Annotated in this window: 61 protein-coding genes (2 of these 61 only partly in view); 32 read left to right on the top strand and 29 right to left on the bottom strand. The window is 51.9% G+C overall.

Annotated elements, in window-relative coordinates; all coding sequences use genetic code 11:
* The 3 genes from cgtA to rplU form a co-directional block, all read right to left on the bottom strand.
* A protein-coding gene (gene cgtA / locus RNAN_RS08940) for an Obg family GTPase CgtA (protein WP_008220952.1) crosses the window boundary here: on the bottom strand, window positions 1–891 show its 5' portion. 264 nt of this gene lie to the left of the window's left edge; 891 of the gene's 1,155 nt are visible here — the first part of the coding sequence; its start codon is at window positions 889–891; the stop codon falls past the left edge of the window.
* A gap of 163 nt (window positions 892–1,054) precedes the next feature.
* Entirely contained in the window at window positions 1,055–1,312 is a 258-nt protein-coding gene (gene rpmA / locus RNAN_RS08935; RefSeq protein WP_008220951.1) for a 50S ribosomal protein L27, read from the bottom strand.
* Window positions 1,313–1,327: 15 nt separating this feature from the next.
* Entirely contained in the window at window positions 1,328–1,636 is a 309-nt protein-coding gene (gene rplU, locus RNAN_RS08930; protein ID WP_040551912.1) for a 50S ribosomal protein L21, read from the bottom strand.
* A 209-nt stretch (window positions 1,637–1,845) separates the two neighbouring features.
* Here rplU and ispB point away from each other — a divergent pair, with 209 nt between their 5' ends.
* The gene (gene ispB / locus RNAN_RS08925; protein WP_008220946.1) at window positions 1,846–2,817 is read left to right on the top strand and encodes an octaprenyl diphosphate synthase; all 972 of its coding nucleotides are present in this window, start codon (window positions 1,846–1,848) and stop codon (window positions 2,815–2,817) included.
* A 68-nt stretch (window positions 2,818–2,885) separates the two neighbouring features.
* On the opposite strand, the gene mdh is transcribed toward ispB, so the two are convergent.
* Window positions 2,886–3,824 carry a malate dehydrogenase gene (gene mdh, locus RNAN_RS08920; RefSeq protein WP_008220944.1) on the bottom strand — a complete coding sequence of 313 codons (939 nt, stop codon included), beginning with the start codon at window positions 3,822–3,824 and terminating at the stop codon, window positions 2,886–2,888.
* Window positions 3,825–4,035: 211 nt separating this feature from the next.
* On the opposite strand from mdh, the gene argR reads away from it, so the two are divergent.
* Window positions 4,036–4,503 (top strand): transcriptional regulator ArgR, encoded by a 468-nt coding sequence (gene argR / locus RNAN_RS08915; RefSeq protein WP_008220942.1) that lies wholly within the window; start codon window positions 4,036–4,038, stop codon window positions 4,501–4,503.
* Between the two features lie 4 nt (window positions 4,504–4,507).
* Here argR and RNAN_RS08910 read toward each other — a convergent pair whose 3' ends face one another.
* From RNAN_RS08910 to ilvC, 3 genes are all read right to left on the bottom strand, one after another.
* A complete protein-coding gene (locus RNAN_RS08910) occupies window positions 4,508–5,434 on the bottom strand; it encodes a Dyp-type peroxidase (RefSeq protein ID WP_008220938.1) in 927 nt (308 codons plus the stop codon).
* Between the two features lie 664 nt (window positions 5,435–6,098).
* The gene (locus RNAN_RS08905) at window positions 6,099–6,545 is read right to left on the bottom strand and encodes a methylglyoxal synthase (RefSeq protein ID WP_008220935.1); all 447 of its coding nucleotides are present in this window, start codon (window positions 6,543–6,545) and stop codon (window positions 6,099–6,101) included.
* A 155-nt stretch (window positions 6,546–6,700) separates the two neighbouring features.
* Complete coding sequence (gene ilvC / locus RNAN_RS08900; RefSeq protein WP_008220934.1) at window positions 6,701–8,179, bottom strand: ketol-acid reductoisomerase; 1,479 nt, start codon at window positions 8,177–8,179, stop codon at window positions 6,701–6,703.
* 159 nt (window positions 8,180–8,338) lie between these two features.
* Here ilvC and ilvY point away from each other — a divergent pair, with 159 nt between their 5' ends.
* Window positions 8,339–9,235, top strand: a complete 897-nt coding sequence (gene ilvY / locus RNAN_RS08895; protein ID WP_008220931.1) for an HTH-type transcriptional activator IlvY — start codon at window positions 8,339–8,341, stop codon at window positions 9,233–9,235.
* 20 nt (window positions 9,236–9,255) lie between these two features.
* On the opposite strand, the gene RNAN_RS08890 is transcribed toward ilvY, so the two are convergent.
* The 8 genes from RNAN_RS08890 to zapE form a co-directional block, all read right to left on the bottom strand.
* A complete protein-coding gene (locus RNAN_RS08890; protein WP_008220930.1) occupies window positions 9,256–9,669 on the bottom strand; it encodes a ClpXP protease specificity-enhancing factor in 414 nt (137 codons plus the stop codon).
* A gap of 5 nt (window positions 9,670–9,674) precedes the next feature.
* The gene (gene sspA / locus RNAN_RS08885; protein WP_008220928.1) at window positions 9,675–10,313 is read right to left on the bottom strand and encodes a stringent starvation protein SspA; all 639 of its coding nucleotides are present in this window, start codon (window positions 10,311–10,313) and stop codon (window positions 9,675–9,677) included.
* A gap of 75 nt (window positions 10,314–10,388) precedes the next feature.
* Window positions 10,389–11,126, bottom strand: a complete 738-nt coding sequence (locus RNAN_RS08880; protein ID WP_008220926.1) for a cytochrome c1 — start codon at window positions 11,124–11,126, stop codon at window positions 10,389–10,391.
* Entirely contained in the window at window positions 11,126–12,400 is a 1,275-nt protein-coding gene (locus RNAN_RS08875) for a cytochrome b (protein ID WP_008220924.1), read from the bottom strand. Before RNAN_RS08875 ends, RNAN_RS08880 begins: the two co-directional genes overlap by 1 nt.
* Entirely contained in the window at window positions 12,400–12,990 is a 591-nt protein-coding gene (gene petA / locus RNAN_RS08870) for a ubiquinol-cytochrome c reductase iron-sulfur subunit (RefSeq protein ID WP_008220922.1), read from the bottom strand. Before petA ends, RNAN_RS08875 begins: the two co-directional genes overlap by 1 nt.
* A gap of 258 nt (window positions 12,991–13,248) precedes the next feature.
* Window positions 13,249–13,641, bottom strand: coding sequence for a 30S ribosomal protein S9 (gene rpsI, locus RNAN_RS08865; RefSeq protein ID WP_040551910.1), 393 nt, complete (start codon window positions 13,639–13,641; stop codon window positions 13,249–13,251).
* A gap of 12 nt (window positions 13,642–13,653) precedes the next feature.
* A complete protein-coding gene (gene rplM, locus RNAN_RS08860; RefSeq protein WP_008220918.1) occupies window positions 13,654–14,082 on the bottom strand; it encodes a 50S ribosomal protein L13 in 429 nt (142 codons plus the stop codon).
* A 202-nt stretch (window positions 14,083–14,284) separates the two neighbouring features.
* Window positions 14,285–15,376, bottom strand: a complete 1,092-nt coding sequence (zapE, locus tag RNAN_RS08855) for a cell division protein ZapE (protein WP_008220916.1) — start codon at window positions 15,374–15,376, stop codon at window positions 14,285–14,287.
* Window positions 15,377–15,520: 144 nt separating this feature from the next.
* Here zapE and RNAN_RS08850 point away from each other — a divergent pair, with 144 nt between their 5' ends.
* From RNAN_RS08850 to RNAN_RS08840, 3 genes are all read left to right on the top strand, one after another.
* On the top strand, window positions 15,521–15,961 hold the full coding sequence (locus RNAN_RS08850; RefSeq protein ID WP_008220914.1) for a Z-ring associated ZapG family protein: 441 nt from the start codon (window positions 15,521–15,523) through the stop codon (window positions 15,959–15,961).
* Window positions 15,962–16,049: 88 nt separating this feature from the next.
* Window positions 16,050–17,402 carry a DegQ family serine endoprotease gene (locus tag RNAN_RS08845; protein WP_008220912.1) on the top strand — a complete coding sequence of 451 codons (1,353 nt, stop codon included), beginning with the start codon at window positions 16,050–16,052 and terminating at the stop codon, window positions 17,400–17,402.
* A gap of 93 nt (window positions 17,403–17,495) precedes the next feature.
* Window positions 17,496–18,578, top strand: a complete 1,083-nt coding sequence (locus tag RNAN_RS08840; protein ID WP_040551936.1) for a trypsin-like peptidase domain-containing protein — start codon at window positions 17,496–17,498, stop codon at window positions 18,576–18,578.
* 10 nt (window positions 18,579–18,588) lie between these two features.
* On the opposite strand, the gene murA is transcribed toward RNAN_RS08840, so the two are convergent.
* From murA to RNAN_RS08805, 7 genes are read right to left on the bottom strand one after another with little or no spacing between them, the layout of a single operon-like run.
* Window positions 18,589–19,848 carry a UDP-N-acetylglucosamine 1-carboxyvinyltransferase gene (murA, locus tag RNAN_RS08835; RefSeq protein WP_008220908.1) on the bottom strand — a complete coding sequence of 420 codons (1,260 nt, stop codon included), beginning with the start codon at window positions 19,846–19,848 and terminating at the stop codon, window positions 18,589–18,591.
* A gap of 6 nt (window positions 19,849–19,854) precedes the next feature.
* Window positions 19,855–20,112: a BolA family protein gene (locus RNAN_RS08830; RefSeq protein ID WP_008220907.1), complete on the bottom strand. Its 258-nt coding sequence runs from the start codon at window positions 20,110–20,112 to the stop codon at window positions 19,855–19,857.
* Window positions 20,113–20,121: 9 nt separating this feature from the next.
* Window positions 20,122–20,415, bottom strand: coding sequence for an STAS domain-containing protein (locus tag RNAN_RS08825; RefSeq protein WP_008220904.1), 294 nt, complete (start codon window positions 20,413–20,415; stop codon window positions 20,122–20,124).
* Complete coding sequence (locus tag RNAN_RS08820) at window positions 20,412–21,059, bottom strand: MlaC/ttg2D family ABC transporter substrate-binding protein (protein WP_148275690.1); 648 nt, start codon at window positions 21,057–21,059, stop codon at window positions 20,412–20,414. The genes RNAN_RS08825 and RNAN_RS08820 overlap by 4 nt, the downstream gene beginning before the upstream one ends.
* Window positions 21,059–21,523, bottom strand: a complete 465-nt coding sequence (gene mlaD, locus RNAN_RS08815; protein ID WP_008220900.1) for an outer membrane lipid asymmetry maintenance protein MlaD — start codon at window positions 21,521–21,523, stop codon at window positions 21,059–21,061. Before mlaD ends, RNAN_RS08820 begins: the two co-directional genes overlap by 1 nt.
* Before the next feature lie 2 nt (window positions 21,524–21,525).
* Complete coding sequence (gene mlaE, locus RNAN_RS08810; RefSeq protein WP_008220899.1) at window positions 21,526–22,308, bottom strand: lipid asymmetry maintenance ABC transporter permease subunit MlaE; 783 nt, start codon at window positions 22,306–22,308, stop codon at window positions 21,526–21,528.
* Window positions 22,305–23,114 carry an ATP-binding cassette domain-containing protein gene (locus RNAN_RS08805; protein ID WP_008220897.1) on the bottom strand — a complete coding sequence of 270 codons (810 nt, stop codon included), beginning with the start codon at window positions 23,112–23,114 and terminating at the stop codon, window positions 22,305–22,307. The genes mlaE and RNAN_RS08805 overlap by 4 nt, the downstream gene beginning before the upstream one ends.
* A 247-nt stretch (window positions 23,115–23,361) precedes the next feature.
* Here RNAN_RS08805 and RNAN_RS08800 point away from each other — a divergent pair, with 247 nt between their 5' ends.
* The 11 genes from RNAN_RS08800 to RNAN_RS08750 are packed head-to-tail and all read left to right on the top strand — an operon-like array spanning window position 23,362 to window position 31,073.
* A complete protein-coding gene (locus RNAN_RS08800; RefSeq protein ID WP_008220893.1) occupies window positions 23,362–24,339 on the top strand; it encodes a calcium/sodium antiporter in 978 nt (325 codons plus the stop codon).
* 16 nt (window positions 24,340–24,355) lie between these two features.
* A complete protein-coding gene (locus RNAN_RS08795) occupies window positions 24,356–25,324 on the top strand; it encodes a KpsF/GutQ family sugar-phosphate isomerase (RefSeq protein ID WP_008220890.1) in 969 nt (322 codons plus the stop codon).
* Window positions 25,325–25,879 (top strand): 3-deoxy-manno-octulosonate-8-phosphatase KdsC, encoded by a 555-nt coding sequence (gene kdsC / locus RNAN_RS08790; protein WP_008220887.1) that lies wholly within the window; start codon window positions 25,325–25,327, stop codon window positions 25,877–25,879.
* Complete coding sequence (lptC, locus tag RNAN_RS08785; protein ID WP_008220885.1) at window positions 25,876–26,430, top strand: LPS export ABC transporter periplasmic protein LptC; 555 nt, start codon at window positions 25,876–25,878, stop codon at window positions 26,428–26,430. The genes kdsC and lptC overlap by 4 nt, the downstream gene beginning before the upstream one ends.
* On the top strand, window positions 26,420–26,905 hold the full coding sequence (lptA, locus tag RNAN_RS08780; protein ID WP_008220883.1) for a lipopolysaccharide transport periplasmic protein LptA: 486 nt from the start codon (window positions 26,420–26,422) through the stop codon (window positions 26,903–26,905). Before lptC ends, lptA begins: the two co-directional genes overlap by 11 nt.
* A complete protein-coding gene (lptB, locus tag RNAN_RS08775) occupies window positions 26,902–27,624 on the top strand; it encodes an LPS export ABC transporter ATP-binding protein (protein ID WP_008220880.1) in 723 nt (240 codons plus the stop codon). The genes lptA and lptB overlap by 4 nt, the downstream gene beginning before the upstream one ends.
* A 49-nt stretch (window positions 27,625–27,673) precedes the next feature.
* The gene (locus tag RNAN_RS08770; RefSeq protein WP_040551909.1) at window positions 27,674–29,152 is read left to right on the top strand and encodes an RNA polymerase factor sigma-54; all 1,479 of its coding nucleotides are present in this window, start codon (window positions 27,674–27,676) and stop codon (window positions 29,150–29,152) included.
* Window positions 29,153–29,178: 26 nt separating this feature from the next.
* A complete protein-coding gene (gene hpf, locus RNAN_RS08765; RefSeq protein WP_008220877.1) occupies window positions 29,179–29,466 on the top strand; it encodes a ribosome hibernation promoting factor in 288 nt (95 codons plus the stop codon).
* A 6-nt stretch (window positions 29,467–29,472) separates the two neighbouring features.
* Entirely contained in the window at window positions 29,473–29,946 is a 474-nt protein-coding gene (gene ptsN, locus RNAN_RS08760; RefSeq protein ID WP_008220875.1) for a PTS IIA-like nitrogen regulatory protein PtsN, read from the top strand.
* Window positions 29,943–30,800, top strand: coding sequence for an RNase adapter RapZ (rapZ, locus tag RNAN_RS08755; protein ID WP_008220873.1), 858 nt, complete (start codon window positions 29,943–29,945; stop codon window positions 30,798–30,800). The genes ptsN and rapZ overlap by 4 nt, the downstream gene beginning before the upstream one ends.
* Window positions 30,801–30,803: 3 nt before the next feature.
* On the top strand, window positions 30,804–31,073 hold the full coding sequence (locus RNAN_RS08750; protein WP_008220870.1) for an HPr family phosphocarrier protein: 270 nt from the start codon (window positions 30,804–30,806) through the stop codon (window positions 31,071–31,073).
* Between the two features lie 20 nt (window positions 31,074–31,093).
* Here RNAN_RS08750 and RNAN_RS08745 read toward each other — a convergent pair whose 3' ends face one another.
* From RNAN_RS08745 to RNAN_RS08720, 6 genes are read right to left on the bottom strand one after another with little or no spacing between them, the layout of a single operon-like run.
* On the bottom strand, window positions 31,094–31,462 hold the full coding sequence (locus tag RNAN_RS08745) for a Na+/H+ antiporter subunit G (RefSeq protein WP_008220868.1): 369 nt from the start codon (window positions 31,460–31,462) through the stop codon (window positions 31,094–31,096).
* A gap of 8 nt (window positions 31,463–31,470) precedes the next feature.
* Window positions 31,471–31,740: a K+/H+ antiporter subunit F gene (locus tag RNAN_RS08740; RefSeq protein ID WP_008220865.1), complete on the bottom strand. Its 270-nt coding sequence runs from the start codon at window positions 31,738–31,740 to the stop codon at window positions 31,471–31,473.
* Window positions 31,734–32,270, bottom strand: a complete 537-nt coding sequence (locus RNAN_RS08735) for a Na+/H+ antiporter subunit E (protein ID WP_008220864.1) — start codon at window positions 32,268–32,270, stop codon at window positions 31,734–31,736. The genes RNAN_RS08740 and RNAN_RS08735 overlap by 7 nt, the downstream gene beginning before the upstream one ends.
* On the bottom strand, window positions 32,267–33,778 hold the full coding sequence (locus tag RNAN_RS08730) for a monovalent cation/H+ antiporter subunit D (RefSeq protein WP_008220862.1): 1,512 nt from the start codon (window positions 33,776–33,778) through the stop codon (window positions 32,267–32,269). Before RNAN_RS08730 ends, RNAN_RS08735 begins: the two co-directional genes overlap by 4 nt.
* Entirely contained in the window at window positions 33,778–34,131 is a 354-nt protein-coding gene (locus tag RNAN_RS08725; protein ID WP_008220858.1) for a Na+/H+ antiporter subunit C, read from the bottom strand. The genes RNAN_RS08730 and RNAN_RS08725 overlap by 1 nt, the downstream gene beginning before the upstream one ends.
* Window positions 34,131–36,926 (bottom strand): monovalent cation/H+ antiporter subunit A, encoded by a 2,796-nt coding sequence (locus tag RNAN_RS08720; RefSeq protein ID WP_008220856.1) that lies wholly within the window; start codon window positions 36,924–36,926, stop codon window positions 34,131–34,133. The genes RNAN_RS08725 and RNAN_RS08720 overlap by 1 nt, the downstream gene beginning before the upstream one ends.
* Window positions 36,927–37,255: 329 nt before the next feature.
* Between RNAN_RS08720 and RNAN_RS08715 the strand changes: the two genes are divergently transcribed.
* The 14 genes from RNAN_RS08715 (at window position 37,256) to RNAN_RS08650 (ending at window position 53,371) form a co-directional block, all read left to right on the top strand.
* Window positions 37,256–38,635 carry a class II fumarate hydratase gene (locus RNAN_RS08715; RefSeq protein WP_008220851.1) on the top strand — a complete coding sequence of 460 codons (1,380 nt, stop codon included), beginning with the start codon at window positions 37,256–37,258 and terminating at the stop codon, window positions 38,633–38,635.
* A 143-nt stretch (window positions 38,636–38,778) separates the two neighbouring features.
* Window positions 38,779–39,864, top strand: coding sequence for a YjgN family protein (locus tag RNAN_RS08710; RefSeq protein ID WP_008220850.1), 1,086 nt, complete (start codon window positions 38,779–38,781; stop codon window positions 39,862–39,864).
* Window positions 39,864–40,901: a M48 family metallopeptidase gene (locus RNAN_RS08705; protein WP_008220849.1), complete on the top strand. Its 1,038-nt coding sequence runs from the start codon at window positions 39,864–39,866 to the stop codon at window positions 40,899–40,901. The genes RNAN_RS08710 and RNAN_RS08705 overlap by 1 nt, the downstream gene beginning before the upstream one ends.
* 91 nt (window positions 40,902–40,992) lie before the next feature.
* A complete protein-coding gene (locus RNAN_RS08700; protein WP_008220848.1) occupies window positions 40,993–42,642 on the top strand; it encodes an amidohydrolase in 1,650 nt (549 codons plus the stop codon).
* Window positions 42,639–43,391 carry a TrmH family RNA methyltransferase gene (locus RNAN_RS08695; RefSeq protein WP_008220847.1) on the top strand — a complete coding sequence of 251 codons (753 nt, stop codon included), beginning with the start codon at window positions 42,639–42,641 and terminating at the stop codon, window positions 43,389–43,391. The genes RNAN_RS08700 and RNAN_RS08695 overlap by 4 nt, the downstream gene beginning before the upstream one ends.
* Before the next feature lie 111 nt (window positions 43,392–43,502).
* Entirely contained in the window at window positions 43,503–44,309 is an 807-nt protein-coding gene (locus RNAN_RS08690) for a transporter substrate-binding domain-containing protein (RefSeq protein ID WP_008220846.1), read from the top strand.
* 14 nt (window positions 44,310–44,323) lie between these two features.
* Window positions 44,324–45,208: a cysteine synthase CysM gene (gene cysM, locus RNAN_RS08685; RefSeq protein WP_008220845.1), complete on the top strand. Its 885-nt coding sequence runs from the start codon at window positions 44,324–44,326 to the stop codon at window positions 45,206–45,208.
* Between the two features lie 95 nt (window positions 45,209–45,303).
* Window positions 45,304–46,593: a putative porin gene (locus tag RNAN_RS08680; protein ID WP_008220844.1), complete on the top strand. Its 1,290-nt coding sequence runs from the start codon at window positions 45,304–45,306 to the stop codon at window positions 46,591–46,593.
* A gap of 33 nt (window positions 46,594–46,626) precedes the next feature.
* Window positions 46,627–48,258 (top strand): BCCT family transporter, encoded by a 1,632-nt coding sequence (locus RNAN_RS08675; RefSeq protein WP_008220843.1) that lies wholly within the window; start codon window positions 46,627–46,629, stop codon window positions 48,256–48,258.
* A 13-nt stretch (window positions 48,259–48,271) separates the two neighbouring features.
* The gene (locus RNAN_RS08670; RefSeq protein WP_008220840.1) at window positions 48,272–50,131 is read left to right on the top strand and encodes a DUF294 nucleotidyltransferase-like domain-containing protein; all 1,860 of its coding nucleotides are present in this window, start codon (window positions 48,272–48,274) and stop codon (window positions 50,129–50,131) included.
* Between the two features lie 2 nt (window positions 50,132–50,133).
* On the top strand, window positions 50,134–50,880 hold the full coding sequence (locus RNAN_RS08665) for a 3'-5' exonuclease (RefSeq protein WP_008220838.1): 747 nt from the start codon (window positions 50,134–50,136) through the stop codon (window positions 50,878–50,880).
* A gap of 71 nt (window positions 50,881–50,951) precedes the next feature.
* Entirely contained in the window at window positions 50,952–51,449 is a 498-nt protein-coding gene (locus RNAN_RS08660; RefSeq protein ID WP_008220835.1) for a DUF4442 domain-containing protein, read from the top strand.
* A gap of 57 nt (window positions 51,450–51,506) precedes the next feature.
* Window positions 51,507–52,421: a DMT family transporter gene (locus RNAN_RS08655; protein ID WP_008220833.1), complete on the top strand. Its 915-nt coding sequence runs from the start codon at window positions 51,507–51,509 to the stop codon at window positions 52,419–52,421.
* 65 nt (window positions 52,422–52,486) lie between these two features.
* A complete protein-coding gene (locus RNAN_RS08650) occupies window positions 52,487–53,371 on the top strand; it encodes a hypothetical protein (RefSeq protein WP_008220831.1) in 885 nt (294 codons plus the stop codon).
* Here the strand turns inward: RNAN_RS08650 and RNAN_RS08645 are convergent.
* Window positions 53,340–55,019, bottom strand: coding sequence for a methyl-accepting chemotaxis protein (locus tag RNAN_RS08645; RefSeq protein WP_008220829.1), 1,680 nt, complete (start codon window positions 55,017–55,019; stop codon window positions 53,340–53,342). The genes RNAN_RS08650 and RNAN_RS08645 overlap by 32 nt on opposite strands.
* Before the next feature lie 185 nt (window positions 55,020–55,204).
* Here RNAN_RS08645 and RNAN_RS08640 point away from each other — a divergent pair, with 185 nt between their 5' ends.
* Window positions 55,205–55,931, top strand: partial view of an alpha-amylase family protein gene (locus tag RNAN_RS08640; protein WP_008220827.1) — the start only. Its footprint extends 1,187 nt past the window's final position; 727 of the gene's 1,914 nt are visible here — the first part of the coding sequence; it begins with the start codon at window positions 55,205–55,207; the stop codon falls past the right edge of the window.

The following is a 55,931-nucleotide window of genomic DNA, read 5'->3' as shown; positions in this document are numbered from 1 at the left end:
GATGATCTCTTCCAGTTCATCTTCCATCACCAGATCAAGCTTATTAAATACCAGCCAGCGTGGCTTAGCGGCCAGCTTGGCACTGTATTTGGCCAGCTCGTTAACGATGGTAACCGCATTCTCGGCCGGATCTGAACCGTCGGCTGGCAGTACATCAACCACATGCAATAACAGCCGGCAACGCTCTAAATGCTTTAAAAACTGAATACCCAAGCCGGCGCCCTCGGCCGCGCCTTCAATCAAACCCGGAATATCGGCTATCACAAAAGAGCGGTGTGACTGTACCCGCACGACGCCTAAGTTTGGCACCAGAGTGGTAAAAGGATAATCGGCTACCTTAGGTTTAGCAGCAGACACGGCGCGGATCAGCGTTGATTTACCGGCATTAGGCAAGCCTAACAAGCCAACATCGGCTAATAACAACAGCTCTAAACGCAGGTTGCGGATCTCGCCTGGCGTACCATTGGTCTTTTTGCGCGGCGCTCGGTTAGTGCTGCTGGCAAAACGGGCATTGCCCAAGCCATGCCAACCACCTTTCGCAACCCGTAAACGCTGACCGTTGCGGGTTAAATCACCCAGTACTTCGTCGGTATCAACATCTACTGCCCGGGTACCGACCGGCACCCGCAGTTCTAAATCTTTACCACGCTTACCGGTACAGTTAACGCTGCCACCGTTTTCACCCCGTTCAGCACGGTGAAATTTCTCAAACTGATAATCGACCAGGGTGTTCAGGTTTTCATCGGCGACCAGATACACATCTCCGCCATCGCCACCGTCACCACCGTTGGGGCCGCCCTTAGAAATAAACTTTTCACGTAAAAAACTGATAATACCGTTACCGCCGTCACCGGCTTCTACGCGGATTATCGCCTCATCTACAAACTTCATCGGGTGCGTCCTGATTAATCAGATTTGAACCAGCTTTTATTAACTGGCGCTAAGTATAACGTAGCTTACTAAGCCTTGTCGAAAAACGCCTTCTCGGCGCGCTGATAGCAGCTCAGCAATAAAAAACCCCGCACCAGGCGGGGTTTAGTTGAATGTGTACAGCTTATTCGCTGACGATGCTCACAAACTTACGGTTGTGCTCACCTTTCACTTCAAACTTCACTTTACCTTCAGTTAAAGCGAATAAAGTGTGGTCTTTACCGATACCTACGTTAGTACCAGCGTGGAATTTAGTACCACGCTGACGCACGATGATGCTACCAGCTAAAACAGACTCACCACCGAAGCGCTTAACACCTAAGCGTTTAGCTTCTGAATCGCGACCGTTACGGGTGCTACCTACACCTTTCTTACTTGCCATGTGTCGATACTCCTATTACGCGCTGATGCTGGTAATTTTCACTTCAGTGAACCACTGACGGTGGCCCATCTGCTTGCGTGAATGCTTACGACGACGGAACTTAACGATTTTGATTTTATCGCCACGGCCATGAGTGACCACTTCCGCTACTACTTTACCACCTTCAACTAAAGGTGCACCGATAGAGATGTTTTCGCCGTTAGCGACCATCAACGGTGTAAATTCGATTGTTGCGCCGGTTTCTAAGTCTAGTTTTTCTAGACGAAGAGTTTGACCTTCCGTCACACGGTGCTGTTTACCACCACTTTGGAAAACCGCGTACATAGTTAACTCCGTACAAAGCACGCCATCGCTTGTTAAGGGGCGTGTTAATTCAATTCACAGGGCGCGAATTGTACGCAATTTCCCCTACCCCCGCAAGTAGAAATAAAAAAAAGATCACCGCCTAAACAAAAGGATCCGGTTTTGCTTTGGGACTTATCGGGCCTTAGTGTAGAATTAGCGCCATTGTTAGGTTTAAGCAGTTGTTTTGCATGACGCTCGAACAGATCCAGCAACTGGCTGCCGCCGATATGGCTGCGGTTAATGCGCAGATATTTTCCCAGCTCAATTCTGATGTGGCTTTAATTAACCAGCTCGGTATTTACATTGTTAATAGCGGCGGTAAACGTTTAAGGCCCTTGCTGGCTGTACTGGCAGCCCGCGCGCTCGGTTATAACGGCAGCGCTCATGTGACGGTGGCGGCCATTATTGAATTTATCCACACCTCTACCTTACTGCATGACGACGTAGTAGATGAGTCGACCCTGCGCCGTGGCAAGCAAACCGCTAACGCCGTGTTTGGCAATCAGGCCAGCGTACTGGTGGGCGACTTCCTGTACAGCCGCTCGTTTCAGATGATGGTGTCATTAAACGAGATGCGCATCATGCAAATTCTGGCCGATGCCACTAACGTCATTGCCGAAGGCGAAGTGCTGCAGCTGATGAACGTGAACGATCCTGACACCACTGAACAAAGCTATATGCAGGTCATTTACTGCAAAACCGCCAAATTGTTTGAAGCCGCCACTCAGCTGGCTGCTATAGTGGCACAGCAACCTGAAGCTGTGGTGAATGGGTTAAAACTGTATGGCATGCATTTGGGTACTGCCTTTCAGTTAATTGATGATGTGCTGGACTATCAGGCGGACGCGACAGAGCTTGGCAAAAATATCGGTGATGATCTGGCCGAAGGTAAACCGACGCTGCCGCTTATTCATGCGCTGAAGCATGGTACCAGTGCGCAGCAGGCGCTGATCCGCGAGGCGATAAGCGAAGGCAATGGCCTGGCGCAGTTAGACGCTATTATGACGGCACTGGAGCAAACCGATGCCTTTGGCTATACCCGCCGCTTGGCCGCGCAGGAAGCCGACAAAGCGCGTGCAGCGCTGGCCGTATTACCTGACTCAGACTACAAACAAGCATTGCTGGCACTGGCTGATATTGCGGTGTCGCGCAGTCATTAAGGGTTTAAGCCGGTACCTGCAAGCAAAAAGAAAAGGCGCCGTAGCGCCTTTTTTTACCGCAGAATAACTTAGTTATTCTTTACAAACTCTTCGCCTAAGGTGATATCGGCTTTTAAGGTGCCTAACATATCAGTCATGGCTTTTTGCTCATAAGCGCTTAAGCTACCAATGGGTAACAGCTTTTCTACGCCATTTTTGCCCAGCAGCATCGGCTGTGCGAAGAAACGGGCGTGCTCGCCGTTACCTTCAACATAAGCGTACTCAGTCACCGCTTCGCCTTGCAGGCCTTTGATCAGTGAAATACAGAAACGGGCCGCTGCCTGGCCCATAGATAAGGTTGCAGATCCGCCACCGGCTTTGGCTTCAACCACTTCAGTGCCGGCGTTTTGAATGCGATGCGTCAGTGAGGCAACTTCCTCATCAGTGAAGCTTACACCTTCAACCTGAGACAGCAGTGGCAGTATAGTGGTACCACTGTGGCCGCCAATCACCGGCACCTTAATAGCAGCAGGGTTTTTGCCTTTTAACTCGGCAACAAAGGTTTCAGCGCGGATCACATCCAGCGTGGTGACGCCGAATAAACGACGCGGGTCGTAGGTGCCGGCTTTTTTGAACACGTCAGCGGCAATGGCAACCGTAGTGTTAACCGGGTTGGTAATAATACCCACCAGCGCTTTTGGACACTGCTGCACTATAGCTTCGGCTAAGGTTTTCACCACACCGGCATTGATATTGAACAAATCTGACCGATCCATACCTGGTTTACGAGGCATACCGGCGGGGATCATCACGATGTCGGCACCGGCCAGCGCCTTGTTCAGATCTTCTTTACCATAGCCTGTTACTTTAACAGCGGTAGGGATATGGCTTAAGTCAACCGCGACACCCGGGGTTACCGGCGCCAGGTCGTATAGCGCTAAGTCGGTACCGGCAGGTAGGTCTAATTTCAGCAATAGTGATAATGCCTGACCAATACCACCGGCGGCACCTAAAACGGCAACTTTCATGATTATCTCCCTTGAGAACGCTTGAATGGAAAAACGCGCCAACAATACTGAAACCGCGGCGAAATTACAAATAGCTTAAGCCTAAAGTCTAAGCATTTTAGTCAATTTTAGTGTACTTTAGCCCAATAGCAGCGCCAGATCCGCCAACAAAGTGTATCGGCTGCTCAACTTTGCTAAGATAACGACACGCATTCAGAGGTAGAAGTGTGATATGACCAAGCAAGCCAAACAGGAAGCGTTAATTCAGGCATTTAAAGCCTTATTGAAAACTGAGAGTTTTGGCTCTCAGGGTGAAATTGTCGATGCGCTGAAAAACGAAGGCTTTGACAATATCAGTCAGTCAAAAGTGTCGCGTATGTTGAGTAAGTATGGTGCCGTGCGCACCCGTAACGCCAAACAGGAGATGGTTTATACTCTGCCACCTGAACTGGGCGTGCCGACCACCAAAAGCCCGCTGCGCCAGTTAGTGCTCGACATCGAGCATAACGATGTGATGATCATTATTCGCACCAGCCCGGGCGCAGCCCAGTTGATTGCCCGCTTGTTAGATTCCGTCGGTAAGGCCGAAGGTGTGCTGGGCACCATTGCCGGCGATGACACTATTTTTATTGCACCGAAAAGTATCCGCCATATCGACGATACCTTACAAAAAGTCACTGAGCTGTTTGAGAAGGTATAAACCGCTACGCAGCACCACTGGCAGCCAGCTCTAAAAAGCTGATCGATGGCGCAAAAAAAACAGCACTGAGTTCAAACCGGTGATAATTAAGCAGTAAATCATGGCCGGCAGCAGGGTTGCCAAGCCCCAGCCGCCGCGACAGTTGCTGCTGTAATGCCTCAGCACTGGCGGCATATTGCAGTTGCAGTAAACCCTGCTGCTTCAGCTGATAAAACGGCATATTCTGGTGCAGCACGGCAGTGTCATTGTCCTGCTGCCACATCAGCGCAGCGTGGCTGTCGGCGGTTAGCCGCCCGTCAGCCAGCAGACGGCCACTGACTTTCTCAAACCCCAGTATGGCTTCCTGCTCTGACTGACTTAACCGCTGCCAGACGGTTGGATTAAAGCCCAGTTGCTGAAAGTATAAATAACTGCCGCCGGCAAACAGCGGTTGTCTGGCCGCATCAACCAGGGCCACCTGCCGCTTTTGCCGCGCTTTGGCATTGTAGGGCGTATCAATAAAGCCGGTCAGCTGACGGCCATCCAGATAACGAAAACCCTGCAGCGCATCGAGCACATCGACATGTCCCTGCAGCAACTGCAATACCTGCTGCGCAACGATAACATTGACATCTAAGCGATCGGAGCGGATCTGCAATAACAAATCCACCGGCACCGCGGCCAGGCCGATATTGTCGTCCTGCGGCGCGGGAAAAGCATGCAATAGCGCCGGGCGCGCATCCGGATACAGCAAATCCCAATAGTTGCTGCCCACCGCCACCACACCGGTTAACAAGGCTTCAGAGAAATGATCGGCCAGCCGGTCGAACAGCTGCGGAATACGCGCCAGTTTATACCGCAGGGCTTTCTCCTGCCCTTCCAGCGCATTGAGCAGTAAATAGCTGCCATGCAAATTGGCTTCTGCACATATTCCCAGTTGTTCTCTGGCCATAGTTATTCCTTTAGACAACGCCTTTCGCCGCTCAGCTGCAGCAATACGCCATTCGTGCCCGGCTTTTTGTGAGAAATATCTCACAAACAAGTGCGTTTAAACGCTATTTACTGCTGCAAACTTTACTGCAAGTTTAATGCAACTGCATGATATATATCAAATTAACCAAAACCATTAACATTTTACAATAATATTACAGCAGGCTTTTTTCTAAAACATCATGCTGCACACCCGCGTTAGAGTGCATAATTAACTCGTCAACGGATAGACCCACTGACAGGAAGACAGCGGGTGACTGCAGGATGCAGTGTCTGGCTAGGATAGCACAAGGACGACCAACAGACATGCTCAGGATGAGCGCGGTTTTCAGAGTCTTCACCAGCGCTGAAAGCTCAGGGATGAAACGGAACACACTCAGGATGAGTGCGCATTACCAGGATGGTAGTGCTTAAGGATGACAGGACAAGGCAAGATGCCTTTAGGAACACTCCGGGATGGAGCCAGGGAAGAAATACTACGGACAGTATCGACAGGACGACGAAACAGGACCTTAGGTGGCCGCGCAGTTTGCGGCCCACCTTCCTGCTCTACCCTCACCAGCACCCCCTAACCGTATATCGCCATACTTGTCACTTGTCACTTGTCACTTGTCACTTGTCACTTGTCACTTGTCACCAGACACCTTACCGTCAAAACGCTGCTTATAAGCGGCAAAATCCGGCACTTCGCGCTGATAGTTTTGCTGATATAAACTCGAGTGAATAATAAAGTCGGCTGTCGCCTGGTTACAGGCTACCGGTACGTTCCACACCACGGCTAACCGTATCAGCGCTTTGACATCCGGGTCGTGCGGCTGCGATGACAGTGGGTCCCAGAAAAACACCAGCCAGTCTATTTTCTGCTCGGCAATCATGGCACCAATTTGCTGGTCGCCGCCCAAAGGGCCACTGGCCAGGCAGGTAACCTCGCGCTTTAAGGCGCTGCTAATCAGTTTGCCGGTAGTACCGGTCGCCACCAGCTGTTTATCAGCAAAAAAAGCCTGGTGCCGGCTCACCCAATCTAATAAGGCGGATTTTTTACCATCGTGTGCAACCAGGGCTATGGTTTTCATTTACAGCGCTCCTTGAAGCAAAAACGCAGCTTAACGTGAAAAAAAAGCCCTGCATAGCAGGGCAAAACAACCAAGGTCCACGTATAACATCGTTATTGGTCAGCAAACACCGCCGCTTCTGGCGTACGGTACTGCTATAACCACATCATTCTTTACTACTGCGCTGAAGCTATCCGCTTCATCGCTGTCATATAACCGCGTAACGTTTTACCGATACGCTCTACCGGGTGCTGACGAATGGCTTCGTTTACCGCGATAAGCTTAAGGTTATCCACACCGGTGTCGCCGCTGATGCCTTTCCCGATAAGCTCACTGCTCAGGCCGTTAACCAGATGTTTTAACAGCGGCACTGCAGCATGGGCAAACAGGTAGTTACCGTATTCGGCAGTATCTGAAATCACCACGTTCATCTCGTACAAACGCTTACGGGCAATGGTATTGGCGATAAGCGGTGTTTCATGCAGTGACTCATAATAAGCAGACTCTGCTACTATGCCGGCATCCACCATGGTCTCAAACGCCAGTTCCACACCGGCTTTTACCATAGCGACCAACAGCAAGCCGCGGTCAAAATACTCCTGTTCGGCAATTTTCTCTGCCGACACCGGCGCCTGCTCAAAGCCACTGTTGCGGGTTTGCTCACGCCAGGTCAGCAGGTTTTTATCATCATTGGCCCAATCGGCCATCATGGTGCGGGAAAACTCGCCACTGATGATGTCGTCCATATGTTTTTCAAATAATGGCCGCAAGATGCTTTTTAGCTGCTCAGCCAACTCGAAGGTTTTGAGCTTGGCCGGGTTACTTAAGCGGTCCATCATGTTGGTGATGCCACCATGTTTCAGCGCTTCGGTAATGGTTTCCCAACCATACTGGATAAGTTTAGCCGCGTAGCCGCGCTCGACACCGTCAGCCACCATCTTGTCAAACGCCAGAATGGCGCCGGTTTGCAGCATACCGCACAGGATAGTTTGCTCACCCATTAAGTCTGATTTCACTTCAGCCACAAAAGACGAGTGCAACACCCCGGCCCGATCACCACCGGTAGCCACCGCATAGGCTTTGGCGATATCCAGGCCACGGCCGTTAGGGTCATTCTCGGGATGCACGGCAATTAATGTCGGCACACCAAAACCACGTTTGTATTCTTCACGCACTTCAGTACCCGGGCATTTAGGGGCAACCATAATGACGGTGATATCAGGGCGGATCTGTTTGCCCTCTTCAACAATATTAAAGCCGTGTGAGTAAGCCAGTGTGGCGCCCTGCTTCATCAGCGGCATTACCGCATCCACCACGCTGCTGTGCTGTTTATCTGGTGTCAGGTTTAATACCAGATCGGCCGTAGGAATCAGTTGCTGATAAGTACCAACGGTAAACCCATTGCTGCTGGCCTTTTGAAAAGACGCGCGCCTCTCGCTTATCGCCTCTGCTCGTAATGCATAACTGATGTTTAACCCCGAGTCGCGCATATTCAGGCCCTGGTTTAACCCCTGCGCCCCACAACCGATAATGACGATATTCCAGCCTTTTAACAGCTCACAGCCGTTGGCAAATTCGCTCTTGTCCATAAAGCGGCACTGGCCTAACTGGCCCAGCTGCTGCCGTAAATTCAATGTATTAAAATAATTTGCCATAATGCTTCTCTAAATGCGTTTTTACCGCTCAGGCCTGATTGCTGAGCATAAGCCGGCTCAATGGCGGGCTTTAATGCGTTAATACTAGCTACTGCATTTAATTGCGTGAAGTGATATATTTTTAAGTCTGTATTTCACTATATGAAACAGGCTATCAGCATGGATATTCGCAGCGCCCAGTTGTTTCAGCATTTGGCAACCAGCCTTAACTTCAGCAAAACCAGCGAGCAGATGTATGTCAGCCCGCCAACCCTGACCAGAGTGATCCAACGGTTGGAGGAAGAACTCGGCGCTGAGCTGTTTTTCCGCGATAAACGCTCAGTACGGCTGACCCCCGCCGGCCAGCGGTTTGGCCGCTTTGTCCGTAGCTGGCTGGATGAATGGCATCAGCTGCAACTGGATTTACAGCTGGCCAGCGCTGAATTGACGGGTGAGATCCGGCTGTTTTGCACGGTAACCGCCAGCTACAGCCATCTGCCGGCCATTTTAGATAAGTTTCGGCTGATGTGCCCGAAAGCCGAAATTAAACTGACCACCGGCGACGCCGCTTCTGCTATTGAGAAAGTGCGGCTGGACGACGCGGACATTGCCCTGGCTGCACGGCCGATGCACCTGCCGGCTAATCTGGCCTTTAAAAGTATCGCCAGTTTACCGGTGATGCTAATTGCACCCACGGTGCCCTGTAAAGTAACCAGCTTGCTGGAGCAACAACCGATACCCTGGAGCCAGGTGCCCCTGATCATGCCCGAGCATGGCCCGGCACGCAGCCGCTTTGACCGCTGGGTGCAGGATAGCGGCATTATCCCGCTGGTAGTAGCAAAGGTAGATGGCCATGAAGCCATGGTGTCGATGGTGGCGCTGGGTACCGGTGTGGCGCTGGTGGCCGATGCTGTGGTCATACACAGCCCGGTGAAAGACCGGGTACGGATGCTACAGCTGGACTATCAGTTTGAAGCCTTTGATTTAGGCGTCTGCATGCTGAATAAACGGCTTAATGAGCCGCTTATTCAGGCATTCTGGCAAGTAGCCACGACAAAAGCAGAACTTAAGCGTTAGCGCCACAGTGAGTAGCAGAGTTACTTAACCACCTTCAGATGAGAGGCTTTTTTCGGCTTGGGCGGCTCGGGATCAGGATTATCATCATCCGGCAGCATATCAATCAGATCGGCATCGTCTTCATCTTCTTCCAGCGTAAAGACGGTACCGGCGCCGTTCTCGCGGGCATAGATGGCCAACACGGCATTAAGTGGAATATACAGCGCAAACGGCTGACCGCCAAAACGGGCACTAAAGGTGACCGCATCATTGCCCAGCTGCAAATTTCCCACCGCCGTAGGGGCGGTGTTTAACACGATTTGGCCGTTTTGGACAAACTGCATTGGCACCTTTACGCCGTGCACAGTCGCATCAACCACCAGGTAAGGCGTGCAGTTGTTGTCGACTATCCAGTCGTAAAACGCCCGTAGTAAATAAGGGCGGTTTGCGGTCATTTTCATTACAGCTTCATTCCGCGGCGAATTTCACGCTCAGCATCGCTTAGCGAAGCCTGGAATGCATCACGTTCAAAAATACGCGTCATATAGTTTTTCAGCTCTTTGCTGCCCGGGCCGGACAACTCGATGCCCAACAGCGGTAAGCGCCACAACAGCGCAGCCATATAACAATCGACCAGACCAAACTCTTCGCTCATAAAAAACGGCGCTTCATTAAACAATGGCGCTATCGACAGCAAGCCTTCTTTTAGCTCCTGCCGGGCGCTAGCCGCGTTGTCATCGCCATTTAAAATAGCCTGCGCCAGACGGTACCAGTCTTTTTCAATGCGGTACATCATTAACCGTGCCTGACCACGTGCCACCGGATACACCGGCATTAATGGCGGGTGCGGGAAACGCTCGTCCAGGTATTCCATGATGATATTGGCCTGATACAACGCCAGTTCACGGTCAAGCAGCGTTGGCAGGCTACCGTACGGGTTAACCTCGTACAGATCTTCCGGCAAATTATCCTGGGTGACCTGAAGAATATCGACAGTTACGCCTTTTTCCGCCAGTACGATGCGAACCTGATGGCTAAACATGTCATCCGCTGCTGAAAACAGTGTCATCACAGGGCGTTTATTGGCAGTGATCGCCATGTATTCCTCCGGTAAAATAAAAAACGGCAAAGGGGCGCTAAGGCCCCTGTAAACATAACTAGTTGAAAAAACTAATTAATGTACATCGCGCCAATATTCTTTCTTCAGTAAATACGCCAGAACAAAGAAGATCAGCAGAAATACCATAACCTTGACACCAAGTTCACGGGATTCCAGTTTGGTTGGCTCGCCAACATATTCCAGGTAGTTTACCAGATCTGCCACCGCACGATCATATTCTTCTGTGCTCAGCTCACCGGTACCATCGGTTTTAATACCGACATACACCTGCTTCGATTCACCGTCTACCAGACGGGTCTCATAGGCTTTGTAAGGTAAGCCCTGCAGCTCCTGCAGCACATGGGGCATACCCACCATTGGGAAGACGTCGTTGTTCACACCAAAGGGGCGTGACGGATCGGCATAAAAACTACGCAGATAGGTGTACAGCCAGTCCGGGCCGCGCACCCGCGCAACGTTAGTTAAATCTGGCGGTGTAGCGCCAAACCATTTTTCGCCATCTTTACCTGACATGTTGTTGGTAATATGGTCACCCACTTTTTCGCCGGTAAACATCAGGTTAGCCATACCGACATCTTCCGGAATGTCTAAATCGCGGAAGGTGCGGGAATAGCGCTGATACTGCATCTGGTGACAGCCCAAGCAATAGTTCTGGAACAGCTTGGCACCATTTTGCAGTGATGCCTTATCGGTCAGATCTATCGGTGCTTTGTCCAACGGTATCGTTGGGCCAGCTGCCATCGCCAGTGACGAGGCTAATAATGCGGCAGCAGACAATAACTTTTTCATCATTAGGTTACCCTCACTGGCAGTGGTTTAGTGGCTTCGTTCTTGCTGTAGAAGAACAGCAGCACAAAGAAACCGAAGTAAGTAAACGAGAACAGCTGCGACAACAGGGTATAAGTCGGTGTTGCCGGCAATACGCCCAGAATACCCAGCGCCACAAAGCTGATACAGAAATTAACCAGATTAACTTTGTGCAGGCCGCTGCGGTAGCGCACTGAGCGCACCTTGCCACGGTCCAGCCACGGCAGCAATGCCAACGCCAGGATAGCGGCAAACATGGCTACAGCGCCCATAAAGGGGTGCGGAATAGCACGTAAAATGGCATAGAACGGCGTGAAGTACCAAACAGGTGCGATATGCTCAGGCGTTTTCAGCGGGTTAGCCGCTTCAAAGTTTGGCGGCTCCAGGAAGAAGCCACCGCCTTCCGGGAAGAAGAAGATTACCCAGGCAAAAACCAGTAAGAAGCCAGCAACGCCCACTAAGTCTTTCACCGTGTAATAAGGGTGGAACGGGATCGCATCAACGATCACTTTCTTACCACCGCGGGTGAAGTACTGATGGAAGGTAAACTTTGTATCGGCGTCGGTTTGCTCAACGCTGCCATCGTTATCGCGTTTAATCTCGATACCGTCAGGGTTGTTTGAGCCTACTTCATGCAGCGCCATAATGTGCAGGAAGACTAAAATAACCAGTACCAACGGCAGCGCAATAACATGCAGTGCAAAGAAGCGGTTTAACGTAGCACCGGAAATAACATAATCACCACGGATCCACAGCGTTAAATCTTCGCCGATAAACGGAATAGTACCAAAGATACCGATAATAACCTGGGCACCCCAGAACGACATCTGGCCCCATGGCAGTAAGTAACCCATAAAGGCTTCAGCCATCAGCACCAGGAAAATCAGCATACCGAAGATCCACAACAGTTCACGTGGTTTCTGGTACGAGCCGTACATCATGCCGCGCAGCATGTGCAGATACACGACAACGAAAAACGCCGACGCGCCGGTAGAGTGCATATACCGCAGCAACCAGCCGTACTCGACGTCACGCATAATGTATTCAATAGACGCAAAAGCACCTTCGGCAGAAGGCACATAGTTCATAGTTAACCAGATACCGGTCAGAATTTGGTTAACCAGTACTAAAATGGCCAGCGAGCCAAAAAAGTACCAGAAGTTAAAGTTCTTTGGTGCCGGATACTGCATGACGTGCAGGTTCATTTTATCCATGAACGGCAGGCGGTATTCAATCCAGCTCATCAGGTTCTTGAACATCAGGCAGCCCCCTCATCTTCACCAATTAAAATGGTATTGTCATCGATATACATATACGGAGGGACCATCAGGTTGCTGGGTGCCGGTACGCTCTGGAATACCCGGCCGGCCATATCAAACTTAGAGCCGTGACAAGGGCAGAAAAAGCCAGAGGTAACGCCCTCAACCTGAGCAGAGAAATCGCTGGGTAAGTAAGTTGGTGAGCAGCCCAGATGAGTACAGATACCGACAGCGACAAAAATTTCCGGCTTTTTCGAGCGATAGCGGTTTTGTGCGTAAGCGGGCTGTTGTGCTACCGCCGACTCCGGGTCGCGTAACTTATCTTCATGGTTTGCCAATGCATCTAACATGGCTTGTGGCCGTTTAACGATCCATACCGGCTTACCACGCCACTCTACCCGGATTAACTGGCCCGGTTCCAGCTTACTGATATCCGCACTGACGGCGGCACCGGCTTGCTTGGCTTTTTCACTCGGGTTCCAGGACGCGATAAAAGGCACAGCAGCTCCGACGGCACCAACACCCCCCACTACTGAGGTAGCAATGGTAAGGAAGCGGCGGCGACCTTGATCTACAGGCGCATTGCTCATCCACTCATCTCCACGTTAACGCTTAAACAGAATTTAAGCGGCTGAATTTCAGCAATTATTATAAATTGAAAAAATAACGCCGATCATAATGAAAAGCCCTGCTTTACACAAGGATTAAGGCTGCCTGAATCGGTATTATCTTAGTCAAATGCGGTGTACGGCTTAACACTGCTACTGGTTTGCCGCTGCGGCGTCACCGCTTTTGCAAGGTAAAAAAAACCCGGCAACAGGTGCCGGGCTTTGAGTACAGAAAAACGCTTAACGTTTTGAGTACTGTGGACGTTTACGTGCTTTACGCAGACCCACTTTCTTACGTTCAACCTGACGGGCGTCACGGGTAACGAAGCCTGCTTTACGCAGTGCTGGACGCAGTGACTCGTCAAATTCCATCAGTGCACGGGTGATACCGTGACGGATAGCACCGGCCTGACCGCTGATACCACCACCTTTAACAGTGATGTACAGGTCGAATTTCTCCACCATGTCTACCAGCTCTAATGGCTGACGCACAACCATACAAGCGGTTTCACGACCGAAGTAGTCGGTTAATGCGCGCTGGTTAACAACGATGTTGCCTGAACCGGCTTTTAAGAACACACGGGCCGTTGAGCTTTTACGACGACCAGTTCCGTAATATTGATTCTGTGCCATGATATGCTCCGATTAAATATCTAATACTTGCGGTTGCTGAGCAGCATGCTGATGCTCGGCGCCGGCGTAAACTTTCAACTTACGGAACATAGCGCGGCCCAGTGGACCTTTTGGCAACATGCCTTTAACAGCAGTTTCCAGCACCATTTCTGGCTTTTTGTCGATTAACTTCTCAAAGCTGATTTCTTTGATGCCGCCTGGGAAACCAGTGTGAGAGTAATACATTTTCTTCTGCGCTTTAGCACCAGTCACAACGACTTTTTCCGCGTTTACCACGATGATGTAATCACCGGTGTCAACGTGCGGAGTGTATTCTGGCTTGTGCTTGCCACGTAAACGGGCAGCGATTTCAGTTGCGATACGGCCCAGCGTTTTACCTGACGCATCAACAACATACCAGTCGCGTGTTACGCTTTCTGGCTTAGCAGTAAAAGTTTTCATTCGCTTTATCCAAAAATAACTTAGTTACACCTGACACAGTGCAGGGCTGATGCAGCTTGTGTCGTTAGCGTACCCCTTCGAGTACAAAAACTACCGGGCTAACGGCAGTAATAGGCTGTAACGTAGGCCGGGCGCGGATTATATATTAAGCAGTTTTAAAAATCAGCACCCTGAGTAAAAATTCTTTATTAAAGTCAGCTTATCAGGGCAAATGCGGCCGGGCCAGGTAATCATGTGACTGCATCTCCTGTAACCGGCTGATACAGCGTTTAAATTCAAAACTGAGTATGCCCTGGCTGTATAACTGCTCTAAACCGGTTTCTGCTGAGATAATCAGCTTAACGCCGCGCTCATAAAACTCATCTACCAGGGCGATAAAGCGCCTGGCCACATCATCATTATGCTGGCCCATGGCCTTAACGCCCGATAACAATACCGTGTGATAACAGCGGCTAAGCTCCATATAATCGTATTGGCTGCGCGCACTTTCACACAGCTGGGCAAAGGCGAACCACACCACGCCATCGGCCTCATAACGGGCCTGTATCTTGCGGTTCGCCACTTCTATCGCCACATCCTGCTGGCGCGGCTCAGTCGATAACGCCAGAAAATACTGCAGCAGGTTGGTGTCTGCCTGCTGATCCAGTGGGGCGTGGTAAATTTCGGCCTTTTCCAGCGTGCGCAGCCGGTAATCAATACCACTGTCGACATTAATGATCTCGGTGTGCTGTTTAATCAGTGTTATTGCCGGTAAAAAGCGGGCACGTTGTAAACCGTTGCGGTACAAGCCGTCAGGCTCAATATTAGAGGTTGCCACCAGCGTAATGCCGCGGGCAAACAGCGCCTGCATCAAGGTGCCTAAGATCATCGCATCAGTGATGTCTGAGACAAAAAACTCGTCAAAGCACAGAATGTCGGTTTCCTGCTTAAACTTATCGGCCACCTTTTGCAGCGGATCCGCTACGCCCTTGAACAGTTTTAACTCTTCATGTACCCGGTGCATAAAGCGGTGAAAGTGAATACGCATTTTGCGACTGCCCGGCAGGCACTCGTAAAAGGTATCGACTAAATAGGTTTTGCCCCGGCCAACCCCGCCCCAAAAGTACAGGCCTTTGACCGGCTGCACTTTGGCAGATTTCCCCAGTAAACGCTGCCAAAAACCGGGTTTTTCCGGTTGTGGCTGTAGCATGTCATCATATAAACGCTGTAACTGACGCACAGCAAACTCTTGCGCGGCGTCATACTGAAAATCCTTACGGGTTAGATCTTGTTGGTACTTTTCTAGTGGTGTCATGGCAGTTTTACTTGAAAGTGGCGCCGCTCAGCCTTAAATATCAGCAATAATAGTAACATGCCTTACCACTGCGGATAAGAAGTTAGGTTACACTATTGCAGGAAACCAGACGAAATAGGCAACAGCGTTGCCGCAGGAGTTGTTATGGAATATATGTACGCAGGTGCCTGGCTGGCAGCCGGTTTAGTAATAGGTGCAGTACTAGCCCGTATTTTTACGCTGCGTCAGTTGGATCAACACAAGTTGAAACTGGAGCTGGCAGAGAGCCAGGCACAACTGGAGCAGTACCGGCAGGATGTGTCAACCCATCTGGAGACCACCAACCAGCTGATGACACAATTACAAGACAACTACGCCCGTATTGCCCGTCATATTGCCGACTCACGCATGCAATTGGTAGAGCGGCCAACCGAGTCAGTGAAGCAGGACATTAATTACCTGTCAGGCGATACTGCAGCTTATATCCGCCAGTCATTGCATCAAATAGACGAAAAGCGTCGGGTGTACTCAACAGCCGAGCAGCAACCACTGGACTACTCTGGCGAAGCCAGTGGCCTGATTAAAGAGCGCAAACCGGCGCAATAAATTGTTACATAAAGCAAAAAGCTAAGCTGAACTTTTTTTATTGAGACACGTTCTTAGTCGCACACTGCTTTTAGGAGACTAATACGCTATGAATAAGAAATTTTCCGTGTTAAGTGCTGCCGTGGTGGCAGCGCTGACCTTCTCTGCGCTACCTGTAGCCGAAGCCCGCATTCCATTTTTTTCTAATGATAAAGAGATGCCTACACTGGCGCCCATGCTGGAGCAAGCCACACCCGCCGTGGTGCATATTTCAGTAGAAGGTAGCCGTGAAGTGCGTCAGCGTTTACCTGAAGCTTTCCGCTATTTTTTTGGTCCGCGTGGCCCAAATGAGTACCGTGAAGAGCGGCCGTTCCGCGGTTTAGGTTCAGGGGTAGTAATAGACGCCAGTAAAGGCTATATCGTTACCAATAATCATGTGATTCAGGATGCCAAAGATATTGAAGTTCGGTTAAAGGATGGCCGCACCTTTAAAGCGAAAAAACTGGGCGCCGATCCGGAAAGCGATATTGCGCTGTTACAAATTACCGCCGATAAACTGGTACAAATTCCATTAGCAGATTCAGACAAACTGCGGGTAGGCGATTTTGCTATTGCTATCGGTAACCCCTTTGGTCTTGAACAAACCGTTACTTCAGGCATTGTCAGTGCCCTGGGCCGGGGTGGTTTAGGTATTGAGGGCTTTGAAGACTTTATTCAAACCGATGCCGCCATTAACAGTGGTAACTCCGGCGGTGCGCTGGTTAACCTGCGCGGTGAACTGATTGGCATTAATACTGCCATTTTGGGCCCCAATGGCGGCAATATCGGTATCGGCTTTGCCATACCGGCCAATATGATGAAAAACCTGGTCGATCAGATAGTGGAGCATGGCGAAATACGCCGCGGTAGCCTGGGGATCCGCGGTGGCGATGTCACGGCAGATTTAACAGAAGCGATGAATTTAAGTGTCAGCCGCGGCGCCTTTGTTAATGAAGTACTGCCCGATAGTGCTGCCGAAGAGGCCGGTTTAAAGTCAGGTGATGTCATTATCAGTATGAATGGCAACCGCATTAACTCTTTCCTTGAGCTAAGGGCTAAAGTGGCCACCTTAGGTGCCGGCCGCGAGGCTGAACTGGGCGTTTTACGGGACGGTAAAGAGCGTAAGGTCAAGGTAAAACTGCAGGAACTGGCCAGCGGCCAGGTTGCTGCCAACCAGTTACACCCGATGCTGGAAGGGGCAGAGCTGTCTAACGCCAGCAACGGCGGCGTGAAGATTGACAGTGTCGCCAACAACTCACCCGCGGCGCAAATTGGCTTGCAGGCTGATGATGTGATTTTGGGCGTCAACCGCCAGCGGGTGGATAACCTGGCTGCACTGCGCAAAGCGCTGGAAAACCGCAGCGGTATTGCTGCGCTGAATATCCAGCGCGGTAATACTACCCTGTACGTGCTGATCCGCTAGCGGCATCGGCTGAAGCGGTAGTGGCAAGCTACTGCTTCAGCCGGTTTAATGTTATGCTATCGGCATCTTTCCCTTACCAAAATTGCTGGCGCTGTGGCGAAATTCTGGGTTTTTCTGCTTAAGAGCACTTTGTACGGCTTGGCGCTGGCGTTTATCCTGCTTTGGTTAATGCCGTCGGTTAACCTGCCGGCTTTTCACGGTTTCAACGGCCAGGATGCCAGTGACGATCCTGCACCGGTCAGCTATGCCCGCGCAGTGCGCCGTGCGGCACCTGCTGTGGTCAATGTCTATACCCGTAGCACACTGGTAGACCCACGGGCATTAAGGCCCCGCACTATAGAGCGGCAGGAGCTGGGTTCGGGTGTCATTATGAGCAGCCAGGGCTATATTCTGACCAATTATCATGTCGTGTACGGTGCCGACTATATTGAAGTGGCGCTACAGGACGGCCGCATGCTCGAAGCCGTACTGATTGGTCAGGACGAGCTGACTGATCTGGCGGTGCTGTATGTGCAGGCCGATAACTTACCGGTTATTCCACAAGATGATAAACTCGAACCTCAGGTAGGCGATGTGGTGCTGGCCATAGGTAACCCGCTTAATCTGGGCCAAACCATCACCCAAGGCATTATTAGCGCGAATGGTAACAATGGCTTAAGTTCGCGTGGTTATATCGATTTTATGCGGATGGACGCCGCCATTAACCGGGGCAACTCCGGCGGCGCGCTGGTCAATACCAATGGCACGCTTGTCGGTATCAACGCGGCAGCCTTTCAGCTGGAGAATCAGGACATTCAGGGCATTTTCTTTGCCGTACCTTACACCCTGGCTGTTAACGTGATGCAAAAGCTGATTAAGCAAGGCCGGGTCACGCGCAGCCATCTTGGCGTATCTGGCGATGCGGTGATTAATGCTGCCGGCGAGCGGTTAATTTCTTCTGGCCAGGTGTTGTACGGCCTAAGCATTACCGCCGTTAACGCCAATGGCCCCGCTGCGGAAGCTGGCTTGCAAGTAGGTGACATCCTGCTGAAAATCGCTGACAAGCGCTTTGACAGCGTGCAGCAGGCGTTGAATATGATTGCCGAAACCCCGCCCAATTCTACCCTGGCGCTGACGGTTGACCGCAGCGGTCAGTTATTAACGATAAACGCTGTGGTGCGTGAACTGCGCCGATAAAAAACGCGGCTTAAGCCGCGTTTATCCGTTCAATGTTCGCGCCGAGCCGGCGTAATTTATCTTCAATCTGCTCGTAGCCGCGATCGATATGGTAAATGCGATCAACCACCGTTGCGCCCTCGGCAACCAGGCCGGCAATCACCAAGCTGGCTGAAGCGCGTAAGTCTGTTGCCATTACCTGCGCCGCCATCAATCGATCACTGTGCTGACACACGGCAGTATTGCCCTCCAGGCTGATCTTCGCGCCCATACGCTGTAATTCAGGCACATGCATAAAGCGATTTTCAAAGATGGTTTCAGTGACCATGCCTACGCCATCAGCCACCACGTTTAACACGGTAAACTGCGCCTGCATATCGGTTGGAAAACCCGGGTGCGGCACCGTTTTAACGTTGACAGCTTTTAGCTTGCGGCCTGTCATATTGGCGCGGATCCAATCCGGGCCAGTACTCACCTCTACCCCGGCTTCGCGCAGTTTATCCAACACCACTTCAAGCTCTGCCGGATCCGTATTACGGCAGGTCACATCACCGCCGGTAACTGCAGCGGCTACTAAGAAGGTGCCGGTTTCAATGCGATCCGGTAACACTTTGTGATCGCCGCCCTGCAGTGCAGTAACACCTTCGATCACTATACTGTCGGTGCCGGCACCACGGATCTTAGCGCCCATGGTGTTCAGGTAACGGGCTAAGTCGACCACTTCCGGCTCACGTGCGGCATTATCGATGGTGGTGATGCCATCGGCCAGCACCGCTGCCATCATCAGATTCTCTGTCCCGGTCACACTGACCATATCCATAATAATATGGGCGCCCTTCAGCCGGTTGGCTTTGGCTTTAATGTAGCCGTTCTCGACGCTTATCTCAGCGCCCATTTTGCGCAAGCCATCAATATGCAGGTTCACCGGCCGTGCACCTATGGCACAACCACCAGGCAAGGAGACTTCGGCCTGGCCAAAGCGGCTCAGCAGTGGCCCCAGCGCTAAAATAGAGGCGCGCATGGTTTTTACCAGCTCGTAAGGTGCAAACTGGTTGTTTACCGCAGCGGCATTCACCTGCACCTGATTGTTAGCAAAACTCACCTCTGCGCCAAACAACTGCAACAATTTTACGGTGGTTTCAATGTCTTTCAGCCGGGGGACATTGCTGATAGAGGTGGGTTTTTCAGACAGTAAGCTGGCAAACAGAATAGGCAAGGCGGCATTCTTGGCGCCGGAGATATTCACCTCGCCGCGTAACACCTGACCACCGGTAACTAAAAATTGCTGCATAAAATACTACATCGGAGGATTTAAAAGTTGTTCTCTACGCCACTGTTGTGGGGTAAAGGTCTTAATGCTGACGGCATGAATACTGCCATCCGCTATCGCGGCCATAATGGGCGCGTATACCATTTGTTGCTGTTTCACCCGGCTGATGTCAGCAAAGCACTCACCCACCGCGATAACCGCATAGTGTGAGCCTTCAGCACTCACCCTGGCTTCAGTCAGCTTCAGCTGCTCAATTAACAGCTGCTCTAGTTGTTTCGTGTCCACAGATAAACCTTAATCGCTAATCGGCAATAACGGCCGCACGGCCGTCACGTCGGCTAATGATAACAGCTGTTTGGGGACATTACATAACGCTATTACAACGCCACGCTGCTTGGCTTGCGCCAGCTGTTGTAGTAACCAGGCCAGGCCAGCGGTGTCGATAGCCGTTAATTCGGCTAAGTTAAAGCGTATTTCACCCGAGGCGTCATTTAACAATGTAAAGGGTGAATACAGCATTAACGTATCACGATTTAATACGCCGGTAAAATGCAGCCACTGATCCCGCTTAACTATGCTCAGTGTCACTTTTCCTCCGGCTTGGTAATCGGTGCCTTGGCTTTTTCTTTTAACAGGGCAGTGACGCTATTCAGGCCTTGCTGACGGATCAGATTACCCAGTTCAGCACGTTTGCTATCAAGTAACGAAATGCCTTCAGCCACCATATCAAATACCAGCCAGTTACCTGCATCTTTGCCACGGCGCAGCTTAAACTCAATATTGATATCCGGCTTGCCGGGGTCAATCACACGGGTTTTAATGCTGATAATTTTCTGGCTATTATTAATACGGCCTGGCTCAATCATCACTTTTTGGTCTTTATACTGGGTGAAAACGCCGGCATAAGTGGCAACCATATAGTTTTGAAAGGCGTCAACAAACGCCAGTAAATCGTCCCGCGGAGTTTGCCGTAAATCTGCGCTATTACCAATTACCCGCAGCGCCGCATAGCGGCTGTCAATATAGGGCACCAGTTCTTCATTGACGATATCGCGCAGCACTTCCGGATTGGCGTTAATTTTACTCTGGTCACGGGCAATACGGCTGAACGTATTGTCGGCCAATACTTCCATCATCTTATAGGGATCATCATAAGTAGGAGTATCCGCACCTGCGGCTGCGCCACTAAAAACCAGCACTGCCGCCATCAATAAAGCATATACTTTCATCATTAATTCCCGCGGTTAAATAAGAATTGTCCGATCAGCTCTTCAAGTACTAAGGCTGACTTGGTGTCCTCGATGTAATCACCGGCCACCAGAATTTCAACCGTTTCATCTAAAAAGCCCGGCTGCAAGCCCAGATATTGCTCACCCAATAAACCAGAGGTCAGAATGGCCAGGGTACTGGTTTCAGGAAAGTTGTTATACTGGCTGCTGATTTCCAGCGTTACAACCGGCGTGTAAAAGGTCGTATCCAGCTCAATAGCCGCCACCCGGCCAACCACAACCCCACCAACTTTGACCGGTGAACGCACTTTAAGGCCGCCGATATTGTCAAATTTAGCGTATAACTTGTAGGTTTCGCCGTTGCCACCAAGACCACTGTTCGCGACTTTTAATGACAACATCAAAAAAGCCGCCAGAGCCAGCACGATAAAGCCACCAACTAAAATTTCAATTTTCCGTGTGGTCATTGTTATCCACCAAACATTAATGCAGTTAAAATAAAATCAAAACCCAATACAGCAAGCGATGCTGTTACCACAGTTTGTGTTGTTGCTGCGCTGATCCCTTCCGAGGTTGGCACTGCATCAAACCCTTTGTGCAGGGCTATCCATATTACGATTAACGCAAACACCACGCTTTTGATCACGCCGTTAAGCACATCTTCGTAAAAATCGACGTTTGCCTGCATGGCAGACCAGTAACCGCCGCCATCTACGCCCAACCAGTCCACGCCGACCAAATGCCCGCCCAAAATACCTACAGCGGTAAAAATAATGGCCAACAGCGGCAAGCTGATCACGCCGGCCCAAAAACGCGGGGCTATTATGCGCCGCAATGGGTCAACCGCCATCATCTCCATGCTGGAGAGTTGTTCAGTAGCCTTCATCAGGCCAATTTCAGCGGTAAGGGCGCTGCCGGCGCGCCCGGCAAACAGTAATGCCGCCACCACAGGCCCAAGCTCACGCAATAAGCTCAGGGCAACTAAAGGCCCCAGCATTTGCTCGGCGCCAAACTTCACTAATACGGTGTAGCCTTGCAATGCCAGCACCATGCCGATAAATAGCCCCGACACCAGAATGATCAACAGCGACAACACGCCAATCACGTACAGCTGTTTAATCAGCAGTGGCAGCCCTTTACGCAGATCCGGTTTACCTATCAGGGCACCAAACAGCATTAAGCCGGCCCGGCCAAAGCCAGTCACGCTGTTAATGGTGGCAGCGCCCAGTTGTTGTAGTTTGTCTGCAATCACCTGGCTAACTCCATAAGCTCAGTGGCATAAGGTGCCGCTTTAAAATGAAACGGTACTGCACCATCAGCTTCACCTTGCAAAAATTGCTGTACCAGCGCCGATGGGTGCGCCCGTAGTTGCTCTGGCGTGCCCTCACCTATCACCGTCTGTTCAGCGACGACATAAACATAATCTGCAATGCTCATCACTTCAGTGACATCATGTGATACCACGACTGAGGTTAAACCCAGCGCGTTATTTAATGACTTGATAAGCCGCACTATCACGCCCATCGAAATCGGGTCCTGCCCGGCAAAGGGCTCGTCATACATAATCAGCTCAGGATCAAGCGCTATGGCCCGTGCCAGTGCTGCGCGCCTCGCCATACCACCGGACAGCTCTGCCGGCATTAGATCCCGTGCGCCCCTAAGCCCGACAGCTTCCAGTTTCATCAATACAATCAGCCGGATCAAAGACTCCGGTAGCTTGGTGTGCTCACGGATCGGAAAAGCGACGTTATCAAACACCGACATTTCACTGAATAAGGCACCGCTTTGAAACAGCATACTCATACGTTTGCGCAGCTGATACAAGGCGCGGCGGGACAATTGCGGAATATCCTGGCCATCAAACAGTATTTTGCCACTGTCAGGTTTTAACTGCCCGCCAATCAGCCGCAATAGGGTGGTTTTGCCGATGCCGCTGGGGCCCATAATGGCCGTTACTTTGCCACGGACAAACTGCATATTCAGATCGCGGTAAATTACGCGCTCACCCCGGCTGAAGTTCAGTTGCTGTATATCAATCAGAATATCTGCCAAATTCACTCTCTTTGCCTGCCTGCAGGCTTACTCTTATTGCGATGCAATATACATACAACTATGTATGTTTTCAATCAAAGGTCGGTCAAAGCTGCAATATTGTAAACGTGTTGCCCGATAAAGTCGTTACAAAAAATCGTAACAAACTGTGCGAAAAATCGATGACTACGCACGAGCACAGCTTTTTTTGCAATTAATGGCAATAAACTGGAAAATAACCGTTGATCGCCTGGTAACACTTAAGGAATTTGCTTTGTCGCCGCTGTTATTAGCCATTATTTTTGTTGTGGTCGGCTTGATCTTATTGATCTGGAGTGCCGACCGTTTCGTGTTTGGCGCCGCCTCTGTCGCCCGCACGGCGGGTATTTCTCCTATGGTTATTGGCCTAACCATTGTTGCCATGGGCTCATCAGCACCAGAAATGCTGGTATCAGCCAGTGCCGCCTGGCAAGGTCGCATCGATACCTCTGTCGGTAATGCGTTGGGTTCAAACATCACCAATATTTTGTTGGTTATTGGTGCAGCCGCCTTACTAAAACCTATTGCAGTGTCATCATTGACGCTAAAACGTGAATACCCGCTGTTGCTGCTTTGCACCTTACTGGGTTACTACTTTATCTCAGACAATGCCTTAACCCGAACTGAAGGCATATTACTGCTGATAGCCTTTGTTAGTTTTCTCTGTTTGCTGGTTTACTGGGGCAAGCACGCCCGTACCGATGACCCTCTGGTGGCTGAAATCAATGCCGAATTACCCGAGCCGGCGCCTCTGTTCAAAGCGATACTATGGGTAATCGCCGGTTTGGCCCTGCTGCTAGCCAGTTCGCAGTTGCTGGTGCACGGCGCCGTGACGATTGCACGCTATGCCGGCCTTAGCGATCTCGTCATAGGCCTGACAATTATTGCTATTGGCACCAGCCTGCCGGAACTGGCCGCCAGTGTCATTGGTATTTTAAAAGGTGAAGACGATTTAGCGCTTGGCAATATTATTGGCTCTAACATTTTTAATATTCTCGCTGTACTCGGATTAGGAGCTGTTATCGGTCCGGCGAGTCTGGATCCCATGGCGGCAGGTCGCGATGGCTACGTTATGCTGGGTGCCACGCTGGTCATGCTGTTAATGTCATTGCGCTTAGGAAGTATTCAACGCATTAACCGTGCTGAAGGCGCTATACTGCTGGCTGCTTTTGCGGGTTATCAGTATTTACTGTTCTACAGCCTTAACCGTTAACAGACAGAGACGTCCTATGCATACAGATTTTAGAAGCCGCGCTGCTGAGGTACTGAAAATTGAAGCCGCAGCGGTAGCTCAGCTACAGCAATATCTTGATGGCAGTTTTGATCTGGCTTGTCAGCTTATACTAGACAGCAGAGGTAAAACTATTGTCACAGGTATGGGTAAATCGGGTCACATTGGCAGTAAAATTGCTGCCACCTTGGCCTCTACCGGTTCGCCGGCATTTTTTGTCCACCCTGGTGAAGCCAGCCATGGTGATTTGGGTATGCTGACCCGGGATGATGTTGTTATTGCTATTTCGAACTCCGGTGAAACTGCCGAAGTGTTAACCATAGTGCCGGTGATTAAACGCCTGGGCATAAAACTTATTGCCATGACCGGCAACCCGGCGTCTACCCTGGCTAAGCTGGCTGATGCTCATCTTTGTGTAAAGGTAGAACAAGAAGCCTGTCCACTGGGCTTAGCCCCCACGGCCAGCACCACAGCAACGCTGGCGATGGGCGATGCCTTAGCGGTGTCTTTGTTGGATGCGCGTGGTTTCTCAGCTGACGATTTCGCCCTGTCACATCCTGGTGGCAGTCTGGGACGCAAGTTGCTGCTGCGACTTGAAGATATTATGCATCGCGGTGAAGAGCTGCCCGTGGTGCCCAGCAATGCCACGATCAAAGATGCCTTGCTGGAGATTTCGAAAAAAGGCTTGGGCATGACTGCGATTACCCAGCCTGATGGTCATCTGGCTGGTATATTCACTGACGGCGATTTACGCCGCTTACTGGATTTACGTATCGACATTCACAGCAGCCAGATCGCTGAAGTGATGACCAGAAACTGTATCACCGCTAATGCGCAGATGTTGGCGGCTGAGGCGCTGCAAATTATGCAGCAGAAAAAAATTAACGGTCTTATTATTGTCGATGAGCATAAAGTCCCGGTAGGCGCGATGAATATGCATGACTTATTACGTGCAGGGGTAATGTAAGTGAGTCTTTTTAGCGAGCTATATCAAAGGATTAACCAGCCAACCTTAGAACGCGCCAGCCAGATAAAACTGCTAATTTGCGATGTTGATGGCGTATTTTCTGATGGCCGCATTTACCTGGGTAATAATGGCGAAGAGCTAAAAGCCTTTCACACCCGCGATGGCTACGGCATTAAAGCACTGCGTCAGGCCGGCGTCGAAGTCGCGGTAATTACCGGTCGCAACTCTGCCATAGTGCAGCAGCGCATGACGGCACTGAGCGTACAGTACATTTATCAAGGCCAGGAAAATAAGCTGGCGGCTTTTGAAGAGCTCCTGCAAAAATTGCAACTTAACGCCGCCAATGTTGCCTATATCGGCGATGATCTGGCCGACTGGCAGGTGATGCAACACTGCGGCCTGGCGGTAGCAGTGAAGGATGCTCACCCTTACCTGGTAAAGCATGCCGGTTATGTTACCAGCTTAAACGGTGGCTTTGGTGCGGTCAGAGAGCTGTGTGATTTACTGCTCATCAGTCAGCAGAAATTTGGTTTGTTCGACGGAAGCAGCGCATGAGAAAACTGCTGACCTTGGTGGTCCTGGCATTAACTGCAACAGCACTTTACCTCTGGTTTGAACCGGCAGAGCTGACAGACCCGCTAAAGACCGATCAAGAGCTGTTGCCTGATTATGTCGCGCAAAACGTTACCCGAAGGCTATACAACGCCGAGGGCTATCTGGCTGACACTGTCAGTGCAGAGCGGCTTGAGCATTTTGCCCAACTCGGTTTTACCCAGTTTGAACAGCCAGTGTATACCCTGTACAACGCACAGCAGCAGCCAAACTGGCGTGCCAGCAGCCGCTATGCAGTGTGGTTTCCACAGGATAAGATCATTCTGGAGCAGCAGGTACAAATTGTCAGTCAGCAACAAAACGAATTGATCCAACGTATTGAAACCGAGCAACTGGAAATGTTGTTTCCCAGCAATGCCTTGATTAATAATCACCCGGTTAGAATTCAGGGTCAGGGGTTTTATATTCTCGGCAACGGTATTAACGCAGACCTGAAAAGTAAAACCTTCCAGCTATTACAGCATGATAAAACGGTATATCAGCATGAAAACTAAGTTTTTTTTAGCATTATGTTTTGGCTGCGCCAGCCTGAGCGCCGCCCAACCAGACTACAGCCAGCAGATTCAAATAGACGCCGACCAACTGGTGTCGGTAGAGGAAAACATCCTCACCTACCGCTCTAACGTGCTGATAACGCAAGGTTCTTTACAAATGAAAGCCGATCAACTGGAAATTGATGCCAGTGCCGGCAAGGGTAAAGAGGTGTATACCGCAACCGGCAGCCCGGTAAGTTACTCACAGCAACTGGATAACGGCCAGCCGGTAACCGCTACGGCAGCGCAAATGCGTTACGAGCCTTCCAGCCGCACCCTGACGCTCAGCGGCGATGCCGAACTGACACAAAGTGGCAGTGTAGTAAAAGCCTCGGTTATCCGCTATAACGTCGAGAAAAAGCAGCTCAGTGCCGAAAGTAACGACTCTAAGCGGGTCACCACCATTTTTACGCCAGAGGAAAAGAACAATCCATGAAGTTAGTCGCCTCACATCTGGCTAAAAGTTATAAAGGCCGGCAAGTCGTAAAGGATGTCAGCCTGTCGGTGAACGCCGGCCAGATTGTTGGCTTGCTCGGCCCAAATGGGGCCGGTAAAACCACCACCTTTTACATGATTGTGGGTTTGGTACCCTCTGATAAAGGCCATATCAGCCTCAATGAGCAGGATATTACCTTCAGCCCAATCCACGAGCGGGCCCGTTGCGGTATTGGCTACCTGCCACAGGAAAGCTCTATTTTCCGCAAACTCAGTGTGTACGACAATTTATTGGCTATTTTGCAAACCCGTAAAGATTTAAGCCGCACGCAACGGGAAGAAATTGCTGACGATTTACTCGAAGAGTTTCACATAGGCCACATTAAACATAGCCTGGGCATGAGCCTATCCGGCGGTGAGCGGCGCCGGGTAGAAATTGCCCGCGCACTGGCGGCTAACCCGGCCTTTATTCTGCTGGACGAGCCTTTTGCCGGTGTTGACCCTATTTCGGTGCTGGATATTAAAAAAATTATTCAGCATCTGGCGCAACGTGGCATCGGCGTGTTGATTACCGACCATAATGTGCGTGAAACCCTTGATGTGTGTGAAATCGCCTACATTGTCAGTCATGGTGAGCTGATAGCGTCCGGCGCACCACAAGACGTACTGGCCAATCAGAAAGTGCGCGATGTATACCTGGGTGAGCAATTCAGGCTATAGTTAGCAAAAAACAACAACAGCGCGTGATTCAGGAGAACGGTAGAAGTAGATGAAACCCTCTTTGCAACTTCGCTTAGGACAGCAGCTAACCATGACGCCACAATTGCAGCAGGCTATTCGCCTGTTACAGTTGTCGACGATAGAGTTGCAGCAGGAAATTCAGGAAGCCCTTGATGCTAACCCACTGCTGGAAGCCGACGAGGAGTTTGACAGTTTCACGCCCGATGCCAAAAGCAGCAGTGAGCCACAGGAGCACAGCGATCAGCCGCTGGATGACAGCTTTGAACCCGCCGAGCCTGACAGCAGTGAGGCAATGACCGAGCAAAATATTCAGGAAGACTTACCGCTGGATAATAACTGGGATGATCTAGTCAGTGCTGAGCCGGTCAGTGCCGGTAGTGCCGGCAATCCGGATGAAGATTTCGTTTATCAGGGTGAAACCAGTGAAACCCTGCAAGATTATCTGCGCTGGCAAATGCAGCTAACGCCCTTTTCTGATACCGACCGCGCCATTGCCGAAATTATTATTGAGGCCATTGACGACAATGGCTTATTAACCATCAGCTGTGAAGACATCCTCGACTCACTGGGCTTACCGGATGTAGAGGCCGATGAAGTGGAAGCGGTGATCAAACGCATTCAGTTGTTCGACCCGGTTGGCGTGGGGGCCCGCTCGGTGCAGGAATGCCTGTTGGTGCAGCTACGTCAATTCGATGCAGCTACGCCCTTTCTCAGCGAGGCACAAAGCCTGATCCGTGACCACACCGAATTTTTAGCTAATCGTGACTTTCGTTCTTTGATGCGGGTGACTAAACTCAAAGAGGATGAACTGAAAGAAGTGATGCGCCTGATCCACAGTTTAAACCCAAGGCCCGGCGCCGATGTAATACGGCAAGAACAGCAGTACGTAATACCGGACGTGAGTGTTACTAAGGTGAAAGGTCGCTGGCAGGTTGAGCTAAACCCGGATGCCATGCCAAAAGTGCGCATTAACCAGCAGTATGCGGCGATGTCCAGAACTGCCAGAAACGCCTCAGACAGCCAGTTTATCCGCTCGCATCTGCAGGAAGCCAAATGGTTTTTAAAGAGCCTGGAAAGCCGCAACGAAACCTTATTAAAAGTGGCCAACTGTATTGTGCAACAGCAGCAGGCATTTTTTGAGCATGGTGAAGAGGCCATGAAGCCTATGGTGTTAAATGACGTAGCAGAGATGGTCGGCATGCATGAGTCCACTATTTCCCGGGTTACCACCCAGAAATATATGCACACACCCAGAGGGATCTTTGAACTTAAATTCTTTTTTTCCAGTCATGTGAGTACAGAGAGTGGCGGTGAATGTTCATCTACTGCTATCAGGGCATTTATTAAAAAATTAGTGGCGGCGGAAAACCCGGCCAAACCGCTGAGTGACAGTAAGATGGCCGATATTTTGCTGGAGCAGGGAATTAACGTAGCACGACGCACCATTGCCAAATACCGTGAATCGCTGTTTATTCCACCGTCAAATCAACGCAAGACCTTGCTGTAAATAAGCCTAAAAGAAGGAATATGTCTATGCAAATCAATCTAACTGGTCGCCATGTTGAAATTACTGAAGCCTTAAAAGAGTACGTGGACAGCAAGTTTGCTAAGCTGGAACGGCATTTTGATCATATAAACAATGTACATGTGATCCTAAACGTGGAAAAATTGAAACAGATTGCTGAAGCCAAGCTACACCTGAACGGCGGTGAAGTTTTCGCGGTTTCTGAAGATGAAAATATGTATGCCGCTATCGACCAGCTGATAGATAAACTCGATCGCCAGGTGATTAAGCATAAAGAGAAAATAGCCCGACACTAACCTGACATGATGAATTTAACTGCAATGCTTGCTGAGAACTGCACCAAAAGTGCAGTTCTTTTTAATAGCAAAAAACGGATCCTCGAGTACATCGCTGAGCTGGCCCATCAACAGCTGCCAGAGATGTCCGAGTACAGTATTCTTGAGGCGCTGATGACACGGGAAAAGCTTGGCTCTACCGGCATTGGTGGCGGTATCGCGATACCGCACGGTAAGTTAAAATGCGTGACCCAGCCGGTACTGGTATTTGTCGTCAGTAAAGAAGCCATCCCATTTGACGCGATAGACAATCAGCCGGTCGATATTTTTTGCGCTATTTTAATTCCGGAAGAACAGTGTCAGGCCCACCTTAGTACCCTGGCCGGCATTGCCAAGCTGCTCAGCCAGAAAGAATTAACCAAAAAAATCCGCCATGCCCAAACCAACCAGGAGTTGTATCAGCTGTTGGTGGATTACAGCGCAGTGGACGCCAATAAATGAAGCTGCTGGTAGTCAGTGGTCGTTCCGGCTCGGGCAAATCTGTCGCTCTGAGGGTGATGGAAGACTTAGGCTACTACTGTGTCGACAACATTCCGGTTAATCTGCTGCCCACGCTGGCTACTACCGTCATGGGGCAGTATGAGCGTGTCGCCGTTAGTATTGATGTGCGAAACCTGCCACAAGATCCGAACGAGCTGGCTGAAATTCTGTCTTATCTGCCACGCAAACTCGACCTGACCATACTTTACCTGGATGCCGATCACGCCAGCTTAATTAAACGCTTTAGTGAAACCCGCCGGCTGCACCCGCTGTCACATCAGGCCATGTCCCTGGATGAAGCCATACAGCGCGAACAGCAGCTGCTGGACCCTATCTCCAGCCGGGCTGACTTATATATTGATACCACCGATCTGAACGTGCACCAGCTGGCAGAACAACTGCGTGAGCGCATTCTGGGCCAGAAAACCGGCCGGTTGGTTATTTTGTTTGAATCTTTTGGTTTTAAGTACGGTATCCCAAAAGACGCCGACTTTGTGTTTGACGCCCGCTTTTTACCCAACCCGCATTGGGAGCCGGATTTAAAACCGCTGACCGGGCTCGACCAGCCAGTGAAAGATTATCTGGCGGCCCAACCCGTTGTTGCCAAGTATATCTGGCAAATTAACAGCTTTATCAGTACCTGGCTGCCACAGCTGGAGCGCAATAACCGCAGTTATCTGACGATTGCCATCGGCTGCACCGGTGGCCAGCATCGCTCTGTTTATATGGTAGAAAGCCTGGTTGAAAGTTATCGCAGCTCACGCGACGATGTACAGGTTCGTCACCGCGAGCTGGCACGCCACCACAAGGCTTAAGTGATGCAATGTCGTCAAACCGTTACCATTGTCAATCAGCTGGGCTTGCATGCCCGCGCTGCCACTAAACTGGCGCAGTTATGCCAGCAGTTTCAAGCCAGAATAGAGCTGGTACAAGACGACAAAACCGCCGATGCCAGCAGTGTGCTGGCGCTGTTAATGCTGGCCAGCAGTAAAGGAAAAACCCTGGAAGTATGTACCCAGGGTGATGACGCTGAACAGGCGCTTTGCGCTGTGGTCGACTTAATCAATAACGGCTTTGACGAACAATAAATTAACCGCGTAAACCAGCGCTATGGCAAGGGTTTACGGCTATGTTGTTTGCTTTGCGCCGGCTGTACATTATCCAACCCCTTGGTCTTATTGATGGCTTTTAATTTGTGGTGCAATGCCGTCTTTATCAGCATATGTGCGCTGATAGGCGCCGTGATCAGCAAAAAGATGGTGATCAAAAGCTCATGCACACTCACCCCACCTGACAGACTAAAAAAGAAAATTGAACCCAGCAAAATGCCGCCCATGCCCAGGGTGGTTGCTTTAGTTGGCCCATGTAGCCGCATAAAAAAGTCGGGCATGCGGGTTAAGCCAATAGAACCTATCAACACAAAGCTGCCACCTAATAACAGAAAAAACGCCACTGCCCACTCGATCCAGTTTTGCATAGCCGCTCCTATTCAATAATATCGCCACGTAGCAAAAACTTGCATACGGCCACGGTGCTGACAAAGCCCAGCATTGCAATCAACAAGGCGGCTTCAAAATACAACGGCGAGCCCATCAGCAAACCGTACAGAATAATCAGCGCTATGCTGTTGATATACATAGTATCCAGCGCCAGAATGCGATCCGGCAAGCTGGGCCCCCGCAGCAGGCGCCATAAATTCAGCAGCAAGGCCACGCTAATCATGGCAAACACCAGCATGATGACATTGTTTAGCATTGAAAAATCTCCTTCAGCGGTGCTTCATAACGCTGTTTGATCTCGGCAATAAGCTGAGCTTCGTCTTTCAGGTTCAGCACATGGATCAGTAGCCAACGCTGCGGTAGTACCTCGCCTTCAGAAAGTTGCTCAACACAGGGGTAAATTTCAGCACTGACCGTCCCCGGCGTCATCGACACCGTACTGGCTAAAATGGTAATTGGCAGTTCATGCTGTAAGTCCAGCGGCACCCTGACAAACGCCGGGTTTAATCGCTGTTTAGGCCCCAGTATTAACACCGCAACCTGGGCATTGGCCGTAATAATGTCACCAAACACCCGCAAAATATAACGTAGCGCCAGCATTGGCCGCTCTATCAGAGGCTGAGGGTCGCGAAACCGCAGCGTCAATAGCGGAATAACCAACGCCAGTAAGATGCCAAAAAACACATGCACCGCTTCAACGCTCTGGTTTAACAGCAACCAGACCACAAACAACAGTACACTGCGATAAGGCGTTGGCAACCAGCGAAACTTCGGCTTAAACCTCATGGCGTCACCTCCTGGCCTAAAATCAATTGCACAGCCGTGTTGGTGTCATACAGCTGGGCCGCCGCCTGCAGCGACAGCTCGGTCAGCGGGCCGGCAAAAATCACCAGCAAGGGGCTGGCTAATAACAACCAGCACACCGCAAACACCTGCAATGGCTTGGCGGTCTCAGCCACAGTATCGCTACCACTAATACGCCAGAATAAGGTACTGCCGGCACGGGATAAGCCGACAATCACCACCAGACTGCTCAGCAGCACCAGGGACCATAGCCATAGCCGGTTATCGGGATCAGTCACTGACTGTAGCAACATCACCTTACCGACAAAGCCGGATAGTGGTGGCAAGCCCGCAACACTAAGCGCTCCCACCATAAACATCATGCCCAACAGCACCGGTTGTACCACTTTACGCCCGGATACCAGCCGATCGGCGGCTTTGCCGCGCTGGTTAGCTATCAAGTCGGCAATTAAAAACAGCGCTGCCGTCACCAGCGTAGAGTGGACGGTATAATACAAGGCCGCAGCAGCGGCCTGCTGGGTTTGTAGCGCGACCAGACTAACCAGGGTGCCCACGGACAGCAGCACCAGATTTGCTACCAGTTTACGAAAATCCTGACTGGCCATGACGCCTATGGCCCCCAGCGCAATAGTGGCTAAACCGGCCGGCAGCAGCCAGTCCGCGGCAATACCCGACAGCGCTCCTGCCTCGCTACCAAAAATGGTGGTATACACCCGTAGCAGCGCATAAACGCCAATCTTGGTCATCACGGCAAACAGCGCGGCTACCGGGGCCGAGGCTGAAGCATAGGTTGCCGGCAACCAGAACTGTAGCGGTAACACGGCGGCTTTGAGCGCAAACACTATCATCAGCATCAGGGCGCCGGATTTAACCAACATCAGATCAGACGCCGGCAACTGAGCCACCTTCTGTGCCATATCCGCAATATTTAAGGTGCCGGTGGTGCCATACAGCACCGCCAGCGCAATTAAAAAGATTGCCGAACCAGTCAGGTTTAGCACGACATAGTGCACCGCTGCTTTGGTTTTGTTTTTGCCACCGGCATGAATTAACAAGGCGTAAGAGGCAATCAGCAACACCTCAAAGAACACAAACAGGTTAAATAAGTCACCGGTTAAAAAAGCGCCGTTGATGCCCATCACCTGAAACTGAAATAAGGGGTGAAAAAACGAGCCTTTTTCATCTTCACCGGCACTACCGTAGCAAATGGCGCCCAATGCCAAAAATGACGTTAAACACACCAGCACCACCGACAAGGTATCAGCCACCAGAATAATGCCAAAGGGTGCCTGCCAGTTACCGATGGCGTAATGCAGCTGCCCCTGCTGTTGCACCTGCAACAGCAATAGCACTACCAGCACCAGTTGAATGGCGCTGGACACCATACTGACCCAACGCCGCCGGTTCGGTGAATAATGAATAGGCGGCAGCATAATTAACAGCGCGGTAAACATCGGCAACAAGATGGGTGCCGTAATTAAATGCCACATCAACGGCTCTCCTTTTTAACGGCATCGGCTTCGGGCAATTTGCCATCGACATGGTCGTTACCTAAATCTGCCCGCGCCCGTATCGCCAGGATCACCAAAAACGCGGTCATGGCAAAGCCAATCACGATAGCGGTTAACACTAAGGCTTGCGGCAGTGGATCAGCGTATTGCTCGCTGGTACCCAGTACCGCCGCGCCACGCAAAGTTAAGCGGCCTGACGCAAAGATAAACAGGTTTACCGCATAAGACAGCATGGTCAGCCCCAACACAACCGGGAAGGTGCGGCCGCGTAACATTAAAAAGATGCCACAGGCGCTTAAAAAACCCACACAACAGGCAAACAGGGTTTCCATCAGATGGTCTCCTTATGCACCGGCCGGTGCGCTGTGGTCATTTTGCCCAGGCTCGCCAGGATCAATAAGGTAGAGCCCACTACAGTGACATAAACGCCCAAATCAAACGCCATGGCGCTGGCCAATTCAATCTTGCCCAGCAGCGGAATATCGAAGTAATCAAACCATGAGGTTAAAAACGGCCGGTTAAATAGCCAGCTTGCTGCACCGGTAAACAGGGCAATCATCAGGCCTACTGCAACCACCCGCTGGTATTCCACATTCATTCTGGCCTTTACCCAATCTACCCCCTGCGCAATGTATTGCAGGATAATCGCCACCGCAGTGACTAAACCGGCAATAAAGCCGCCGCCCGGTAAGTTATGGCCGCGGAAGAAGATGTAAATCGATACCATGATGGCCAGTGGTAACAAACTTTGCGACACGGTAGACAGCAATAGCGAATGGCGCTCCAGCGCCCAGGGCCGCCCCTCACCATCACTGCTGGGTTTAAACAGCGGTATGCGGGTCAGTAGTTTAAAGATCCCCAGTGAGGCGATACCCAGCACGGCGATCTCGCCCATGGTGTCAAAGCCGCGAAAATCCACCAGGATCACATTGACCACATTGGTGCCGCCACCACCGGTTTTGGCATTTGCCAGAAAGTAATCAGAGATGGTGTTAAAGGGTCGTGTCATCAGTGCATAACTTAAACTGCCAATGATAACCCCTACCAGGCTGGCGATACTTAAATCACGCACCACCCGCGACGACTCCGATTGCTTCGGCGTTTTATGCGGCAGGAAAAACAGCGCCAGCATTAACAGAATAATGGTTACTACCTCAACCGACAGCTGGGTGAGCGCTAAATCGGGCGCAGAAAAACGGGTAAAGGCGATAGACACCATCAGCCCTACCACGGAAATCATCAGCAAAGCCACTACCCGCTTACGGTGCCACAGCACGGTGGCAAAGGCGGCAATCAGCAGCATAACAGCGCCGGTCGCATTAACCGCATCAATTGGTAGCTCGTCACGCCCGCCCCACAAGGTGACTAAGTCCAGCAGGGGCAAACCGGCCAGAACAACAAAACTTAACAGCGTCAGCGTCATGTAACGTTGCAACGAACCGCTGTCCAGCCATTGGTAAATACGGCCACAACGCTCGGCAAAGCGTTTTACCGAGCGTTCAAAGCTGTTCAGTGCATCGACATCCGGCAAGGTATTTTGAAAATCAAACAAGTGCTTGCGGTTAACGTAAATCACTATACCGCCCACCAGCGCCAACGCACTCATCAGTAATGGCAGATTAAAACCGTGCCAAATTGCCAGGCTATAGCTTGGTACAGCGCCCGGCAGTACTGCAGCAGAGGCGGCCTGCAACAGGTCGCCAATCAGATAGCCGGGAAACAAGCCTACCAGAATACACAGCGCTACCAGCACCTCAACCGGCACCCGCATATAGCGTGGTGGTTCATGCGGCGTCTTGGTTAAACCTTTGGGCTGGCCATTAAAAAACACATCGTGGATAAAGCGCATTGAGTACGCCACGGAGAACACCGCGGCCACCGTTGCCAGTACCGGGATCACCCAGGACAACGAGCCCAACAGGTGCTGATGCAGCGTCTCGGCAAAGAACATTTCTTTTGATAAAAACCCATTTAGCAGCGGCACCCCGGCCATCGCCGCGGCAGCTACCATCGCCAGCGTAGCGGTAATCGGCATAAACTGCCATAAACCATTGAGCCTGCGCATATCACGCGAGCCGGTTTCATGGTCAATAATGCCCGCGGCCATAAACAACGACGCTTTAAAAGTGGCATGGTTAATAATATGAAACAGGCCGGCCACGGCGGCTAAATCGGTGCCCATGCCAAATAACAGCGTGATAAGCCCCAGATGGCTGATGGTAGAATAGGCCAGCAGGCCTTTTAAATCATGTTTAAACAGCGCCAGATAAGCCCCCAGCAGCAAGGTGGCCAGGCCAGTCACGCTAACCAGAATAAACCACAGCTCGGTGCCCGATAGCGCCGGGTAAAACCGTGCCAGCAAAAAGATACCGGCTTTTACCATGGTAGCTGAATGCAAGTAAGCACTGACCGGCGTGGGTGCCGCCATGGCATTGGGCAGCCAGAAATGAAACGGAAACTGCGCCGACTTGGTAAAGCAGCCCAGTAAAAACAGTACCAGAATAACCGGGTACCAGGCGTGCTGCACAATAAGCTCGGAACTGGCCAGCACGAGTTGCAGGTCATAGCTGCCTACCACCTGGCCTATCAGTAAAAAGGCGGCTAATAATGCCAAGCCGCCAGCGCCGGTCACGGTAAGCGCCATGCGGGCGCCACGCCGGGCTTCGGCTTTGTGCCACCAGAAGCTGATCAATAAAAACGAGCTGATACTGGTCAGCTCCCAGAATAGCCATAGTTGCAGCAAATTGCCCGACAACACTATGCCCAGCATGGCGGTCATAAACAGCATTAAATAGGCATAGAACCGCGGCATGGAGTCGCGCTCGGACAAGTAATAGCGCGCATACAAAATGATCAGCAGGCCGATGCCCAGAATAAGCAGGCCGAACATAAAAGCCAGGCCATCAAGAATAATGGTGATATCCAGCCCCAGTAACGGGATCCACGACAGGAAGAATCTTAAACTACCACCGGCTAAAATGGCATCAGCGTGATACAGCAGCAGCATCAAGGCAACAGAGGGCGGGATGGCGGTGGCCAGAGCGCAGGCACTGCGGCTCCAGCGCGCGGTCAGCACGGGCACCAGGCTTCCCAATAGCGGCAGAAGTAAAATCCACAGGAGAGTCATAGCTGTCGCATATCCTTTTCTAGGTTAACCTTACCGGGCCTTCAGCCTGCCGTCTTAATCCAGCTGATTAAGTTGTTGATGTGCATAGGCAGTTGATCAAGCATAGAGGACAGAGTGCCTTTGCTACAATAGGCGGGCTGAAAATCAGTTTGTCAGGTGTTAGTTTTTCTGGTCTTTCGGCAATATTTATACCGGTATCTGGCGAAAATGTCTATTAACACCACGCCATTCATAGACTTAACCCGGTGTACTTTACCGTAAAAAACGCCTTTTTTATCGCAAAGGCTAAGCTTGTAAAAACCCGCAACAGCACAAACAGGAGCCACCTGATGAAAACCAGAACTGAGCATGACAGCATGGGGGCATTGGAAGTACCCGAAACCGCCTTGTATCAGGCGCAAACTGAGCGCGCCCGGCAAAACTTTCGCTTAAGTCCGCTAACCTTACCGCAGCGTTTTATTCAGGCCCTGTTGCTGCTAAAACAAGCTGCCGCCGCAGCCAACCAACAGCTGGGTGTCTTAGCACCTCCGATAGCCGGCGCTATTATTAACGCGGCACAAAGCCAGCTGGCTCAGACAGATATGCAACACTACCCGCTGGATGTATTTCAGACCGGCTCAGCCACCAGCAGCAATATGAATGTAAACGAAGTATTGGCCACGCTGGCCAGCCGCGAACTGGGCAGCACCGTCAGCCCCAACGATCATGTTAATCTGGGGCAAAGCAGTAACGATTGTATACCGACAGCCATTCACATCAGTGCCTGCCTGGCACTTGAACAGCAACTGCTACCGGCACTGCAACACTTACAAAGTGCGCTTCACAGCAAAAGCCAGCAGGTTGGCCATATTGTCAAAACCGGCCGCACCCACCTGATGGATGCCATGCCGGTTACCTTTGGCCAGGTACTTGGCGGCTGGCAAGCACAGTTGGCGGCGGCTGAACGCGCCCTGTTAACGCAGCAGCATAACCTGCAACAGCTGGCGCAAGGCGGCACGGCAGTTGGCAGCGGCATTAACGCGGCCCCCGGTTTTGCCTTGCTGTTTTGTCAGCAACTGTCGGCGCTGACCGGCCAAAACTTTCAACCGGCAGACAATTATTTCAGTGCCATTGGCAGCCAGGACACGGCCGTTGCGACTTCCGGTGCGTTAAAGGTGTTAGCCGTCAGCCTGATGAAACTGTGCAATGACTTGCGCTGGATGAACTCCGGCCCCTTGGCGGGCCTGGCGGAAATCAGCTTACCGGCGCTGCAGCCGGGCTCGTCCATTATGCCGGGCAAAGTTAACCCGGTGATCCCGGAGGCCGTTGCCATGCTGTGCGCCCAGGTGATCGGCAATGACGCCAGTATCACCATCGCCGGCCAAAGCGGAAACTTTGAGCTGAATGTGATGTTACCGCTGGTGGCGTATAACCTGCTGCAAAGCATAGAGTTATTAGCCAACGGCTGTAAAGCCCTGGCCGGGCAGGCTATTGCTGGCTTTAGCGTGAATGAGGCTAACATTGCCAAAGCCCTGGCGCTTAATCCTATATTGGTCACCGCCCTTAACCCGTTAATAGGCTACAGCAAGGCCGCCGACATTGCCAAACAGGCCTACCAACAGCAGCGGCCGATACTGGATGTTGCCTTAGAGCATACGGAGTATAGCCGCACCGAGCTTGAGGCCCTGCTCGACCCGGCCAAACTGGCCAACGGCGGGACAAAAGCCTGATCAACCAGAGACAAAGTGGTATTGAATATTCAATGCCGCTATTTTATTAACGTTTTAATAAATATTCATTGCTATCAGGTGGGGGTTTATCGGTATAATCACGCCTTTGTTTTACACCGACATAACAATAAGGAAGCTGTAATATGGAGAATAATCAACAAACAATGGCGCAGCCTCGGGTAGATAAGGTGGCGTTTAGCGGTAAGGCCGGCGAATTTTTTGGCATTTGGATCGTCAACCTGCTGCTCAGTATCGTCACGCTGGGCATTTACAGTGCCTGGGCCAAAGTGCGTACCAACCAGTACTTCTATGGCCATACCCGCATTGACAACCAACCATTTCGTTATCTGGCCAACCCAATACAAATTTTAAAAGGCCGTATTATTGCGGTCATTATCTTTGCGCTGTTCTTTGCCCTTTCATCTTTATCACCGCAAGCGGCCTTACTGCTGGCTCTGCCTTTTATGCTGCTGTCACCCTGGCTGATTGTGCAAAGCATGAAATTTAACCTGCGCATGACCAGCTACCGTAACGTGCGCTTTGCCTTTCATGGTGAGTATCTGGGCGCATTAAAGTACTTTGTGTTACTGCCGGTGCTGGCGGTTTTTACCCTGTACCTGGCCATGCCGTGGGCGCTGAAAAAAATGGATCAGTACCTGGTTAGCAATATCAGCTTTGGCGGTAAAACACTGCAGATAAATACCGATACCAGCTCTTACTATATTGCGGCCTTAGTGGCGTTTGCCTCTATTATGGGTTTAGCCATTGTAATTGGTATTGCCGTTGCCATTATTGGTTTTATTGGTGCGGTAATGGTGGGTGACGGTATAGACAGCACAGCCGGACGCGGCGCTATCGCTGCGCTTATCTCAGTAGTGATGTTCGCGTTATACTTTGTTGGCTTTGCACTAAGTGGCGCTATTTACCAGTGCATGATCCGTAACCACCTGTTTGAACGCACCGAGCTGCCGGGCGTGGCCAAATTTAAGTCAGAAATGCAGGTGATACCCTACGCCTGGCTGATTTTATCTAACCTGCTGGCGATTATTGTAACGGTGGGCCTGGCCTACCCCTGGACCAAGATCCGCAAAGCCGCCTATCTGGCTGGCGTCACCACGGTAGCGGTTTATCCGGCCATCGACAGCCTGGTTGACGAAGTACAGCAAGACAGTAACGCCTTTGGTGAAGAAGCTGCAGGCCTGTTTGACGTAGACGTGTCGCTGGCATAATGCACAGCACCATCTTCGTTCAGGGCCAATTTCAGCATGCCGGCAGCAGCACGCTTTACGCTGCTGTGGCTGAGCTTAGCCCACAGGGCATGCTGCATATTCGCTGCACCGACAACAACACGCAGCTGGCGCAGGCCTGCCCGCCTGACTACCGCTTTGGCAGTGCGGTGCCAGGCCTGGCGGTAGAGCTGCGTTTACGCGACGGCGCCGTTTTTGTGCCCAGTGATAGCCACTATCGCTGGCCGCGGCTGTCTAAACGCAGCGCACTGGCAGAGCGCCTGGAAAGCCATAAGTTGTCCGTCGTGGCGGCGCTGCTGCTCTCGCCTTTATTGCTGTGGTGGATCATGGTCGATTTAATGCCAATGCTGGCCAGTGCCGCCGTGCCGCTGGTGCCTGATAGCGTAAAACAGCAAATGGGCCGGCAAACCTTTTACAGTTTGCAAAAAACCACGCTGGAGCCGACCGAGCTGCCCGCCGAGCAACAAGCTATGGTGCGCTACCACTGGCAGATGGCGTTAAACCAGCTGTCATTAGAGCAGCGCCAGTATCAGTTGCATCTGTTTAAGTCGGATTTCTTCGGCGCTAATGCCTTTGCCCTGCCCGATGGCACTGTGGTGATTACCGATCAGCTGGTTAGCCTGTTAAAAGATCAACCCGATGCCATTTTGGCGGTATTGCTGCACGAAATCGGGCATGTCGAAGGCCAGCACAGTGTACGGCTGATTGCCCAGTCATTGGGTGCTACCCTGGTTATTGGTATTGTATTTGGTAACCCGGAAGGCGTGGCCGACCTGTTGCTAGGCTCCGGCGCAGTGCTGCTGCAAAACGCCTTTTCGCGCGATATGGAGCGCGAAGCCGACCAGTTTGCTATAGCTAAACTGGCGGCGCTGGGTAAATCCCCTCAAGCCTTTGCTGATGCGATGTCAGCACTGTTAGCCAGCCATGGCGATGATGGCGAACAAAGCAGCGCGCTATTAAAGTACTTAAGCACCCACCCCGACACCCGCGAGCGTATCGAACAGGCTACAGCTAATTAACGCCACAGCGGCGCCACTTACCCCGGCGCCGTTTTCTTGTTAGCCACTTTATTGTTATAGTTCGGCAAAATTCAAACAGGGATCCACTGTTATGTTTCGTCTTGCCTGCCTGGCGTGTGCCATCTTCAGCTCCGGTTTAACTGCCGCCCCTGTGGTGGTGTCTGATATCAAGGGTTATGGTTTTAACAGCCAGCGCCAGTTGCAGCAGTTTAGTGTGTTAGTGTTTGATGAACAGAGCGGTAAGGTGCTGGCAAGGGGGGATAACAGCCTGCTGGCCAAGTACAAGGATGCCCGCCAGCTTAATGGCGGCGGCAAAACGCTGTTACCCGGCTTAATCGATGGCCACGGCCATGTGCTGGGGCTGGGCCAGAACCTGGCGCAGGTAGAGCTGCGCGGCAGCCAAAGTGAACAGGAAGCGGTAGCACGGGTCGCCGCGTTCGCACAGGCCAACCAAGACGCGCCCTGGATTGTTGGCCGCGGCTGGAACCAGGTATTATGGCCGAGCAATGCCTTTCCCAGTAGCGCCAGCCTGGATGAAGCCATTAGCGACAAACCGGTTTATCTGGAGCGGATAGATGCGCACGCTGGCTGGGCCAACAGCAAAGCGCTGGCGCTGGCTGGCATTAGCAAAGACAGCATAGATCCGCCGGGCGGTGAAATAGTGCGCGATGCCAACGGCAACCCCACCGGCGTGTTAATTGACAATGCCATGCTGCTGGTAGAGCAACATATCCCCACACCGGATAATGCCGCCAAAGTACGCGCCCTTAATGCTGCCTTTGACCACTTACTGGCACTGGGTATTACCAGCGTGCATGACGCCGGTGTCGATAGCGATACCGTTAAGTTGTATCAGCAACTGGCCGGCGAGCAAAAACTGCCGATGCGGATTTACCCTATGCTGTCGGCACGTGACCCACAGCTGCCACTATGGCTGGAAGCCGGCATTATTGACGATCCGACAGATTATCTGGATATCCGCTCAGTCAAAATTTATGGCGATGGCGCCCTGGGTAGCCGTGGCGCTGCGTTAATCGAGCCATACAGCGATAAGCCTGAACAAAAAGGTTTGTTGGTAACAGAGCCGGACAAACTGACGCAAATTATGCAAATGACGATAGCGGCGGGTTTTCAAACCAATGTGCATGCCATTGGTGATTTAGCCAACCGTTTGGTGCTGGACCGCTTTGAGCAACTGGTGCCGGAAGATAAACGCGCCGCCAGCCGCCACCGTATAGAGCACGCACAAATTGTGTCGCCAAAAGATATACCGCGTTTTGCCAAATTACAGGTATTACCGGCGATGCAGGCAGTGCACGCCACCTCAGATAAAAATATGGCCGGCGACCGCTTAGGAGTGGCACGCTTGCGTGGCGCTTACGCCTGGCGCAGCTTTATTGATCAGGGCAGCATTATTGTTGGCGGCTCCGACTTTCCGGTCGAACTGGCCAACGCCTTTCATGGCATTCATGCCTCGGTCACCCGCCAAAGCCAGGACAACCAGCCGGTGGGTGGCTGGCTGCCCGAGCAAAAGCTCAGCTTAACTGAAGCGCTGCGCTCCTTTACCGTCGATGCCGCTTACGGCGCCTTTCAGGAAGACAGCATGGGTACCCTGGCACCCGGCAGTTGGGCCGATTTTATTATTATCGACCGTGATATTTACCAGATTCCGTCTGAGCAGCTATGGCGGGTAGAGGTAGAGCAAACCTTCGTGCATGGTAAGCAGGTATTTGCGAAATGATCAGCCAAAAGTGGAGCAAGCTGATCCGCTCCTTGCAGCAGAAAAAGTACCGCAAAGCCGAGCAGCTGTTTTTTGTCGAAGGCGAAAAGGCGGTGCTGGAACTGTTGGCGTCCCCCTGGCAAGTTGAGGCCGTATTTGCCACCGAAAGCTTTTTACAACGCTACCCGCAGCAACTAACCGCTGCCGCATTGGTGCAACAATGCAGCCCCGATGAACTGGTAAAAGTAGGCACCTTTAGCAGCAACGACGCCGCGCTGGCAGTGGTAAAAATGCCGGCACAGAGTGATTTTGTGCCGCATAATCACGGCTTTGTATTGGTGCTGGATCAAATTAACGACCCCGGCAACCTGGGCACTATTATCCGCATCGCCGACTGGTACGGTATCAAACATATTGTCTGCTCACCGGATACCGCCGACTGCTACAACCCCAAGGTGATTGCCGCCGCCAAAGGCTCGTTTTTGCGGGTGCAGCTGCATTATCAGCCGCTACAGCCGCTGCTGGCACAAGCCGCACTGCCGGTATACGGTGCTTATCTGGGGGGTGAGTCGGTGCACAGTCTGACATTGCACCAGCAAGGCGGCTTTATTGTGCTGGGTAATGAAGCCAATGGCATTAGTGCAGAGTTAGAAAGCGTAATAAGCCGCAAAATTACCATTCCTGCTTTTGGCGAAGCGGAATCACTCAATGTCGGCATCGCGGCGGCTGTGATCTGCGACAACCTGCAGCGGCTAAGTGCGGCAAGCTGAGTTTGGTGTACTATTGGGAAATAGTTTGCATTATTGCATTTGTTAACCATGCTTAGTATTAGCAAGTGTTAAAGTGCAGTATACGGCTGCGAACAGAATTGAGAAGCTGTAATGTCTAATAATGCTGTTCTGACCTTAAGCCTGGCATGGTTAACATTATCGTTCCTGGTAACAGCAAAGGCTGCGCCTTTGCCGGTAAAAGAACCAGGTGTCATCTATCTGGCATCGCTGGAATGGCCACCTTTTACCGGGCAAGAGCTGCTTGACGGTGGCCGTACTGCTGTATTGGTAAAACGAATCTTTCATCAGATGGGGTACCAGGTGGTCATAGATTTTTTGCCATGGTCACGTGCAGTAAAACAAACAACTGGCCGCGCTCCGCAATATCTGGCCTATTTTCCTGAGTACCCGTTACAGCACGATGAGGTAAAACTATCAGGATGTATTGGCTACAGCCATGTTGGCCTGGCGGAGCACACCGCAGCGCCGCTGCAGATAAACTCCAGTGCAGATTTACAACATTACCGGCTGGGTGTAGTGCAAGACTATGTTAACACTACGACGATAGACCAGATGATAAGAGACCGTCGGCTGAATGTCGAAACCAGCTTAACTGATAAGCAAAATTTGTTACGGCTGGCACACCAGCGGCTTGATGCTGCCGTTATTGACTATGATGTGATGCAACACCTGTTAACGACAGAAGACGAATTAAAGCCGTTTAAGCATCAACTCAACTTTAACACGGCAGAATATGAGCTAAAAACCTTGCATTTGGCTGTGAATATTAATCACCCAGATGCCAGCCTGCTAACCGAATTTGATCGCCATCTTAGCCAGTTGGCATTACAAAGCCAGGTTAACCCTGAGTTACCAAAACAACCACTGGATTTATGCCAACCCGGATTAAAGCACTAACCACGGAAACTCAGATGTCATTTTGCTCTATTGATCAACTCATCGGCCAGACACGCCTCGTTAAGCTGCAGCGCATGGCCGCCCATACCAACAGTACTGTGCTGTTAAAGCTGGAAGGCGATAACCCGGCGGGTTCAGTAAAAGACCGGCCGGCGCTGAATATGATAGTGCAGGCCGAGTGGCGCGGCACCATTAAGCCCGGCGATCGCATAATTGAAGCCACCAGCGGCAATACCGGCATTGCGCTGGCGATGGCGGCGGCGATTAAAGGCTACAAAATGACACTGATTATGCCGGATAACGCTACCGAAGAGCGTAAAAGCGGCATGCGCGCTTATGGCGCTGAGCTGATACTGGTCAGCAAAGAGCAAGGTATGGAAGGTGCGCGTGATTTGGCGCTTGCCATGCAAGCCGACGGCAAAGGCATAGTGCTGGACCAGTTTAACAACCCGGATAACCCGGCGGCGCATTATGCCAGCACCGGGCCGGAGATCTGGCAGCAAAGCCAGCAGCAGGTTACCCATTTTGTTAGCAGCATGGGCACCACCGGCACCATTATGGGCGTGTCGCGTTACCTGAAAGAGCAAAACCCGGCGATCCAGATTATTGGCCTGCAACCGGCTGAAGGTGCCAGCATTCCCGGCATCCGTCGCTGGCCCGAAGCTTACCTGCCAGGCTTCTTTGATAAAAGCCGGGTTGATCAGATCATGGATATTACGCAGGATGACGCCCTAACGGCTATGCGCCGTTTAGCCCGGGAAGAAGGCATTTTTGCCGGTGTCAGCTCCGGCGGTGCCGTGCATGCAGCAATAAAACTGGCTGAGCAGCATGATAACGCCGTCATTGTGGCGATCATCTGTGACCGTGGCGATCGTTACCTGTCCTCCGGTATTTATTAAACCTCTGCTTGCCTGCGTAATTTGGCCTTAGCGCCAGATTGCGCTATCCTTTATAGCCCTTCTGCTTTAAATCTGATACAAAATAAGGATTTACTATGCTCTCACTTCGCAGTATCAGTCTGATCGCTGCCGTTGGGCTATGCCATCTTTCTGCCCATGCCACTGAAACCGACGACATTAAACAACAATTGGCGGCGCTGAAAGCGCAAATTGCGGCGCTGGAGCAACGGCTGGCTGAGCAGGAAACAGTAGTCGCCAAACAAGCGCCTGCAGCAAAGCCTTACAGTGAGGCAGGCAGCGCCGATAAGGCTGACAAAACTGAAGATGGTATCCGCTTAGGCGGCGCTATCCGCACTAATTACAGCCATACGTCGTACAGCGACGGCAATAAAAACCGTGGCGGCGACTTTGCCTTTGATATTTTCCGCTTGAATTTAAACGGCAGTATCGGTGATGTACTGCTAAATGCCGAGATCCGCTTTTTTGATTATATGACCGCGGTAAAATACGCCTACGTTGGCTATCAGCTAACAGAAGACTGGCAGGTACAGGCCGGCATTACTCAGGTGCCCTTTGGTAACTGGCCGTACAATTCACATAACTACTTCTTCAGTACCAACTATTACCTCGGCCTGGAAGATGATCATGACTTAGGCCTGCTGTTCAAACGCCAACTGGCCGACAACTGGCAACTAGACTTAGGCTTTTTTAAAAACGATGAACTGGGTGGTGTAGATGGTTATGTCAGCAGCCGCGCCGATCGCTACTCGTACGATATAGTCGGCTACCGCCAGGGCGATGACGGCATTTACGATGAGCCGGCCCAACCGCTGGGCGAATACAATACCTTTGCCGGCCGCTTTGCTTATCAGCTTGAACACAGCAAGGATTTTACCACTGAGCTTGGGCTCTCCGCGCTGGCCGGTGGCCTGCATGATGGCCAGCACCGGGCCGGCAGTTACCACGCCTGGGCACTGCACGTAAACAGCCATTATCAGCGCTGGAACCTACAGCTGCAGCATGGTGAATACCATTACGATATTGATGATGTTGACCGCATGGCAGTGGGCGCCTATGCCTTTTACGATTCTATTGCCGCTAAAGCGAAAACCAGTACGGTGAACCTGGCCTATAGCCTGCCGCTGAGTTGGGGGCCAGTAAGCGGCCTGCAGTTTTATAACAACTATGGTTTGATATACAACAAGTCTGATAATAGCCGCGATACCATGATGAACGTGACCGGCTTTTCCGTGGCCGCCGGCGGCCTCTTTACCTATTTTGATCTAGTGCATGCGAAAAACCAGCCTTTCGTCGGCGGCAGCGCGGTTGGGGACAGCGACGATACAGAGCGTCGCTTCAACATTAACATTGGTTACTACTTCTAACGCCGGCTTGGCCAACAAAATAAGGATAACAAGATGAGCGCGGATAAAGATCCAATGATCCCAGATGGCAAAGTTAACCCAATAGACACCGATTATCAGATTGGTCAGGACAATATTTTAGTTAAGGTCGGCCCCTTTGGTTTGGATATTCATAACCGGGTGTTTTTAATCTCCGCCATAGTCGTCATTCTGTTTGTGGCACTTACCGTCAGCTTCCAGCAGCAGGCAGAACCGGTATTTAGCAGTATGCGTGCCTGGCTTACCTCAAAACTCGACTGGTACTTTATCTCAGCTGCCAATGTGTTTGTAATCTTGTGCCTGGCGCTGATTATATCGCCACTGGGCAGAGTACGACTGGGCGGTACCGAAGCCACCCCCGATTTTAGCTATGCTGGCTGGTTTTCAATGTTGTTTGCCGCCGGCATGGGCATTGGCCTGATGTTTTATGGTGTATCTGAGCCGTTATCGCATTTTGCCAGCGCCTTTGGCGGCACCTCGCTTGCTGACGGTGTACGCACCGACTGGGCGCCACTGGCCGGCGCCGCCGGTGATGCCGCAGCAGCTGAGCGGCTGGCAATGGCCGCGACCATTTATCACTGGGCGCTGCATCCATGGGCGATTTACGCCATTCTGGCGCTGGGTTTGGCGCTGTTTTCCTTTAACAAAGGCTTACCGCTGACCATCCGCTCAGTGTTTTATCCGCTGCTCGGTGAGCAGGTCTGGGGCTGGCCTGGCCATATTATCGATATCCTTGCCGTCTTTGCCACGTTGTTCGGTCTGGCGACATCTTTAGGCCTGGGTGCCTCGCAGGCCGCGGCTGGCTTGCACTACCTGTTTGACCTGCCCGAAGGGCTAACAACCCAAATCTTACTGGTGATTGGCATTACCCTAATCGCGCTGGTGTCTGTGGTTGCCGGGCTGGAAGCTGGGGTAAAACGTTTGTCCGAAATTAATATGCTGCTGGCTGCCTTGCTGTTGTTGTTTGTCATTATTGTCGGGCCTACACTGGCCATTGCTACTGGCTTTGCCGCCAATCTGGCCGCTTATCTGCAACATCTGCCAGCGCTGGCCAACCCATTGGGGCGGGAAGATGCTAATTTTGCTCAGGGCTGGACCGCGTTTTATTGGGCCTGGTGGATTAGCTGGTCACCTTTTGTCGGTATGTTTATCGCACGGGTATCACGCGGGCGCACGGTACGTGAATTTTTAATCTCGGTATTGCTGATCCCATCACTGGCCTGTGTGCTGTGGATGACAGTATTTGGCGGCACCGCCATCAGCCAGCTAGTACAGCAAGGCTATGAGGCTGCCACCAATGCTGCTTTGCCACTGCAGCTGTTTAGTATGCTTGATGCTCTGCCCTGGGCGCAACTGACCTCATTTATCGCTATCATCCTGGTAGTGGTGTTTTTTGTTACCTCCTCTGACTCCGGTTCACTGGTGATTGATACCATTGCCGCCGGTGGTAAAGTGAATGCTCCGACACCGCAACGGGTATTCTGGTGTACCTTCGAAGGTCTGGTCGCCATTGCGCTTATTCTCGGTGGCGGCCTGGTGGCGTTGCAAGCCATGGCGGTGTCTACCGGTTTTCCGTTTAGTCTGGTGCTGCTAGCTTCTTGTATCGCGGTAGTTAAAGGCCTGATGACTGAACCGCGCGCGGTATAAGCGGAATGCAATAATGGAAATTGAGCAAATTGAAATTCTCGAGTTCTTAAAGCGGCACCCACCGTTTGCGCAGCTGGAAGAACCCGAACAGCTCAGGCTGGCGCGATGTATTGATGTGGCTTACTTTAAAGCAGGCAGTGACATCCTGCGCTTTAACGAGCCGCTCAATAGCTTATATTTGATCCGCAGTGGCGCTGTGGAAACCTTTCGCCGTAACGGTGACTTATATAACCGCTTAAGCGAAGGCGGCATTTTTGGCGAACAAGGCCTGCTGCGCGGCGGCAAGGTACGCTTCCCGGCCTGTGCGCTGGAAGACACGCTAATTTACCTGATCCCGGCGGCGGATTTTCAGCAGCTATTTGACGGCAATGAATTTTTTGCCGATTACGTCGAAGTGGGCGACAGCGAGCGGCGCAAATCCACCAAAGCCGCCAGACAAACCGAAACGGATTTGCACAGCGCACAAATCAGCAGCCTGCTGCAGCGCCAGCCGGTGTGTCTACCCGCCAGTGCTACTGTGTGGCAGGCGGCACAAATCATGACAGAGCACGGCGTATCCTGCCTGCTTATTCTGCATGACGATGACACAGAGCAGGGTAAGCTGGCTGGCATTATTACCGACCGAGATATCCGCTCACGGCTGGTGGCGCCTGGGTTAAAATCAGAAACCTGTGTCAGCACTATTATGACGGCCAACCCGGTAACCATTAATGCCCAACAATATCTGTTTGAAGCCATGATGCTGATGCTACGCCACAATGTGCATCATTTGCCGGTAGTGCAACAGGCAACGCCGGTCGGCGTGCTGGCGCTGTCCGATATTATCCGTTATGAATCGCAAAACAGTCTGTTTGTCGTGAGCAGTATTTTCCGCCAGCAGTCGGTAGCAGAGCTCAGTGCCCTTAGCAAAGATGTTAAAGCCTGCTTTGTGCGGATGGTGAACGAAGATGCCAACTCACAGATGATAGGCAGCGCTATGGCCGCCATTGGCCGCAGCTTTAAGCAACGCTTGCTGGAGCTGGCCGAGCAGCAACTTGGCCCGCCACCGGTGCCGTATTGCTTTTTAGCGCTGGGCTCGATGGCGCGTGACGAGCAACTGATCGTTACCGATCAGGACAACGCCTTGGTGCTGGACAACCACTTCGACCCGGCGCTGCACGATGCCTATTTTCAGCAACTGGCTGCTTTTGTCTGCGATGGGCTGGCCGCCTGCGGTTATAGCTATTGTAGCGGCGATATAATGGCCACCAACCCTAAATGGCGCCAACCACTAAAGGTATGGCGGCAATATTTTAGCGATTGGATAGCACAGCCCAGTGCTGAGCGCCTGCTACACGCCAATATCTTTTTCGATTTGGACGGCGTCTGGGGCCAGACGCAATGGGCCGACGAGCTAAATCAACTAATTATCAGCGCAACACGCAAGCAATCTCAGTTTCTGGCGTGTATGACACGTAATGCACTGCAACGCACGCCGCCCCTTGGCTTTTTTAAAGACTTTGTGATGGAAAACGATGGCCGCCATAACAACAGCCTGAATATTAAACGCCGTGGTACGGCGCCGATGACCGATTTAATACGGGTACACGCACTGGCGATTGGCTCTGGCGCAACCAATTCGTTCGAGCGACTGCGCGATATTATTGCCGCGAAAGTATTGCCGACCGGGCGCGGCGAAGACTTACGCGATGCCTTTGAAGTGATCGCCATGAGCCGTATCCGCCAACAAGCATTGGCGCTTAGCGCCGGTGAGACGCCGGACAATAACCTGGTACCGGAGCGTTTGTCAGAATTTGAGCGCAAGCATTTAAAAGAAGCATTTTCCGTGCTGAGCAATGCGCAAAAATTTGCCAAGTTTCACTTCAGGGCCTAAGCATGTTGTATCTGGGCGCTTCAACATTAACACCGCCGGCGCAGCAAACTGCTGGAGAGATAGATTGGCAGCGCTACTATCAGCAGCAGGCAAACGCCAGCCAGCCGCCGTTGTTACAGCATTTTTATCAGGCCGGTATGGTCAGCAGTGCTACAGCAATACAAGACGTACCACTTTTAGCGTTGGATATAGAAACCACCGGCCTGGACCCGGCCAGCAATGGTATTGTCAGTATTGGTACTGTGCCGTTTAACCTGCATACCATTTACAGCTCTCAGGCGCGGCAATGGTTAGTAAAACCACGTTTTGCCTTAAGCGACGCATCCGTCACGCTGCATCGCATTACGCACTCAGATATCGCCGCTGCGCCGGATTTAACCGACATTTTACCGCAGTTATTGCAACAGATGGCCGGTAAGGTAGCTGTAGTGCATTACCATGGTATTGAACGGCCATTTTTGCATGCGGCGGTTAAAACCCGCTTAGGTGCCGGCTTGTTGTTCCCGCTGATAGACACCATGCAACTGGAAGCACGCATGCACCGACGAAAACCTTTAAGTTTCTGGCAAAAATTGCGTGGACAACAACCGGTGTCAATCCGCCTGGCAGACAGTCGCCTGCGCTATGGTTTGCCGCCTTACCGGCCGCACCATGCCGTCACCGACGCCTTAGCCTGTGCCGAGCTGTTACACGCTCAGCTAAGCCGGCATTACTGCGCTGACACGCCGCTAAGCCAGCTATGGTGTTAAACCCGGCGGCCACTTGCTTTTATGCCTTTGGCTTGGCATAGTGCGCAAAATCCCATACAGGTCAGACCACAATGACAAATCACAAACCGAATAAACTGCAGCGTATTGTCAACAAGTGTTATCAGCTGCCGCGCTTTTTGCAGGCCTTCGCCTTAAGTACAGTATTTGGCCGGGTGATTAAATTCGCCGGTACCGCCGGTGTGGAAGTGCTGGAATTAAAAGGCACCCGCTCGGTGCTGCGGCTGAAAAACCGTAAAAAGGCGCAAAACCATATCGGCTCGGTGCATGCTGCCGCTACCGGCTTGCTGGCCGAGTCGGCCACCGGCTTTTTAGTCGGCATCCACCTGCCCGATAACAAGCTGCCACTGCTAAAACAAATGCAGATTGATTATACAAAACGCTCAACCGGTGATTTAACAGCAATAGCCACACTCACCGACGAGCAAATTGCGGCGATGCACCACGAGGACAAAGGCGAAGTCACGGTAGCGGTCAGCATTAGCGACAGCGCCGGTATCGAACCGGTAAACGCTAAAATGACCTGGGCCTGGATACCCAAAAAGCGCTAACTTAGAACAGAATAATCTCTTGCACCGCCGGCGGCTGACGTATAATGCCGCCATCTTGTGCTCAGTTGCTGTCTTGCCTTGTCTTACGAATACCTCGCCTTATTAGCCGCCGCCTGCTGGGCCTGCGGCAGTCTGATGTCAGCCACCGCCTCTACCCATTTGGGGGCCTTTGCCTTTACCCGCTGGCGTATGCTGTGTGCTGCTCTGATGCTGTGGCTAATCGCTGCCGTTAGCGGCGGCTGGGCAACGCTGGCCGTCGATAGCCTGGGTGTGCTGGTGCTATCCGGTATTATCGGTATTTTTATCGGCGACACGGCGCTGTTTGCCGCCATGAACCGCCTCGGCCCACGCCGCGCCGGTGTACTCTTTGCCACCCACAGTGTGTTTTCCGTTGTTTTGGCTTACTTTTTTCTCGGCGAAACCCAATGGGGCTGGACACTGGCCGGCAGCAGTTTACTGATCAGCGGCGTAATGATTGCCATCTTTTTTGGCAAGCGCAAAACCGAACTGCACGCCTGGGAAGCCAACCAGAGCCAGCTTAAATCGGGCGTCGCGCTGGGCTTATTAGCCGCTTTGTGTCAGGCGCTGGCCACCTTAATGCTCAAGCCGCTAATGGAAACCGATATTGATGCGGTGGCCGCCTCAGCGGTGCGGATGAGCACCGCCTTTGTGCTGCATCAGCTGATTTTTATGCTCGGTTTTAAAGTCGCCCGCGCCTATTTGCCGATGAACAAGAAAGTGTTTTTGCTGGTGCTTGCCAACGCCGCGCTGTCGATGGTGCTGGGCATGACGTTAATCCTGCAGGCGCTTAAACACGGCGATGCCGGCATGGTGGCGGTGTTATCCTCTGTCAGCCCGGTGTTGGTGTTACCGCTGCTGTGGCTGGTGTACAAGCGCAGCCCGGCATTGGGCGCCTGGCTGGGCGCTGCCCTTACTGTGCTGGGTACCATACTGATTTTGCTAAAAAACTGACATTGCAACATTTTTGCCGGATACTGGCCTAAGACGTGATTGCCATAACGCAAGCGGAGGCAGGCATGCAGTTTTTATCCAACCTGAGTAACCACCAGCGCCGGCTCAGCCTGCTGCTGTGCCTGCTGACACTGGCAGCCGGCATTTATAGCGGAATAGTGCAGCAGCGGATCGTGAATCCGCTACTGGCACCGCTGGATCAGCAGGCCAACAGCGCACTAAAACACAGCTTAATGCTCAGCAGCGCCTCTTTTGCTACCGCCCGTTTAATCGACCGCGGCATTGCTTTTGTCTCCGAAGCCGAAGTGGGGGTTGGCGTGGCCAGCGTTAAACCCGGCCAGTTATTAAAACCGCTGCAGGATATGGCCGTACGCTACTCTGATGTGATGGTGGTCGCGATGACCTCAATTGGCCTACAGTTGTTTTTGCTCGAATTTGGCAAACTGGCGGCGTTGCCGTTGTTTGGCGGTGGAATGTTAGCCTCAGCAACCTTGCTGCTACTTGGCCCGCCATCCTGGCGCCGCAGTTGCCGCTATCTGCTGCGCGGCTTTATTGCGCTGTTGTTGATTATCCGTATTGGTATACCGCTGGCGGCCTATGGCGTAGCAGGCTTGTCTGACTGGGTACTGACACCGCAGCGTGAGGCAGCAGAAGCGGCATTACAGCTGGAAACTGCGGCATTGCAGCGCACAGAGCAACCGGCGCTTAGCACCGAGCAAGGCTCACTCAGCTGGCTAAAGCAAATGGCGGCGCAGGCCAATGATTTATTTGCCGCGATGAAAAGCTTCTCTGACAACATGGTCGAGAAGCTGATTCAGCTTATCGTGGTATACGCACTGCAAACGCTGATTTTTCCGCTGCTGTCGTTGTATCTGCTGTGGCAAGCAGGCCGCTGGTTTGTACTGCGGCCTATCCCGCTTACACCCGAAAGCGCGATACCAGCCCACTAAGCCGCCGCTCCAGCTCGGTCAGCTCACCGGTTGATTTGGCCAGCTCAGAGGCATTATTGGCCGCCTGATCGGCCAGCTGGGCAATTTCGTGAATACTGCGGCTGATATCGGCTGCCACTGCTGTTTGCTGCTCGGCCGCTGTGGCAATCTGAATATTCATCTGGGTAATGGTACTGACCGATTTGGTAATGGTTTGCAATGACTCACTGGCCTGATCGGCTTGCGCTACCGTTTGCAATGACTGCTCGCGGCCACGCTGCATCACCTGCACTGCCTCTTGGGTGCCTTGCTGAAACACGTTAATCATCTGCTGAATTTCATTGGTACTTTGCTGGGTGCGGGTGGCCAGGGTGCGCACTTCATCGGCCACCACGGCAAAACCGCGGCCCTGCTCACCGGCGCGAGCCGCCTCGATTGCCGCATTTAGCGCCAGCAGGTTAGTTTGCTCCGCAATGCCGCGGATGACATTCACTACCGAGCCAATCTGATCAGCATTAGCCCCCAGTTTCTCAATGGTATCACCGGCTTTATTTACTTCATCTGCCAGTTTATTAATCGAGCTGATGGTTTGCGCTACGCTATGCTGGCCGCCGGCGGCTTCTTTATCGGCTTCCTGCGCCGCGCTGGCGGCTAAACCGGCACTGGTGGCCACTTCCTGTACTGCGGTCGACATCTGATACACCGCCGCCGCCACCTGAGTGGTTTCGGCTTTTTGCGTGCTGGCATCATTATCGGTTAGCTGCACAATTTGCTGCATGGTGCTGGCGGCATGGCTCAGCGCCGTCACCACCTGTTTTACTTCGCTGATAAGCTGCTGAATTTTCTGTGCAAAGGCATTAAAACCGCGGGCCACCTCGCCCACTTCATCCGCAGTATCTACCTGTAAGCGCTGGGTTAAATCGCCCTCGCCCTGGCCAATATTAATCAGCGCAGCGGAGGCATTATGCAGCGGTTTGATCACTAAGCCGGCGACAAACAGCGCCAGCACGATCACCAGCCCCAGCAGCAGCACCGCACTGCCAACAATCATCAGCAGGGTGTCACGGATGCGCGCATCAATCTCGGTTTGCTGCTCGGCCACGCGCCGGTCTATATCGTCGATATAAAAGCCTGAGCCTAAAATCCAGCGGTTGTTGTACATCGCTGTGGCATAACCCAGCTTGGGCGTTAAGCCACCACGGGTTTTCTCATCCCACATATATTCGACAAAGCCGCCGCCTTTTTTACCGGCCTCAATCAGCTCACGGATCAGCAGCACGCCGTTGGGATCTTTAAGGTCAATGAGGTTACGCCCTTCCAGCGCCTGATTAGAGCCGTGCACTATATTGACGCCTTGTAAGTCATAAACAAACATATAGCCATCATCGCTGAACTTCATCGCCCGCATCACGGCTTTGGCATCAGTAAGTTGCTGCTCGGTAGGGTTAGCGCTTTGAAAATATGGCGCAACCGCCGTTACTGCAATGGCAACATGGTGCTGCAGCGCGGTGCGTTTTTCCTGCATCATATCACTGCGAAATTGCTGAATTTCTGCCTCGCCCATGGCGCGCATCTGGCTGTACACCAGCAGCATCAGTGCCAGTACCACGGTAAGCATCGGCAGCACGGCAAGCAGCAGCATTTTGTTTTTCAGCGTAACATTAAGCATAAAGTACACTCCGGCGTGGCGATATAAGGTATTGATCCGTTACAGCATAGTGTAACTAACGGTAAAAGAAAGCCCGATACGACCATAGTCGTGCCCGGCAATTGCATACGTATGCAGCAAAACAATTGCGCCCAGCTGTAATACACTCGGGTTCTGATAAAAGCGATAACATCACAGGGTAGACCATGCAAAAAGCCATTACGTTATTCAGCCTGAGCCTGGCCGGCAGCTTACTGCTGGCATGCAGCAAAGCGCCTGAGCCACAAGACACCGCCCCGGCCACACCAGCCAAGCCGGCAGCAAGCAGCGCCGCTACCTCCACCACTGACGGCAAAGTGGTGGTGTACCAGGTATTTACCCGGCTGTTTGGTAACACTAATACGACCAATACACCCTGGGGCAGCTTAGAAGAAAACGGGGTGGGTAAATTTGCTGACTTTACGCCACAAGCCCTTAGCGCCATTAAAGCGATGGGCGTCAGCCATATCTGGTATACCGGTGTACCGCACCATGCCCTGGTGCGCGATTACAGCGCCTACGGCATCAGCCATGACGACCCGGATGTGATTAAAGGCCGCGCCGGCTCGCCTTATGCAGTTAAAGACTACTACAACGTTAACCCCGATTTAGCGCTGGACCCGGCCAACCGGCTGGCCGAATTTGAAGCCTTAATTGCGCGTACGCACCAACACGGCATGAAAGTACTGATCGACATAGTGCCAAACCATGTGGCGCGCCAGTATCAGTCGCTGTCAAACCCGCCGGGCGTCAGTGACTTTGGTGCCAACGACGACACCAGCGTCGAATATGCGCGCGATAACAACTTTTACTATGTACCGGGCCAGGCCTTTAGCGTGCCGCAGTGGCCGGCTGATTATCAGGTGTTAGGTGGTGAGGCCCACCCGGCCGCCG

This window comes from Rheinheimera nanhaiensis E407-8 (genome assembly GCF_000296695.1).
In the GTDB taxonomy this organism is placed as follows: Bacteria; Pseudomonadota; Gammaproteobacteria; order Enterobacterales; family Alteromonadaceae; genus Alishewanella; species Alishewanella nanhaiensis.
This window is presented reverse-complemented; position numbering and strand designations above follow the sequence as displayed.

Excerpts from the sequence above, each read along its gene's own strand:
- ilvC (WP_008220934.1), bottom strand. The coding sequence starts at position 8,179 with ATGGCAAATTATTTTAATACATTGAATTTACGGCAGCAGCTGGGCCAG.
- RNAN_RS08905 (WP_008220935.1), bottom strand. The coding sequence starts at position 6,545 with ATGAAAACCATAGCCCTGGTTGCACACGATGGTAAAAAATCCGCCTTA.
- RNAN_RS08695 (WP_008220847.1), top strand. The coding sequence starts at position 42,639 with ATGATCAGCCAAAAGTGGAGCAAGCTGATCCGCTCCTTGCAGCAGAAA.
- RNAN_RS08850 (WP_008220914.1), top strand. The coding sequence starts at position 15,521 with ATGGAATATATGTACGCAGGTGCCTGGCTGGCAGCCGGTTTAGTAATA.
- RNAN_RS08770 (WP_040551909.1), top strand. The coding sequence starts at position 27,674 with ATGAAACCCTCTTTGCAACTTCGCTTAGGACAGCAGCTAACCATGACG.
- cysM (WP_008220845.1), top strand. The coding sequence starts at position 44,324 with ATGTCATTTTGCTCTATTGATCAACTCATCGGCCAGACACGCCTCGTT.
- rplM (WP_008220918.1), bottom strand. The coding sequence starts at position 14,082 with ATGAAAACTTTTACTGCTAAGCCAGAAAGCGTAACACGCGACTGGTAT.
- RNAN_RS08730 (WP_008220862.1), bottom strand. The coding sequence starts at position 33,778 with ATGTGGCATTTAATTACGGCACCCATCTTGTTGCCGATGTTTACCGCG.
- rpmA (WP_008220951.1), bottom strand. The coding sequence starts at position 1,312 with ATGGCAAGTAAGAAAGGTGTAGGTAGCACCCGTAACGGTCGCGATTCA.
- sspA (WP_008220928.1), bottom strand. The coding sequence starts at position 10,313 with ATGGCGATCACTGCCAATAAACGCCCTGTGATGACACTGTTTTCAGCA.
- lptB (WP_008220880.1), top strand. The coding sequence starts at position 26,902 with ATGAAGTTAGTCGCCTCACATCTGGCTAAAAGTTATAAAGGCCGGCAA.
- RNAN_RS08690 (WP_008220846.1), top strand. The coding sequence starts at position 43,503 with ATGTCTAATAATGCTGTTCTGACCTTAAGCCTGGCATGGTTAACATTA.
- mlaD (WP_008220900.1), bottom strand. The coding sequence starts at position 21,523 with ATGACCACACGGAAAATTGAAATTTTAGTTGGTGGCTTTATCGTGCTG.
- RNAN_RS08660 (WP_008220835.1), top strand. The coding sequence starts at position 50,952 with ATGACAAATCACAAACCGAATAAACTGCAGCGTATTGTCAACAAGTGT.
- RNAN_RS08705 (WP_008220849.1), top strand. The coding sequence starts at position 39,864 with ATGCACAGCACCATCTTCGTTCAGGGCCAATTTCAGCATGCCGGCAGC.
- rpsI (WP_040551910.1), bottom strand. The coding sequence starts at position 13,641 with ATGGCACAGAATCAATATTACGGAACTGGTCGTCGTAAAAGCTCAACG.
- murA (WP_008220908.1), bottom strand. The coding sequence starts at position 19,848 with ATGCAGCAATTTTTAGTTACCGGTGGTCAGGTGTTACGCGGCGAGGTG.
- RNAN_RS08845 (WP_008220912.1), top strand. The coding sequence starts at position 16,050 with ATGAATAAGAAATTTTCCGTGTTAAGTGCTGCCGTGGTGGCAGCGCTG.
- RNAN_RS08720 (WP_008220856.1), bottom strand. The coding sequence starts at position 36,926 with ATGACTCTCCTGTGGATTTTACTTCTGCCGCTATTGGGAAGCCTGGTG.
- RNAN_RS08795 (WP_008220890.1), top strand. The coding sequence starts at position 24,356 with ATGCATACAGATTTTAGAAGCCGCGCTGCTGAGGTACTGAAAATTGAA.
- RNAN_RS08910 (WP_008220938.1), bottom strand. The coding sequence starts at position 5,434 with ATGGCCAGAGAACAACTGGGAATATGTGCAGAAGCCAATTTGCATGGC.
- mdh (WP_008220944.1), bottom strand. The coding sequence starts at position 3,824 with ATGAAAGTTGCCGTTTTAGGTGCCGCCGGTGGTATTGGTCAGGCATTA.
- rplU (WP_040551912.1), bottom strand. The coding sequence starts at position 1,636 with ATGTACGCGGTTTTCCAAAGTGGTGGTAAACAGCACCGTGTGACGGAA.
- RNAN_RS08745 (WP_008220868.1), bottom strand. The coding sequence starts at position 31,462 with ATGCAAAACTGGATCGAGTGGGCAGTGGCGTTTTTTCTGTTATTAGGT.
- RNAN_RS08680 (WP_008220844.1), top strand. The coding sequence starts at position 45,304 with ATGCTCTCACTTCGCAGTATCAGTCTGATCGCTGCCGTTGGGCTATGC.
- RNAN_RS08875 (WP_008220924.1), bottom strand. The coding sequence starts at position 12,400 with ATGTTCAAGAACCTGATGAGCTGGATTGAATACCGCCTGCCGTTCATG.
- ilvY (WP_008220931.1), top strand. The coding sequence starts at position 8,339 with ATGGATATTCGCAGCGCCCAGTTGTTTCAGCATTTGGCAACCAGCCTT.
- zapE (WP_008220916.1), bottom strand. The coding sequence starts at position 15,376 with ATGACACCACTAGAAAAGTACCAACAAGATCTAACCCGTAAGGATTTT.
- lptC (WP_008220885.1), top strand. The coding sequence starts at position 25,876 with ATGAGAAAACTGCTGACCTTGGTGGTCCTGGCATTAACTGCAACAGCA.
- RNAN_RS08740 (WP_008220865.1), bottom strand. The coding sequence starts at position 31,740 with ATGCTAAACAATGTCATCATGCTGGTGTTTGCCATGATTAGCGTGGCC.
- RNAN_RS08750 (WP_008220870.1), top strand. The coding sequence starts at position 30,804 with ATGCAATGTCGTCAAACCGTTACCATTGTCAATCAGCTGGGCTTGCAT.
- argR (WP_008220942.1), top strand. The coding sequence starts at position 4,036 with ATGACCAAGCAAGCCAAACAGGAAGCGTTAATTCAGGCATTTAAAGCC.
- RNAN_RS08645 (WP_008220829.1), bottom strand. The coding sequence starts at position 55,019 with ATGCTTAATGTTACGCTGAAAAACAAAATGCTGCTGCTTGCCGTGCTG.
- ispB (WP_008220946.1), top strand. The coding sequence starts at position 1,846 with ATGACGCTCGAACAGATCCAGCAACTGGCTGCCGCCGATATGGCTGCG.
- RNAN_RS08715 (WP_008220851.1), top strand. The coding sequence starts at position 37,256 with ATGAAAACCAGAACTGAGCATGACAGCATGGGGGCATTGGAAGTACCC.
- RNAN_RS08665 (WP_008220838.1), top strand. The coding sequence starts at position 50,134 with ATGTTGTATCTGGGCGCTTCAACATTAACACCGCCGGCGCAGCAAACT.
- RNAN_RS08675 (WP_008220843.1), top strand. The coding sequence starts at position 46,627 with ATGAGCGCGGATAAAGATCCAATGATCCCAGATGGCAAAGTTAACCCA.
- RNAN_RS08820 (WP_148275690.1), bottom strand. The coding sequence starts at position 21,059 with ATGATGAAAGTATATGCTTTATTGATGGCGGCAGTGCTGGTTTTTAGT.
- RNAN_RS08670 (WP_008220840.1), top strand. The coding sequence starts at position 48,272 with ATGGAAATTGAGCAAATTGAAATTCTCGAGTTCTTAAAGCGGCACCCA.
- rapZ (WP_008220873.1), top strand. The coding sequence starts at position 29,943 with ATGAAGCTGCTGGTAGTCAGTGGTCGTTCCGGCTCGGGCAAATCTGTC.
- RNAN_RS08735 (WP_008220864.1), bottom strand. The coding sequence starts at position 32,270 with ATGAGGTTTAAGCCGAAGTTTCGCTGGTTGCCAACGCCTTATCGCAGT.
- petA (WP_008220922.1), bottom strand. The coding sequence starts at position 12,990 with ATGAGCAATGCGCCTGTAGATCAAGGTCGCCGCCGCTTCCTTACCATT.
- RNAN_RS08880 (WP_008220926.1), bottom strand. The coding sequence starts at position 11,126 with ATGATGAAAAAGTTATTGTCTGCTGCCGCATTATTAGCCTCGTCACTG.
- RNAN_RS08725 (WP_008220858.1), bottom strand. The coding sequence starts at position 34,131 with ATGGAAACCCTGTTTGCCTGTTGTGTGGGTTTTTTAAGCGCCTGTGGC.
- RNAN_RS08700 (WP_008220848.1), top strand. The coding sequence starts at position 40,993 with ATGTTTCGTCTTGCCTGCCTGGCGTGTGCCATCTTCAGCTCCGGTTTA.
- hpf (WP_008220877.1), top strand. The coding sequence starts at position 29,179 with ATGCAAATCAATCTAACTGGTCGCCATGTTGAAATTACTGAAGCCTTA.
- RNAN_RS08710 (WP_008220850.1), top strand. The coding sequence starts at position 38,779 with ATGGAGAATAATCAACAAACAATGGCGCAGCCTCGGGTAGATAAGGTG.
- RNAN_RS08650 (WP_008220831.1), top strand. The coding sequence starts at position 52,487 with ATGCAGTTTTTATCCAACCTGAGTAACCACCAGCGCCGGCTCAGCCTG.
- RNAN_RS08890 (WP_008220930.1), bottom strand. The coding sequence starts at position 9,669 with ATGACCGCAAACCGCCCTTATTTACTACGGGCGTTTTACGACTGGATA.
- ptsN (WP_008220875.1), top strand. The coding sequence starts at position 29,473 with ATGATGAATTTAACTGCAATGCTTGCTGAGAACTGCACCAAAAGTGCA.
- lptA (WP_008220883.1), top strand. The coding sequence starts at position 26,420 with ATGAAAACTAAGTTTTTTTTAGCATTATGTTTTGGCTGCGCCAGCCTG.